Source organism: Nocardia sp. NPDC050799 (assembly GCF_040654015.1).
Classification (GTDB): Bacteria; Actinomycetota; Actinomycetes; order Mycobacteriales; family Mycobacteriaceae; genus Nocardia.
In genome coordinates this window covers 1-48,155 of the sequence record NZ_JBFAHF010000045.1, presented here as the reverse complement: position 1 = coordinate 48,155, position 48,155 = coordinate 1, and the positions used below count along the sequence as shown (strand labels likewise).

The following is a 48,155-nucleotide window of genomic DNA, read 5'->3' as shown; positions in this document are numbered from 1 at the left end:
GCGCCGGTTCGCGCCGGTATTGATCCTGATATCACCGGCCGGGACGTAGTCGTACCAGATCGGGACCGAGGCAGGCGGCCGTCCATCGGTCGCCGCGACCGACAGCACCGCAATGTGCTTGCCCGCGAAGAATTCATGGCGTTCGGCTTCGGTAAAGGGTTTCGGCATACAGCATGTAACCGGCCGGTCGGTGGCTCTCTTCCCCCGGCGGCGTATGGGGCTGCGAACGAGGCGCCTATCGCCGTCGTGTAGGCGAAGAGGACGCTGCGCGTTCGCGCTTGACAGGAAATAGTTCTCGAGCTCGCGCTATCAGCGGCTTTCAGATGCCCCCCGGTGATGTCGGGTGCCACCGGGGTGCATGACCGAGAAGATGCTGCGGCGCGCCGCTGTCGAGTCGGCGACCCTCACTCGACCACCAGCCGGTCGGCGAGGTCGGCCGGGGTGTCCGGGGGCACCGGGACGCTTTCGAGCAGCCACCGCAGCGTGGGCATGTCCCGCGGGTCGACGGGCACTGCATGGTCGACCAGCGCGCTGACGAGATCGACGGAGGCGAGCGAGAGCTCACCTACGATCACCGTCGTGCGCAGCGAATCCGTCTTCCCCGGAGGGAGTGCGGGCGTGTACTTCCGCATCTGCTCCAGCAGCGTGGAGCGATAATCGTGCTGCACTCTGTCCCTCGTTCTCTCCGGGCGGGACTGCCCCCACCCGGCGATGTCGAAATTCGCGAACACACGCATCGTCCCTGAACAGGCGGTTCGGTTTCGGCGGCGCTCATGTTCCCCCGGGCGCGGTCAAGCTTCGGGGGTCGATCGGCAGGTTGAGAGGGAAGTCGTGCTCATGGACAGCGCGGGCCGGGTTCTGGGGAACGACTCCGATCCAGTCGCGCTGTGATCAGAGGGTAGGTCGAAGTAGTGAGGCCCGAGGTTGACCGATCGTCGGCCCGGCTGCGGACTCAGTTGCCGACGACGGCCCCGAGCCACTCCACGATGGGCCGTAGGTTCTCCCACGACGTGCGGACCTCCGTGGCGGCGCGCGGTGTTTTCAGCCAGCCCGGAGTGCCGAACTCCCGGCTGACCACGAGCGATTTGTGCCGCAGCAGGTCGATGCGCGGGTGGTCGAGCGGATAGCCCTTGGGGCGGGTCTTCAGTTTGTCGCCGCCGAGGGCGTAGCCCGCCTGGACGAGCGTGTCCAAGATCTTCTCGAACTCGGCGCCGCGCACGTCGTCGTCCAGGGTGGCGCGCAGGCGGGACAGCTGTTCCGGCGAGGCCGCGTAGAGGCCGCCGGCGACGAACAGCCCGGGTGCGCCGATCTGGACGTACCAGCCGACTCCCGGCGCGGTGTGCGCGACGGCGCCCTGATGGGTCTTGTACGGTGATTTGTCGTTGGAGAACCGTACGTCGCGGTAGGGACGGAAGATCTTGACCGGGCCGAAATCCGGCTCCAGCTCGGAGCTCAGCGCGGTCATCGGCCGTTTCACGGCGTCCTCGTATATGTGCTTGTTGGCGGTCCAGAACATCTTCGAGTTATCGGCCTCGAGATCCTCGTAGAAGTCCGGCCCCGCGATCGGGAATCCCGCGAACTCGCTCATACCGTCGAATCTATCGCCCGCCGTACGAGCGGGACGACGGGGAGTCGACCGGTCAATTCCCGGGTGCGTGTGAATCTTCATGCCCGCCGCGTCCGCGGGACGCATGTCCTCGGCGCGGGTCTCGGGTGAGTCGTGCTCCGGCTTCTCGGCGACTGTTACCCCACCGCGCGGCCGATGAGTTTGTGGCTTCCGGCCGGTCGAAGCTCGTGACACCGTAGGAAAGGACATCGCCATGTCGGAGCTTCTCGTCGACTTCATCACCTCTCCCGACGGCTACGCGTCGGGAGTGGGATGGCCCGGGTTCTAGGGCCTCGAGGGCCCGGAGTACCTCGCGTGGCTCGGCGAGCAGCCCGAGGCCTCAGGTGGGATGGTTCATCGCGGTGAAAGGGCGCCAGGCAAGGGTGACCTGTCAGCGCCGGGCGACGAGCTTCGCGCCGTGGAGGAGCCACACCACCGGGACCAGGCAGCACAGCAGCGCGAAGAGGCCCGCTTCCGGACCGAACGTCCCACCGGTAAGTACCTCCGGTCCGGAAAGGACGGTGCGCAGCAGGCCGGGTTCGCCGTCGGCGCCGGATACCGAAGTGCCGAACACGCCGGACTCGGTGAAGTTCCAGGCGAAATGCAGGCTGATCGGCAGCCACAGCGACCGCGTGGCGGTGTAGGCAATGGTCAGCAGCGCACCGCCTTCGACCGCGATGGCCAGGGCGCCCCATAGCGTGGCGTTGCTGTTGACCGAGTGTGTCAGACCGAAGATCAGTGATGAGACCGCGATCGCGACGATACTGCCGGTCCGCTCCTCCAGGATGCGGTGCACCACGCCACGGAACAGCAGTTCCTCGGTGACCGCCACCGAGGCCATCGCGCCGGCCACGCCCAGGCAGGCCCCGAACGACCCACCGGTGACGTCGGCGTCGGTGAACAGGACCGTGAGCAGCATCGTCGCGAGGAAAGCCCCGGCGCCGACGAGTGCGCCGTGCCCGAGCCCGCGCCACCGCCCCGCGGCGGCCAGTTCGGTGACCTCCAGCCGGTTCTCGACACGGCGGGAAAGCCACGTGTAGGCGACGATCGCCCCGGCGGCCGCGCCGATCCCGAGGAAGAAACGCAGCACAGGCACACCTGAAACGAGCGCGTCCAGCCCCCGGGCGGCGATCAGCAACACGACCGTTCCGACGAGCAGAACCGGCACCCGGAACCGCTGTATCGGCGGTTTCCGCTCGGTGGGGATAGCCATTGAAAGTCCTCTCGCCGTTGTGCAGTACGGCGAGACTACGAACGAGCAGGACCATGCCACATCACCCTGCGGGCGACAGTCTCAGTAGTACGCGAGAGTGACAAACTACTGTCCGCGCGTGCTGCCAGTTACCCGTAGACAAGGTCGTCGCTATCGTGAACGACAAGGTCACCATTCAGCCACTTGGGATAGTGGACTCGCGCATCGGAAAGACGGCATCGGATCATGGCAGAAGACCTGACCGTGACTCGGACGCTGGTGATACCCGCCTCCGAGCTACGCGAGCGGTTCTCACGCTCGTCCGGCCCGGGCGGGCAGCACGTCAACACCACCGACAGCCGGGTCGAGCTGTCGTTCGACCTCGCCAACTCGCCCTCCGTACCGGCGTGGCTGCGCACCCGGATGCTCGACCGCCTGGCGACCCGCCTGGTCGACGGGGTGCTCACGATCGCCGCTTCGGAGCACCGCGCACAGCTGCAGAACCGCGCGGCCGCCCGCGAACGCCTGGCCTCGTTACTGCGCGACGCCGCTGCCCCTCCGCCGCCCGTTCGCCGCGCCACCAAGCCCTCGCGCGGCGCGAAGGAACGTCGCATCGCCGCGAAGAAGCGGCGCGGCGTCACCAAGCGAAACCGCCGCGCCTTTCCCGACGACTAGCGTGCTCGGCGGCGAGTGTCTTGCCGCACCATCGGTGTCCGGAAGACCAATACCTTTGCAGCTGTCATTGGTGCTCTGGGTTTTCGCAGGTCTTCGGAACTGCCGGCGGCTCGTCGACGGGTCCGACCGGGCCCCGGTCAGCAGCCATCGCAGGTCGGCGGGGATCAGGATGCGGTCGATATCCCAGATGACGAGTCCCGGGCGCACCGCAGTCATGAGGGCATTCGGACAGACTCGACCCGACCCTGCGAGGTGCCGGCGGCCGATTCGAGAATCGGACGGCAACTCCTTCGAGCCGACGACATGGGGGAGGACGGAAATCGGGGTCTACCTGCGCAGGAGGGGCAGGCGGGGTAGGCCGGATCATCGGCGAGCACGGTTTCTGGCTCGCTCCGACCGAGATACCGAAAGCGCGCATTACACCGACCGATACGACATTATGGTCGCAGATCTGACTACTCAGGTCGCACACTGCGTTTTCGACTGATCAGGGATCTGCGTGCATACGTTGAAGATATTGACCCGTACCGTGCTCGGCAGCGTCATTGCCGTGCTGCTCATTGTCGGATCAGGGGGCGTCGCGGTGGCCGCGCCCGCCCCGGCGCCCGTGCCGGTCGCGCCGGTGCAAGCACCCGATGTTCCGGGGTCCGGGGCGGTGGCGCCCATCGCGGCGTGCATGGCGCCCGGCGACTCCATCGAACTCCGGGCCGGCCTGGGCGCCGCGCTCGGAACCGCGATCGGCGCGATCACGGGTCTGCCCCTCTTCTTTATCGGGGCCATCCCGTTCGGGATCATCGGCGGCGTGATCGGCGCCATGGTCGGCTCGACCACCTACGCGCAGGACGCCTGGCGGGCTCCGAAGGGCTGCTGATCGGACGGGGCCGCGGGGTCAGCCCTTGACGGGGTAGGTGGCGTCGAGCCGTTCGGTGAACGAAGGTCCGCCGATTCGGGCGTGCGGCCGGCCACCAACCCGCGGTCCTCCAGCAGCGCCCGATACACACCGACCACGGTCGCGGCGCCGACGATCTCGCCGCGGTCGATCATCCGCACCGCTTCGTCGAGCGGAACCCACCGGATCATTTCGGCTTCGTTGATATCCGGCCGGGTGTCGGTGAGGTCGGCGCCGGTTGCGCTGAACCGCTCCGTTCTCGTGTATACGAGGTATCCTCGACTCGAGGTTCAGAGGGGGGACTCGAAGTATTTGTACAGCACCTGGTCCCGCATGTCATATGACTGTTCCGGTCAGAAGCGATGGGTGCGCATGAGGTCGTGTGCAAGTGCAGGGGAGACGTTGTGACTGATGTGAAGGTCGATCTGGCAGGCCTCGCCGGGTTCGGATTGGATCTCACCGATATGGGAGCGAACTTCATCTCGAACGCTTCCCGATTTCTACCCGGGACGGCCCTTCCGGCCGATACGACGGGACTGATGGCTACGCTGACGCCGTCATTCGAGAAGTTTCAGACAACGATCTCTACCGCCCAGCGAACAGATCTGACAACCGTCGAGACATTCCGAACGAACCTTTCTTCGACAGCGGCCACCTATCAGACGACAGATGGTGCCACGGCGAACGCAGTTTCCACAGCGTCGAATGGTCTGCCCGCCGGTTCGGGCGCCGCCGACTCGGCCGGACCGGAACAGGGCGTCTACAGATTCAATGGCCTGCAGCTGCCCAGCTTTCCGGACGTTCCGGAGATCAAGTACGCCGTCCGCCAGGTGGTAACCGCGGCGATCGACCAGATACAGGTCTACGACGACGGCTTCGCCGCGGCGATCGGTCTGAAACCCGTCGCGGACTACCTTGCACCGCTGGTTGCGGACTGGGAGGCGTTGCAGGCGATCGGCCAGCGGATCGGCTGGCTCGGCATCAACGACTATGTCGCCTCGGAGAACCTTGTCAACGGCACGAGATGGCTGCAGACCAGTTGGACCGGTGACGCCGCGCAGGCGTTCGGGACCGGCACCGGCACCGCGGCGCGGACAATGGCCGACAGAAGTATCGATCTCGATGCTGTCGCGAAGATCGTCGAGAACGGCGCGCTCGTACTGGACCGGCTGGTCTTCAACCAGGCTGTCGGCCTGAGTGATCTGGTGCTGAAGTCGATCAGCCACCAGGAGGCGTCGTTTCCGCTCGGTGTTTGGGCGTCGCTGGTCGACAACCCGATGCCGGAATCGTTGAGGACCGAGATCCGGTCGGCGCTCGATGAATTGAGAAACGCCGCCGAATCGCGGCATACGACCATCACAACGATCCTGGAGAGGATCTCCGGCGCTGTGGACTACGCCCCTGGGCGGAAGGCTCCGGTGTACAACTCGGTCGATTTCGAGGTGCCGGAGAAAGTCGTGGTCGACCCGGGCGTCGCGAAGTATGGGTTCGGTGACAACGTGTGGTGGGAGGAAAGTAATGCATCCGCAGGTTGAGCACATGGTGACAAACGTCGGGACGGTGTTCTGATGGCACCGGAGATCCCGGGAATGGCGATGCCGTTGCCGCCGACAGATCCCGGGCAGGGGGCACACGGTTCGCAGCCCTGGTACAGCCGAGCGGACGACGCCGCATTCGCGAAGCTCGCCCTCGGAGGAGCGGTCGCGGCGGATGCCGCGGGATGGACGAACGCGGCTCGGAACCTCCGCCACTATCTCGGCAACAGCGGTAAGGATCTGACCATCAGCCCGGACGAGATGATGACCGACGATCCGATCATGAAGCGGCGCGTCGACAGTTTCGTCACCCTCGCTGTGCAACAAGTCGCTTCTGATCCGGCGAACCGCGGGAGAACCGTCACATTCCAGCAGCCGTGGACCGAGGACCATACCTTCGATCAGGAAACACAGGGGGACTGGTACTTCGCGGTGAACGCAGTGCACTTCACCGCGAGTGGCGTGGTCACGGTCCGGGCTCCGGAAACCGACGGGGGTCAGCCGTCCGTCGTGGTCGATTACAAGTGCTACGTCTTCGACCGCTACAACTGGGACAGTTCCGGGCCCAGCCCGAAAGGCGTCGAACTGCTCGGCTTCGACATCAGTGACAAGCGGATGGGCGGCCTGCACACCGCGGGGTATGCCCAGGAGTTCAATATGTTCGGGACATCGTCGGTCCAACACTACGAGGGGGTTGTACCTACCAATGGCGCTATCGATTTTCCGGACCCCCCGGACAGCCGGAAGGGCGACCGCACCGACCCCACCCGATGAGAGTCGGTCGCCGCGGGTTCTCCGGGCGTCGCTGCGTGTCCTGTTCGTCGGTCTGCTGATGCTCGTTTCGCTGGCGGGCGTGGGATGCGCCGAGCCAGTCGATCGTGAGGCGGACGCAGATACCGAAACCGGTACCGGCCCGGAGCTCATCCGTGAGGCGACCGAATACGGTGGGTGGACTCTTCCGGTGAACGGGAAGGTTTTGCTGGTGAAGAAGGAGGAGGCCGGCCGCGAGCCGCGGTTCCGGCTGGCCGTCGAATTGACGCCGCCGGATCTGGTATGGATGCTGGAGAACTCCGGGTATTCCACCCCGCTCGGGCCCGGGCACGCGTTGTCCATTTCGACGATTGCCGGTCCTGATCCGAACTCTTCGCCGAAGCTTCTCTACGCCCGCGATCACATCACTTCTCCGTCGGGAAATCTTGTTTTCCGTAAGGTTCTGGTCGACGAGCGTGACGCGCAAACTCGTATCGTCCATCTCGAGTTCCTGAACATCTGAACAATCAGACCCGCCCCGGGGGCTGAGGTGGCCGATGTCGTCCGCTGCGAACATCAGGGCCACCAAATTGCCGCCGCGATCACCAGTAGCGGTAGTCCGATCGCGATGGCGTAACCGGCCACTACCAAGGCGCTCATGGTGTGGCCTGTGTGGAGGTCCAGCGTGGGAAGCTGAGGCGCGGTATCACGGTTTCCACATCGCAGACATCCAGTACGGCGTCGAGTTCGTGCGGGCCGAGGTGGTCGGGCGTCGGCAGGATCACCAGGTCGGCGCCGGTGTTGCGTACCTGGTCGGCCACTCGGAGCACCGAGTGTTCGCCGGGCCATACGAGGCGGTAGCCGAGTCGGTCGGCGAGGCGGTGTACGCGGTCGCGGTCGGTCGCGGGTGCTCGGCTGATGTCGTGGTTGATCCAGCCGAACACGATCGAGTGGCTCATGACGCAGAGTCGTCGAGTATGGATCGTCCGCCGAGCGCCGCTGACCAGCGATGGGCGAACGTGGTCGTCTGCCATGCCGAACGACGCAAGCCGCTGCCATCGACCAGCAGTCCGGCGCTATCCAGCGCGCGGCCGACTCCCCGGACAGTGTGCTCACATACGCGGGTTCCACGGGCGAGCCGCCCGACGGTCAACTGTGAGCCAGGAAGCAGGGCGCCGCAATATATGCGCCTCACGGGTGTTCAGAGGCTGAGCAGCCTCGGATCTGGTCATGTGGGTCCCCTGGTGTTCGAGATCGGTAGTCGCTCCAGCTCATCGCGCATCGCCTCGGCAAATAAGGCGTGCGCGCCGGCCCGGTGTGTGCACAGGGGTGTGCAGAAGAAGCCAACCGTCGTCATCGGTGCGATACCCGTGACACACTCCGGTGATGGGACGTCACCCCAAACAGCCGAAACATCAGTTGGCGGAGTTGCTCGACGAGATCCGTGGCAGCCGAGAGGGTTTGGCGCGCCGGGTCGTTGAGCGTGGCCGCGCTGTTGGTGTCGAACTTCGCTACGACCACACATCGGTAGGCCGATGGCTGGCCGGCGAGCCGACGCCACCCGGACCGAACCTGATCGCGGAGGTTCTCACCGAGCTATGTGGTCGCCGCATCCCGCCGAACACATGCCTACCTGCGAGACGTGCGCACGACTCGCGCCCTACCGCGACATTCCGGCGGTAGGGGAGTTTCGTGAGCGGGTAGCGATCACTCGGGCAGTGTGAGCGCCCGGTACACACCCACCACGGTTGCCGCGCCGACGATCTCGCCGCGGTCGATCATCTGTACCGCCTCATCGAGGGGTATCCAGCGGATAGTCTCGGCTTCGTTGATGTCCGGGCGGGTATCTGTGAGCTCGGCACCGCGGGCCAGGTAGATCTCCTGAGGGTGATCCAACGTTCCGATCGCAGGCTGGTAGGTCACGAGATGCCGCATCGTGCGCGGACGCCAGCCGGTCTCCTCTTCGACCTCACGGGCCGCCGCGGCGGCGACATCTTCGGCGTGGTCGACGTACCCTCCGGGTAGCTCCCACACCCACTGGTCGATGATCCACCGGTGCCGGTACATCAGCAGTACCTCGCGGTTGTCGTTGATTACCAGCGTCATCGCACACCGCGGTATCCGGGCGACGTACTGGGTGAACTCCACCCCATCCGGGAGACGAATGTCTGCTGTCGACAGCCGGATATGCCTGTTCTCGTCGACCAGCTGCTCACCGAGGATCGTCCACTGGGTATCGCTCACCTATCCGACGGTAGCGGAACCGTCCTGGAGGCGGATGCGTGCGGAACCCGCCACAATATGTGCAGGTCGAGGGGGCAAGCTCTACGACCAGCGGAGCGGGTGAAGACCATCATCGCGGTCGCCGAGTTGCGTGACCGGATCCGCCCGCTGCTCAACGAACAGGAGTTGACTATGCGGGTCGCTGTGACCGGGCACATGAACATCACCGAGGAAACCGCGGTGCTGGTGCGTGAAGAGATCACTCGACACCTTGCCGAGGTTCCCGATTTGGTGGGGGTGAGCTGTATCGCCCGGGGAGCCGACTCGGTGTTCGCGCAAGCGGTGCTCGAGGCCGGCGGCCGGTTGGAAGTTGTGTTGCCCTCCCGGAATTACCGCGAGGCCAAGGTGAAGCCCGATCACGCTCCGGTGTTCGATGAGCTGCTGGCCCGCGCGGCCGAGGTTCGGGTGATGGGTTTCGAGGACGCCGGCCGGGAGGCGTACGAGGCGGCGAACGAGGCTCTGCTCGGGTCGGTTGACCGGCTGGTCGCGGTGTGGGACGGGGAAGGTGGCGAGGCCGGCGGCACCGGCAGCGTGGTGAAGCTGGCGCGGGAGCGCGGGGTGGCCGTGGATGTGGTCTGGCCTGCAGGTGCCGCACGCGCCTGATCGGCAGGCTGTTCGTCCCTCATACAACATACTGGCTCGCTATGAGCAGGTCGTGGCTACATCCTGATCGGAGCAATTCATGGACGTGATACCCAAATGGAAGCAGCTGCACTTCAGGACGAAAGGGGAAGCTGGAGGGCGGCTCTCGGACGTCCTCCGAGAAATCGCGAACGCCATGGATGCTCTGGGCGAGATCACCGTCCTGGACATGACGTTTCATCCTGTGCTTACTGAGGACGGCGAGTTCAAGCCGATAGTCGATGTGTACTACGCCTTGGACAACGATGTCGAGGTCTCCGGCGCGATTCCAGCCGGTTCGAACGTCGTCTACCACAGTTCGCAAGCTTCTCCCACGGGTACGGGCAGTGAGGGGGCCGCTCATCTTCTGAAGAAATTCGCCGATGAGACCCTCGGCCGCCTGGGCGATGTGTCGGTCGAAACCGTGGTGTTCAAACCGCTGGTTGGGGATGGTGACGGCGAGGGGGGTCGGTCGATAACGGTCTACTACACCGACAAGTAGAGGCGCGTGCGCTACCGACCTGGCCAAAGACCCGGGAGATTGGAGACCGGGGCCAGGGTCGGCCCGCAGCCGATCGTCAGGGCCACCAGATCGTCGCCGCGATCACCAGCAGTGGTAGTCCGATCGCGATTACAAATCCCGTTACCACCAGGGCGCTCATGGTGTCACCTGCCCCGATGTCCAGCGGGCGAAGCTGAGGCGTGGTAGCACGGTCTCGACGTCGGCGATGTCCATTACCGCGTTGAGTTCGAGCGGGCCGAGGTGGTCGGGTGCGGGCAGGATCACCAGGTCGGCCCCGGCATTGCGTACCTGGTCGATCACTCGGAGCACCGACCGTTCGCAGGGCCACACGAGCCGGTAGCCGAGTTGATCGGCGAGACGGCGTATCCGTTCGCGATCGGATTCGGGTGCACGGCTGATGTCGTAGTCGATCCAGCCGAACGCGATCGAGTGGCTCATGACGCGACGTCGGCGTCGGTAGCCGGTTCCGGGGCATCGGAAGTGGCGCGGAGGCCGGCCACCACCCGTTCCAGCGTCGCTGTATCGAGGCAGTATTGGTCGTGCCACAGTCGGATGGTCGCTTCGATTGCCCGGTTTCGCGCGGGTCGCTTGGGCAAAGGTGGTCGTTCGCGCACAGTGCCTCCTAATCGGGTGTCATGGCAGGCACCCGGCGCCGAGGAATTCCACGGTCGGCGGACTCGTAATGTGCTGTCCAACCGCATAGTTCGGCCCGGCGCCGAGGCCGGATCAAGCGTCATCCACCGGGGTTCGCCGTCCCAGGCACAGCATTGATAGGGAAGCGCTACCCTTCCGCTAGGTATGCAGGGACAGGGGGCACCGCATGATCGTGGAGACTTGGACAAGGGTCGAGGTACGGGCGCTGCGTGACGCCGCGCTCCGGATGACACAGGAGCAGTTCGCAGAAGAAATCGGTTGGTCCGTCGCGACGGTGCGAAAATGGGAGCGCACAACCGAATCACGGCCGGTGCGTGCGCAGCGGGCCGCGGACTTGGACAGCTGGCTCGCCGAGCTCAGCCATGAGCAGATGCGCCGATTCGCGCTCGCGGTATCCGCCGGGCGGGCCGTAGCACTGCGACACCCGCCGCCTGGAGGTGGTGACGATGAGGCAGACGTGAACCGCCGCGAATTCAATAAAGCCGCAGTGCTCGCGGTGGCGGTTGCACCGACATGGAATCCATCCCGGATCGGCATGGCGGATGTGGACCGGCTCAACGCATTCACGACCGAACTGGAAGCCGCCGACCAGACCGTTGGCGGAGCGGGCCATCTGCCCGCCGCTATTGATGCGATGGAGCGTGCCCAAAGTCTGCTTCACAGTTGTGTGTTCGACGAAGCGACGGGCCGAGCGTGGATGTCCGCGGTGGGGGCACTGGCCGTGGAAACCGGTTGGCTCGCATACGACGCGAACCGTATGCAACTGGCGCGGCGCTGCTACTCCGATGCGCTGTCGCTGGCGTCCATGGCCGATGACGACGCCCTGGCCGTCCATGCCTGTATGAACGCGTCTCTGCAGACCATCGCGCTCGCGCGTACCGGCCACGCCTCCCCGTCATACGCGCTCGCCCTGACTCGTCGCGCTGGGGCCCTGGCGCGTCGACAGCCAACCGGGCGGATACACGCACTGATAGCCGCGCGCGAGGCTGCGGGTTACGGGGTAGCCGGTGACCGGAGTGGTGTCGAGCGGGCTATGTCGGCGGCGTGGCGCGAGATGGACAACGCGGCCGACCACGAGTCGTTGGACGAATGCGTGTCGTGGTTGCGATTCGTCAACCATTCCGAAATCCGGGGGCATGAGGCGCGGGCCTCCACCGACTTCGGCCACCACACCCGCGCGGTCGCATTGTATGAGGTCGCCGCGAGTGAGCCGGCGAGCGCCGGAAGTACTGCGCACAGGGCGGCGTGGTGGTCGGCGGCGCTCGCCCGTACCGGTGATACGCGGGCAGCGATCGAAGCGGGCATGCCGGTGCTCGGGGCGCTGGAGGAGTGGCTGGCGTCGCCCCGCGCATTCAAGGTGCTGCAACCGGTACGGCTCGCGGCCGACACGGTTGCCGAGGGCGAGGAGTTCCGGGTGCGGTACGACGCGCTCAAAGCCACGAAAGGTTATTCAGTTGATTGAGTTCCGACGCTTCGACCACATAGGCGCCCGAGAAATCCGCGACACGGTCCAGGATGTCTACGCACGCGCCTATGCGGAGGCTATCGCCTCCGGTGACCCCTTCGAGTCGTTGGAGGCGTCGATGAACCGATTCGACGCATACCTGCGTGCGCCGGGCTTCGATCTGGTGGTGCTGTACGTGGATGGGAAGCCGATCGGTCAGGCGTGGGGGTGGCCACTCGGCGCGAAAACCGCTAAGTGGGACAGTTTGCGGCTCGATGAAGACGATCCGCAGTTCACCCGTGAGGACGGGACCCGGACGTTCGGGCTCTCGGAGATCATGGTGGTTCCTGAGCACACCGGCCGAGGCTATGCGCGGGCACTGCACGACGAGCTGCTCGGCGCCCGACGGGAGCAGCGGGCGACGCTGCTGGTGGATCCGCGTAACGAGCGCGCTTATGTGCGGTATAGGCGTTGGGGCTGGTACCGGGTCGGCGTTCAGCGTCCTGATTGGGAGGGGGCGCCCACATTCGACGTGCTGATTCGGGCTCTGCCGCTGTGATCGGACGCGCCTGTTTATCGAGGCAAAGCTGGAGACCACCACGCCGCCTGCAAGGCGATCGAACCGATCGCACCTGCGCTGTGGAACGGGGGATGATGCCGGGCGGGATTGCAGATCCGCACTGGCGCAGTTGGTACCGCGTGCGGGCAGGAAACGTCGCGGCCTTCCTCCAGTCGGTCGCCACCTGCGCTGCAACGTGGGATGCTCTTACTGGCCGAGTAGGGGAGATATAACGGTGGTGACCGAGGCGTGCCAGGACGAAGAACCGGAGAACAACGGGGGCTCCGCCGATGCCGGCACCGACTCGAAGAAGTCATCGAACACGATGGCATTGTTCGACAAGGCACTGGTCGCCGCCGGAAAACTGGTCGATTCACGGGTCGAGCGATTGCGTCGACGCCATCCAGAAGACACGAACGAACAGCTGCTGAAAAGGCTCGAGACCACATTCATGTCGTCGGTAACCGCGACTGGCGCGGCTATGGGCGGTGCGGCCGCGGTACCAGGGGCCGGAACCGCTGCAGCGCTAGCGATGACAGGCGGGGACTTCTCCTGGTTCATGACTGCTGCAGCAGCCCATGTGCTGTCTGCTGTGCGGGTGTACGGCTTCGATATTGCAGACCTCGAGCACCAGAAGGCAGTCGTATTGACAGTGCTCGCCGGGGGCAGTGGCTCGACGATTTTCGGTAAGGCGGCCGGCCGGACGGGGGCTCACCTGGGTAAGCTCCTGGCGAACTCGGTCCCTACGAGCACAATCCGGGCGGTGAACCGGGTGCTCGGCCCCAATTTCGTCACCCGGTACGGCACGCGTCAAGGAGTGCTCGTGCTCGGTCGGGCCGCCCCCTTCGGTATCGGGGTGGTAATCGGCGCGGGTGGCAACCTGCTCATGGCGCAAAGCGTGATCAAGGCGACCCGCCTTGCGGTGCGCCCTGTTGACTGACCACCTGCGGAAATCAGCTCTCGCCGAGAAGATCCCCTATGAGCCCCGACTCGGCCATCGCGGGTGCGCCAACTCGTTCCAGGGACAGATACCGGCGTCCGGCTGGATGCGATAGCCGAGCTGGGTGAATACCCACATCTCCCTGAAGTGAGGTCCTGCCTCATCGAGCTACTCGACGACGAGATCATCAATGTGGAGGTCGACGCGGCAGAAGTGCTGGTGCGACACGGCGGGACCGAAGGTCTTCCCGGCGTCCTGGAAAACCTGGGCCGGCGAGGAGACGATGGCGGCAACTCCGATTACATCGCCGACAGGCTCAACGCACTTGATGCCAGCGCCGTTCCCACCATCGAAATCGTCTACGGGGGTCGAATGCCCTAATCTGACATCTGGAGCAGCGCAGGGTATCCATCGGCCGTGATTCGAACACTGCTGGAGTATTCACCAGGCTGAAGGAGATCAGGAATGATGTAGGTTGCCCGTGCAACCTCGCCGTTCTTGAGAAAGACGAGGATATTGCCTTGTTGCATGAACGTCTCGTCCATGTCGATTTTCCCCCCGACCTCGCGCTCGATGTAGTCGCGGGAGACCGGCTGGTGCGAGACATAAACAGAGTCCCAGTCACCGCCGGTCAGCTCGTACAGGCTGACCGATCCACCGTTCTGGCGCAGTTCGGCCAGTTCGGCCGAAAGGGCTTGATCCTTTTCCAAAGTAACGCCTCCATGGTCAGAACACGCGGTCAGCGACATCGCAGCGCACACCAGCAACGCGAGCAGGACCTTCTTAGCTGTCATAGGTGCCGTAACTTTCGCCGTCGCTTCCCGGGTTGTATCCGCCCGAAGTGAACTCGGTATCGGTCGGTGGAGGTTTGGTGCCGCCCGTTGCCGGTGGCCCGTCAGCGCGTCCGGTCTCACCGATGGCGACCTGGTCGCTGGGTGTGAGCATGCCGTCCGGCCCGACGACGACCATATCGCCTCGGAGCACCGCTTCCTTGACATAGGTCGCCAGTTCCTCCGGGCTCGCATCGGGGTGCTCCCCGGCAATTCTTCGTCCGACCGCGTTATTGTGCAGGTCCATTGCTTCGGCGGCAGCAGAGTTCTTGGACGTCCCTTCGTGGGCGTTCGTGTACTCCTCTGTGAACTCCGGCCCGAATCGGTTCGCCAGCATCGCGTTCCAGTAGGCGTGCCGGAACGCGTCCGAATGGCCGTCGGTGATCCCGGCGCTGTCGAATACATTCTCGGCTTCGTGGATCGCCGTCTTGTAGATGCCGTAGGCGTCGCGGGCTCCGAGGAGTCCCAGATCGTCGAGGAGTCTGGCCTCTTCAGCTGTCATCTCCTGGCTGCCGAAACCCCAACTGAGCGGCGGCTTGGGCCAGGTGGTCATGCCATCGGGGTCCACTGGGACGTTGAACCGGGCGAGCAGGTCGTCGTGGAAGAGCTTCGCGAGTGCTTGTCGTCGATTGTTGGTCGACTGCTCGTCGATGAAGTTTCCTGATCCGAGCAGGTCACCTGCCGCGCGTATCAGACCCGCCTGGTTCAGGAGGTCGATCTGAAGCCGGGAGACCTCCTGGGCCAGCGCATCGTATGCGATCTGAATCGCATCTTGATGGGTCTTGACCTGTGCCTCGTCGGTTCCGTGCACGGTCCAGTCGTCGTCGACGCGGAGACCCGCTTCTACTGCGTCGTCGGCCTTGCCGCGGAGTACGCCGCGAAGTGAAGTCAGGTCGGTTGCCGCGTTCTTGATGATCCCGGGCACGTCGGAGATTTCGTAGTAGACGCGACGGGATTGATCGTGGTCTTCGGAGACGCGCTCGTACGCAGCGTTGAAGGCGGCTCCCTGCCAGTGGGTTCCGGCGTCGGTGAAGTAGTTCCGGGTGCTGTCGATGGCCTGCATCGCCTGCTCGTTGATGTTGTTCAGAGCGTCGGCCCAGTCGTTCATGGCTGTGAGGTCCCAGCGCTCCAGCTGGGATTTCGAAATCTTCATCAGCTCTGCGCGGGTTTGAAGTCGAGTTCGTTCATTCTGGCCGCGAACCCTTCATCGGTCATGCTCAGGTCGTTCGCGCACGCTCTCGTCGCTCCGGCGACAGCCCGCATCCGGTCGGCGATTCGTAGGTAGGCGCCTTCGGTCTTCTCGGCCAGTTCGGCGAACGACTGACCTATCTCGACCCCGGGCAGTGATGGGCTCGGCCTGGTACGGATGTCCAGATCGTCGACAGCTTTACCGTTCTGTTCGAGCTTCTGCGCGAGCTCGTTCAGCTTGTCTATGTCTGCCTGTAACAAGGTGCCCTCCCATGCCTTGCGGCAGTGCCGACCCGGAAACTGCGGCCTCGAGCGCACCGCCTTCGAGCCGGAATAAGCCTACCAAGGCTGCCCTGACCGAACGGCCGGCTGAACCAGGTCCCCGCGCCTTCCCGCAGCCGTCGGCTTCGTAATGTGCTGGCCAGAACAGCGATTCGAGCGGCAATCTGTGCGACGAGGATCATCGGCCGGGACCCCATCTCGAGGACAGCCGTACGGGGAGCCGATACGCTTCCGGCAGGAATGCATGGACAGGGGGCGTCGCATGATCGTGGAGGTTTGGACAAGGGTCGAGGTGCGGGCGCTGCGTGACGCCGCGCTGCGGATGACCCAAGAGCAGTTCGCCGAACAGATCGGGTGGTCTGTTGCGACCGTGCGAAAATGGGAACGTGCCACCGAATCGCGGCCGGTGCGCGGGCAACGTGCCGCCGACCTCGATAGTTGGCTCGCCAAGCTGAGTCCGGAGCAGATGCGTCGATTCGCTCTCGCCGTATCCGCCCCGCGGGCCGCAGCACAGCGACACTCGCCGTCTGGAGGCGTAGAGGATGAGGCAGACGTGAACCGCCGCGAATTCAGCAAGGCCGCCGCGCTTACCGTCGCGACGTTGCCGCAGTGGAATCCGTCCCGCATCGGTATGGCGGATGTGGACCGTCTCAACGCATTCACTGCCGAGCTGGAGGCCGCCCAGCAGAGAGTCGGAGGTGCAGGGCTCCTGCCCACTGCTGTCGATGCATTGGAGCGTAGTCAGGCGCTGGTGCACAACTGTGTCTTCGACGATGCGACTGGCCGAGCGTGGATGTCCGCAGTAGGCGAGCTCGCTGTTCAAACCGGCTGGCTCGCTTACGATGCGGAGCGCACCGGACTGGCCTGGCGCTGCTATTCCGATGCGCTGTCATTGGCCTTCACGGCGGACGACGACGATCTAACCGTCCATGCGTGCCTGAACGCTGCCCTGCAGACCACAACCCTGGCGCGTGTCGGCCGAGCGTCCCCGTCGTATGCACTCGCACTCACTCGCCGCGCCGGAAGTCTGGTGCGGCGGCGGCCGGCGGGACGGATACACGCACTGATCGCCGCACGTGAGGCCGCCGCACACGGAACGGCTGGTGACTGGATCGGTGTCCAGCGTTCAATGTCGGGGGCCTGGCGTGAAATAGACAATGCGATCGGTGATGAGCCGGTGGGCGAGTGTACTCCATGGCTGCGGTTCGTAAGCCATTCCGAGATCCGGTTCCATGAGGCGCGGGCCTGCACCGATAGCGGCCGTCACGAGCGGGCGCTCGGCTTGTTCGAGGTCGTCGCGGGTGAACCGGCGAGTGCGGGCAACGCTGTGCACAGGGCAGCCTGGAAATCAGCGGCGCTCGCCCGCACCGGTGACACGCGGTCAGCGATCGATGCGGCAGCACCGGTGCTCGATGCGCTGGAGGGCTGGCTGTCGTCTCCGCGCGCACTCAAAGCGCTGGCACCGGTGCGGCACTCGGCCGAGACCCTTTCCGATGGTGACGAGTTCCGGAATCGGTTCGACGCGCTCATCACGGCGAAAGGCGCAGTAGTCGACTGAAATCTGTCGATTCGACCAGCTGGACGCCCGCGAGATTCGCGACACCGTGCAGGATGTGTACGCGCGCTTATGTGAAAGCTATCGCGAGCGGCGACCCGTTCGAGTCCCTGGAGGCGGCGCTGCGCCGAGTCGACGCCTACCTGTATTCAGATGGTGAGGCGATCGGGCAGGCGTGGGGGTGGTCGCTCAATGAGAATGCGCAGCCATTACGACAACGTGACCGAATGGATGCCGAGCTCGACCGCGGTCTGCTTGGCGGGTTTTGCTGCCCCGACCAGAGCGATCGTTCGGGTCCAAGATAGGCGCGCGGCACATAGGTCAGCCCTTTTGGGACTGTCGGTTAGCAACCGGAGTTGACCTGCCCCACCAAATGGGTTCCAGTGGCCGTGGCTAACTGGCAGCGGTGATGGGTGTCTTCTCGGAGAGTAGCTCGAACTCGATCGGGGTGCGGTAGCCCGGTGACGAGTGGCGGCGTTGACGGTTGTAGAAGATCTCGATGTAGTCGAAGATCGCGTTCGCGAGTTCGACGCGGGTTTTCCATTTCTTGCGGTCGAGTAGCTCGATCTGCATCGAGGACCAGAACGATTCGATCATGGCGTTGTCCAGTCCGTCACCGACGGTCCCGAACGATGGCAGCAGTCCGGCCGAGCGGATCTTCTCACCGAAAACCCATGAGGTGAACTGACTGTATCCTCGGCTCTTGGTGGTTATGCTTGCGCCGCGTAATGTCGATGACTGGGTCCATTCCACTCACCACGAGCTGACGGTTAGGAACTCCATGTTCTGGGTCAACTTAAAGGGTGTTAAGGCTTCTGGTGCCGAGAAGACGACGGTTAGACTTCCCTATGAGCAGCGTTTCGACGCGCCGGAGTTGTGCCGGATATTGCGCGTGCTGGGCGGCGGTGGGTTTCTATGACAAAATATGTTCCCGCTCCGGATGAATTGGAAAAGATTGAACCGGCGGACTTTGAGACAGTCTTGCGCACCCTCGGTTGGTCACAGAGTGGCGGAATTCCTGGCCTGGCCCGGCAGTGGGTTAAGTTAGATGATGAATCTGAGCCGTCGGTTGTTATTCCGGTTAGGAAGGACATCCGTGACTACCGGCGGAGAATAAGTGAGGCAATTTCCGTCATATACTCGGCGCAGGGTAAAAGCGCTGAAGATATCGTCATTCAATTCCTTCTTCCGGGGAGCGATGAAATTACCAACTCCAAGGATGAGGAGACCATCGCGGGATCTATCTTATGGGAGTCGGGAGAAAAGCAGATGTTAGGCCTTAAGGAAATGCTTGTAGCGGCTGCGAAGAGTACCGAAAGTCGCGAGTCGCATTTCCGAAATCGGCGCTGGAAGGCTGCGAGCCGATATATGTCTCAGGTAAGAATGGGGCAGACGCGCGTTGGAAGCTACGTCGTCACTGCGCTATCGCCCGTAGGAGCTTTACCAATCGATGGTCGGTCGGGTGTGTACGAATCGAACTTTGGTCCTACCGGACGGGACGTAGTTAATACGCTCTTTTCGGCTCTGTCTGCTGTGCCTGAGTCTTCCGATCAATTTATTCGGCACAGCAACGCTGGTGTATTCCTGGAGGCGGTGCAGGATGGAGTATCGCTGGAGTTGGTCCGTGGAATAAAGGATAATCTCGGTTCTTCCGCTAGCGTCGAGACTAGCGTTTCATGGAGTCCAAAATCTGATGACCGGTTCGCGCTGGATCGAGTTGATTTCGAGCCTAAGCATGTCATGCCACTTGAGGTTGCGTCGGTCTACCTGAGTCGTCAGGAGAAGTCGTCGACGGTTACTGTCGTTGGTAGAGTTGTAAAGCTGGAGAGCGCGGATCCGGAGGAGGAAGGTATCGTCACGCTTCAAATCCTGGAGGGTAGTGAAGCGCCTCATATTCGAGTGCATCTTGGTGCGGAATATAGGAAAGCGGTCGAGATTCACGGTCGCAGTTTATTGATGGTCGCGCGAGGTAAGCAGGAACGGCCGGGGCGCGATTACACTCTGACGGAGGTGACCGAGGTGCGTTTCTTTGATTCGCGCGGTAATTCTGAAAGTCTGACCGATTCTCTGATTGAAGAGGGTTACGAAGATGCTTCGGATCCTCGCGGCGATTGAGCAGCTGACAATCAATGCGAGTGGAGTTGTTATTCAGCCACTCCGTCTTCAAGGTATTGGTTGCGTAACGCTCGTCGGCGAATCTTGCCTGTCTGTGTTTTCGGCAGCTCAGTGATGATCTCCACAGTTCTGGGCCGCTTGTAGGGCGCAAGACGATCTCGGGTGAAAGAGATCAGCTCGTCGGACTGGGTGGTGTATCCGTCCTTCAACGAGACATAGGCAGTCACCGATTCACCGCGGTATTCGTCGGGAACGCCCACAACTGCTGCCTCAAGCACTGCTGGATGTTCATAGAGGATGTCTTCTACCTCACGGGGCCATACCTTGTACCCGGAGACATTGATCTGGTCTTTGATCCGGTCGACCAGGTAAACCCACCCCTGCTTGTCCACGATCGCGCTGTCGCCGGTTCGGAGGCGGCCTTCGGGCAGGGCGGCCTCTGATTCTTCTGGCTTGCGCCAGTATCCACGGATGACCTGTGGGCCGGTGACGACGAGTTCACCTTGGCTTCCGGGTGGAAGAGGACATCCTTCGGGGTCGACGACCTCGACGCTCACTCCTGGCAGCGGCAGTCCGATGGACAGCGTACCGCTGTCCGGGTCGACCGGTGCGCTCGTTCCGGGCGGCACCGCTGTGACCGCCGACGAGGTTTCGGTCATGCCGTAGGCATTGTGGATGTAGTGCCCGAACCGCTCCCGGAATCGGGCGACCGTACTCGGCGGAACCGGTGCACCCCCGCTGAACAGTGTCTTGATGCTCGAGAAGTGTTCGGCGGAGGCGTATTCGGAGTTCATCATCGCGTTGAAGGCGGTGATGGAACCGATCGTGTAGGTGACTCCGTGCTCGCGAAGTGCGTCGAGCGCGACATCGGTGTTGAAGCGCCCGGTGAAAACCAGCGACGTCCGTTCGGTCAGCGCGAGCGCGCCGATGACGACCGCCCCGGTGATATGGAACAGCGGGGCGAGCGCGTAAACGACGTCGCCGGAAGTGATCCCGGCCATCCGGGCGAAACTGGTGGTCACCGCGAGCACGTTGGCGTGCGAGTTCATCGCACCCTTCGGCGGGCCGGTCGTGCCGGATGTGTAGGCGAGGAACGCCAGGTCCTCGCCGCGCACCTGAACCTGCGGTGGTTGCTTGCCGACGTACCTGTGCGTCAAACCGAGCAGGTCGGGGTCGCTGGGGACCAATGGTGCCGACTCGGTGCCGATGACCCGGCGGTCGTGGCGGCACTGCAGTTCCGCCTCCGCGGTACCGAGCACCCAACGGACCGTGCTGTCGGCGACATCCTCCCGGACCTGCCGCACATCGCGGTCGGTGGTGATGATCCCGACCGGCTCGGCATCGCCGACCAGTTCGCGGAGTTCCCGCCCGCGATACATGGGGTTGAGCAATAGTGCGGTGGCGCCGAGTTTCCACAGCGCGAGCAGGACCAGCGCGTATTGCGGAATGTTCTGTAGGTGGATGCCCACCCGCTCCCCGTGCCCCACGCCACGATCGGCCAGCGCGGCAGCGAGTGCGTTGGCGAGGTCGTCGGTCTGGCGCACGGAGAGTGTGGTGTCGAAGTACACGAGGGCGGGGGCGTCGGGGTCGTGGTGGACCCGGTCGTTCCATGCCTCTACGAGTGTGTCGAAGTGTGGGTGGAGTCCGGGCACCTCCCGTTGGGCGGACGCCCCGTCCGCCGCACCCTCATCAAATGCGGCGGACGGGGCTTTCCCGGTGTTTCCGGTGCTCATGCTGGGAGTTCCTTGCGGCTGGTTTCCCGGATGGTCGCGACGGTGAGTAGTCCGATGGCGCAAACACCCATCACCCAGTAGGCGGGCGACATCGCGTTGCCGGTCGATTCGACGAGCTGGGCGGCGACATAGGGGGCGGTGCCGCCGGCGGCGATGGTGCCGATATTGAAGCCCAGCGAGACGCCGGTGTAGCGGACCGTGCGGGGGAAGAGTTCGGTGAACAGCGGGAACGCCGGGACCTGGACTACGCCGTTCAGCACCATGTAGAGGAAGTAGACGATGCCGATGACGAGGATGCTCTCGGTCGCGCCCATGATCATGAATGCCGGGAGGGCGATGATGACGTAGCCGAGGTAGCCGCCGATGAGTACCGGTTTGCGTCCGAACCTGTCGGTGAGCATGCCGCTGAGTGGGAAGGTGGCGCAGGCCAGGGCGATGGCGATGGCCGAGGTCCAGTAGACGGCGTCCTTGGAGAAGCCGAGGTCTTTGATCAGGTAGACGCTGAAGTAGGTCAGGCCGATGTAGCCGGAGCCGTTCATGGCGATGGCGACACCGACGACGCGGAGTACGGACCACGGATTCTTGGTGACGGTGTCGAGCAGCGGGCTCTTGGTGACCTGCTGCTTTTCGGCCATCTCCTCGAATTCGGGGGTGTCCTCGAGCTTCATCCGGACGCGGAGGCAGACGTAGGCGAGGGGGAGGGCGAGCAGGAACGGGATACGCCAGCCCCACGACTCCATCTGTTCGTCGGTGGTGACGAGGGCGACCAGGCCCACGACGGCGGCGGCGACGGCGAAGCCGAGGGTGGAGCCGACCGGGGTGAAGGAGCCGAAGAAACCGCGGCGCTTGGGTGGGGCCGATTCGGCGATATAGGTGGCCGCGCCGCCGACTTCGCCGCCGGCCGAGAAGCCTTGGGCGAGGCGGACGAGCACCAGCAGGACGGGGGCGAGGACGCCGACGGACGAATGCGTCGGGAGCAGGCCGAGGATGCCGCAGGCCACGCCCATGGCGACCACGGTGATGACGAGGGCGTGGCGGCGGCCGCGGCGGTCGCCGAGGCGGCCGAAGAAGATGCCGCCGAGGGGGCGGGCGACGTAGGCGACACCGAAAACGGCGAGGGTCGACAGGATCGACACGCCGGAATTGTCGGAGGGGAAGAACAGGGGGGCGATGGTGACGGCGAGGAAGCCGTAGACCGCGAAGTCGTAGTACTCGATGAGGGTGCCGACGCCGCCGGCGATGGCGGCGCGGCGGGCCACGGAGTTCGACTTCTTCGGCGCTGCTACCGGCGACGTGCCGGAGGGCGGCGTGGGTTCGACGCGATGATCGACATTGGTCATTGCGGGGTTCCTTGGCGTGCGTGTTCGGCGAGGAGGAGTTCGTACGAACCACCGGCTTCGATGACCTGAACGGTCCGCGGATTCGGTGGGGTTCCGACCAGGTCGGTGCCATCGGGCAGGCGCAGTGCTGCGGCGCGCCAGTCGAGGGCCACGGCATCGTCGACCCGGACTGCGGTCGAGATACCGGGGATCGTGATCAACGGCATGCCGTTGAAGGTCTCGCCGCGCCAGAAGCCGGGCGAGAAGGATTCCGCGACGATGGCCGCGATCCCCGCGTTGCGGAGGGCGACCATGGGTGGATAGTGCGGATGGCCATAGCCGAAGTTACGGCCGCCGACGATGATATCGCCGGGGCGAACACGGTCGGTGAAGGTGGGGTCGTAGGCCTGCATACACACCGAGCGCAGGTGGTCGGGGTCGTAGGACTTGATATTGGCGACGCCGACGACGAGATCGATATCGAAATCGTCGCCGAAGATCCAGGCGACCTTGCCTTCGATGAGGTCCGGCGGTGGGGGATAGGCGCTCACTGGACCGACTCCTGGATCGTGCCGGCCAAGGCGCTGGCGGCGACGGTGTAGGGGGAGCCCATGTAGATATTGGCGTCGGAGCTGCCCATGCGGCCGGAGATGTTCAGGACGCCGGTGGAAATGCAGTTCTCCCCGGCTTGCAGGGGTTTCTGGTAGCCGAAGCAGAAATCGCAGCTCGATATATTGATATGCGCACCTGCGGCGCGGAGCACGTCGAGGAGGCCTTCCTGCTCGGCCTGCTCGTACACCTTCTGTGAGGTGGGGACGACATTGAGTTCGACGCCGGGGGCGACCTGGCGACCGTCCAGGACCAGGGCGGCGGCGCGCAGGTCCTCGATGCGGCCGCTGGCGCAGGAACCGATGAAGGCTTTCGTGATGGGGGTGCCGGCGAGTTCCTGGGCGGTTTTGGTATTGACGGCCCGGGCCGAGCCGGGGAGTACCACCCGGGGAGTCAGGGTGGAGAGGTCGATGGTGTGGCGGGCCGCGTAGGTGGCGTCTGGGTCGGGATAGACGGGGTCGAAGCTGCGGCGGGCGACCTCGTTCGCGTAGGCCAGTGACGTCTCGTCGGGTTCGAAAACGGCGGAGACGGCACCGGTGAACATGGCCATTCCGCACAGGCCCTGGCGGTGGTCGATGGTCATGGCGCGGGCGCCGGGGCCGCCGAATTCCATCACCTGATGGGCGCAGCCGTCGGCGCCGACCATATCGATGATGGTGTGCACGAGGTCGCGGCTGTCGACGCCGGGCGGGAATTCGCCGACGAGGTCGAAGCGGGTGGTGGCGGGGATATCGACGAAGACCCGGCCGGTGACCCAGGCTTCGATGAGGTCGCGCCGGATACCCCAGCCGAGGGCGCCGAAGGCGCCGATACCGCTGATGTGGCCGTCGAAATGGACGAGGAATTCGCCGGGGATGGCGAGGCCCAGCTCGGCGGTGAGCTGGTGGCCGATACCGCGGCCCTCGTGCAACTCGATGCCGTAGAACTCGCACCAGTCGCGGGTGACCTGGTGGACTTCGGTTTCCTTCTCGTTGCGCTTGGTGAGCATGTGGTCGATGAAGACGATGTAGCGGCTCGGGTCCTGGAGTTCGGTGATTCCGAAGTCCTCGCGCATCTGCCGGAACATCACATCGGTGTAGCCGGGGAAGTCGTAGGCGATCATGCGCGCCGGCTGCACCGCGTGGTTCTCGCGGGCGCGGACCGTGTCCTGATCCGAGGCGCGGCCCAGGATCTTCTCCGTCATCGTGTAACCCACGGCGGTCACTGCTCCTTCGCGGGTAGGTACTTGTTCTGCATGGCCTCGACCTCGGGGAAGCCGATCAGTTCGACGAACTCGTGGTGCTGGAGGGCGTCGGCGCTGACCTGGGCGGGGGCCTCGCCCGCGGCCAGCCGCTTCAGTGTCTCGCGGGCCGCTCCGGCCACCGCCATCAGCACCTGGGTGGGCAGCAGGGCGAGCCGGACGCCGATCTGGTCGAGGATCTCGGGGGTGAAATCGCGTTCGGTCCAGGTCGAGGCGGTGAGGGTGGCCATGAGCGGGACGCCGACCTCCTCGTGGCAGCGCTGCCACTGTTCGACGGTTTCGAAGGTCTTGGTGACCGGCATGATCATGTCGGCGCCGGCCTCGACGTAGGCCCGGGCGCGGCGGATGGCGTCGTCGCCGCGGGCGTCGGTGCGGGCGATCAGCAGGACGTCGTCGGGGATGGAGTCGCGGACGGCGCGGATTTTGCCGGTGGCCTCGTCGACGGTGATCAGGTCGACGGGGTCGCCGACGCAGATGGGGCAGGACTTGGGGGAGACCTGGTCCTCCATGAACATGCCGCCGACGCCGGCGTCCGCGAATTTGGCGGCGGTGCGTGCGGCGTTGACGGCATTGCCGTAGCCGGTGTCTATATCGGCCACCAGGGGCAGCTTGGAGGACTCCCGGATCGTGCGGACTGCCTGGAGGTTCTCGGTCTGGGTGTAGAGCTCGGCGTCGGGGAGGCCGAGGGCGGCCGAGACGGCGAAGCCCGAGGCGCACAGGGCGCTGAAACCGGCCTGCTCGGCGAGGCGGGCGGTCAGACCGTCCCATACGCCGGGGGCGTAGACGAGTCCGTTCGACGTGAGGTCTTTCAAGGTCGGGCTGCGCACCAGTCCACTCTCCGTTTCGCAATGCGGAATGCGTTTCGTATCTCGATATGAGACGGTAAGGTGGCTCAGGTCACAAGTCAACCCCGAGCGAGAGAAGTGTTCGTATGGTGGCGAGATCGATCGCACGACCCATGGAAGCGAGTGAGTATCAGTGGCTGTGCCCGTAGAGTCCGAGGCGCCGGGGGGTCGCGATGTCGTGGGCGCCGTCCTCAAGGCGTGCACGCTGCTCGGTCACTTCAGCGCGGACCGGCCCGCCTGGACGCTGAACGACCTCACCGTGGCGAGCGGGATGAACAAGACGACGGTGTTCCGCCTGATGGCCACACTGATCCAGGCGGGGTGGGTGGATCGCACGGAAGAAGGCGCCTACCGCATTGCGATGCCGGTATTCGAAATCGGGGCCGCGGCACTGTCGAAACTCGATATCCGTGCCGCGGCAAAACCTTCCATGTCCGAGCTGGCGACCACCTTTGGTAACACGGCCTATCTGATGGTTCCCGCCGAACAGGGCGCGGTGTGTATCGACCTGCTCGAGGGCCGCAACTCGCTCGTCGTCGCCGGCATCAATATCGGATCCGTCATGCCCTATCACGCCGCGGCGGGGCCGACCGTCATGCTCGCGCACTCGGAGGCACTGCGGGACAGGTGGATCAGTAAAGGCCTGCCGGCGATCACCGAGCGGACCATCACCGAGGCGGACCGGCTCGTCGAACACCTGGACGGGATCAAGAAAGCCGGTTACTCGGTGAGCAACTCGGACTATCTGCCCGGGGTCGCCGCCGTGGCGGCACCGATCCTGGGGCGGGACGGATCGGTGGTCGCGTCCATCAGCGTGGGTGGCCGGGCCGAGGAGTTCGACGGCGACGCGCTGGCCGCGAAGATCGAGAAGGTGTGCGACGCCGGAGCTCGGATCACCAGGATCGTGCAAGCGCTACCGCGAGCCTGACGGCTACCCGGCTCCCCGGCAATGGTTTCACGTCGAGACTCCCTGATCGACGGTCTCACTGCCACGGGGTCGGAATCGGCTCGTCGTGGGATTTCGGCCGGCTCTCTCGTCCGTCGTGCGGTGTCAGTGCTTGGTCCGGGACGCCGCGGCCGGCGTGCGGAGCCCATGGCGGGGGGTTGCGGTGGCGGTGCGGAAGGTCGAGGGCATCTTCGATATCGGTGGGCGGGGGTGTTCGGTAGCGGGCTTGCTTCGGTGCTGTTCCGGTGTTCGCGGTGTCCACCGGACGCACGCCGGTGTTGGTCGGCGGTGTGGCTTGGGTGGGTTCGGACCCGAGGTGCTCGTCGGGTTCGGGAGAGATTCCTACTTTCGCCGGTCCGGTATTCGTGAGGTGGGTTTCCGGGCGGTTTTTCCAGGGTTGCGGTCGATGAGTGGTTGGTCCGCTCTCGCCTGGGTGTCGTGTTTCGATGACCGACAGGAAGTCCTCGGGCCGGTTCGGTGCCGAGGCTTCCGGAGTGGAGCGCGGAACGGGGCTCGGATCCGGGGGAACGGGAGCTTCTCGGCCGGCCGGCTCGGGGTGGTCCGGTGACGGGACGGTCCCGGATGGCGAGCCTTCGAGCTCCACCTCCGGGTTCAGTGTGTGTACGCGGGCGTGCTGTTGTCCATCGTGTCCATCGACTCGACTCGTGGGCAGCCACTGGAAGAGCTTGCCTTTGTTGTTATCGGTGAAGTAGGCGACGAAAACTTCGTCGGAGTCGTCGAGGAGGCCCCCGAGGCGGAGGGGGACGCCTTCGACGTCGGTGAGGATCGCGCCGTCCACGCTGGTGCCCTTCCGGGTCACCACGACGGCGAGGGCGATGCCGTTTCGTCCGGTGCGGACGGTTTCGGTGATTTCGGAGACGGCGGCGTCGCCTTTGGCCGGATGCGGTCGCAGTGGAGCCCCGATGGCGACTTCGAGGGGTTTCCAGCGGTTCTTCGTGTCCAATTGCGCATTGTTGTAGTCGGGCTCGGGTGAGTTGTCGTCGCTGAGTGCCCGGAATGCGCGGGCGAGTCGGATCGCGATACTACTGACCGCGGCAGGGTCGGGGGCGACGGATCCCGGCTGCTCGGTCGAACCTTCCTCGGTCTGCTCGGTCGAACCCTGTTCTGTCGGTGGTGGCGTATTCCTCCGGTTCCGGGTGGCATAACCGAGTGTCGCCGCCCCGACCGCTGTCGCGCCCAATATTCCGGTGTTCAGCCAACCTGTGAAATCGCCACCGTGGGACAAGATCGCGCCGGCGGACACGCCACCTGCTATTCCGGCCAGTGCGCTGACGATATCAATTGTCGACCACGCGCTACCACCGGATGATTCGGGAACGACCCGGTCGACTTCGCTGTTGAATTTCTTGTTCTGAACCATATTGATCATCCCGCTGAAGGCCGAAACACCCCACAGGACATAGGGGTTGGTTGTGGTGGCGAATGCTGCCATGATGCCCGCCAGCGAAACAAGGGATGCGGGATAGGTCCAGTTGACGTGGGCGCGCTCGATCCATGACTTCGGTATCTTCGATGCCGCCACGATTCCGGTGCTCACCGCTCCCATGAGTGCGGCTTTGGTCCAGGACGAAAAATCGTTGCTGGTCACGATATTCACGAGATGTACCCCGCCCACCGTGTTCGCGAAGACCGCCGGGAGGCTCAGTCCGAGGAAGCCGCGCAGGTAGGTGTCCTTCCACAGCAGCTTGGTGCCGTCGAAGAATCCCGGCTTCTTTCCGGTGTCTTCGGTGTCTTCGGTGACTTTCCGCGCAGGATCTTCGGTGGCATCCAGCGAAGGGGAGGGAAGTATGCGCAGTATGGCCAGGTGCACCAGATGGGCCAACGCGAGGGTCGCGAACAGGAGCGCGGAGGCGATCGGTTGGAGTATCGGGCCGAGAGCTTTGCCGAGTGCGCTGGCCAGTGCGCGTTCCATCAGAATGTAGGAGGTAGCGAGGTCTTTCTCCGCCAGTGTTCTGGCCAAACTTTTGCCATAGCCTCTGCTGACTATGCCGGCGATCGCATCGATAACCGAGATGAGGCCGGCCGCAGCCAGGAGCGCCGTCGCCGCGCCTGCCAGACCGGCCGCGATCCAGCCGCCGCCGGCGAGCATGGTCACGAGCCCGGCCGTGGACAGCAGTATCAGCGTTTTACGGTTATCGAGTCTGTCCGCGATCGGCCCCGCTACCAATTTCCCGGTCAGCGTGCCCGCCTGGGCCAGGGCTGCCATCATGCCGACCATCCCGATCGAAGCACCCAGGTCGACCATCGTCAGCTGGGCACCGCTCACCCAGGCGCCGCCCAGCACGCCGGTCCCGGTACCGCCGAGGAACCGCAGGAACATGTTCCTGTTCTGGGGCCGGACCTTGCTGCGAATCCACTGCAGGAACGATTTCGAGGGTTCGGGTAGCCCCGGCCCGTCGGGCGCTGCGGCGGGTGGGCCATGAATCTTGCGCTGTCGCTCCGTCGCATTCGGGCCGTCGACCTGATCCGGGCGTAGTGGTTGGAGCCGGCCCGCGGAGTCCTGGGTGAACTCGAGGACGAAAGCGGACCTGATCCGTGCGGAGTCGGACGGCTTCCACTCCTCGCGGGTCCGGACACGGGCTATGCGCCGGTCCGTCCGCGGGCCGGTCTCGGTGGCCGGTTGCGCGATGTTGGTGTCGAAGACGACAGTCCGGTCACCGATGGTGGTGACGGTGTAGCTGTGGGCGTTGGTGCCGTAGTCGACGACGATGACAGCGGTGTCGATGTTGTTGGCGGGGTCCGCGACCTTGTCGAGGATATGGGCGACCGGGTCGGTGGTGACCGATCCGGGAATTCTGGTGAAGGCGCTGTCGAGGCTTTCCTCCAGGTCCCGCCAAGTGTCGGCGCCCTTGGCCGGGACGGTCGCGCCGTCGTAGCCGAGCGCGTGGGTGGCGCGCACAGATTGGACGAGGCAGTCGCGAACGTATGCGGGGGTCTCGGTGACGGTGCTGCGTGTCTTCCGGGCCATCGCCGACGATTCGTCGTGGACCGGTCTCGCCAACAGCTCGGCGAGACGGAGAAACGCCGCATATTGCGTTGTCCTGATCGCGTCGGTGGACCGGCCCAGGGCCGCCGCCGTGGCGGCGGGCGACAGTTCGAGCAGGAAGCGATGATGCAGCACCTGCCGCTGTCGCGGTGCGAGTTGTTCGATCCCGTCCTGCAGCGCCCGCGGGTCCTTCTCCAGCGCATCCCGGACCGTCTGGGGTAGCTGCCCGGAGATTGTGCCCCGGGCCAGCGCCAGCACCAATCCGGAGGCGGTCGAGGCGGCCGCACGCTGGGAGCCCGGGGCCGCCGCGGGCGAGGTACGCGGCACCGGTGGCGGAGATTCCGTGATGTGAGGCGCGCTGACACTCCGGCCGGGGTCGCCGATCCGGCCGGCGGGTGCGGCTGCCGGATGGGCCGCACCGATGAGCGTTCGGTGCCTGTTCCACGGTGTGTGCGCGGCGGCTTCGGCCCCATCTGTCCGGTCGGCTCCGGCCGTCGGCATTCGGCCCGGCTGCTGGTTTCGGCCGGCGCGGGGGGTCGTGTCCGGGATCAGCAGTCCGGCGCCCGGATCAGCCGTGAAGGTGAGGCCGAACCATGGTGTGGGTGCGCTGTCTTCGGCCGGAATCCCGTTCGACGGCGATGTTTCGAGCAGGCCGCCCGGAAACGGGTCCGTCCGGGCCGCGGTTCGAACAGCGTGGTCGGCGTGCTGGATGGGTGCCGCGTCCAGATCGACGGGTGAATTGTGGAATGCGGCCGATGCGGTGCTCGCGACATCCTCGGAGCCGACGCGCGATATGGGCGCTCCGGCCGGGGCACGGGCCTGGACCGCGTGAGTCAACTCGCCGACGGCGGCGAGTTGTCCGGCGGTGAGTTCGTGGCCTCGTCGCAGCGCATCCTGCGCGGCGGCGAAGTGCTCGGCCTGGGTGTGCGCCAGATGCCCGAGAGCGTCGCCCATGACGTTCTGCAACTTCTCGCCCAGCCAGCCGCCGAGGTCGTGGCTGCCCGGAACCTGCCATCCGTCGAGCTGTGCGGCACGGAAACCGGCCGAGTTGATCGCCTGCGCCAGGTGCTGCACGGGCGCTGCCGGTGGGCCGTGCGCCGGATCCCAGCCCAGAGTGGTGAGGACGTGCTGGAGTGTGGTGGGACCGATTCGGCGCTGCAATGCCTGCGCCGCAGCCGGATGGCCGTCCTGCGCCTGTCGCAGCAGCGTATCGGCGTCGGCCGCCGACCACTTGCCCATTGTGCCGGTAAGGGGTTCACGCTGTCCGGCGGTGGCGGCGCTGGGAACGCCGCCGGACAATTCCTCCGGGAGTTGGTTGGTCGCCCGCGAATGCTGTGTTCTCTCGTCGTCGTCGGACCGGTCGGCGGGAGGCGCGCGGGTGGCCGGACCCGAGGTGTGGTCGACCGGGGACGTCGCCTGCCGGCGCTGCGCGGCCGCCTCCTCCTGTAGTGGATGCACCAGTCCACGAAGGTCGTTCTCGGCTCGGGTCAGTCGAGCCCGGGTCTCGACGGTCGGCGCCGCCCGATGCTCGCCGGCAGCTTGGGTGTACTCGCCGGCATATTTGACGACGACCTGCCGCACCATCGGGTTCTCGGTAAGGGCGTACAGGTTGTCGCCGGGGGAAATGTAGTACCGGACGCTACCGGGATCGCCGTTACGGGCGGCGCGGTTCTGGGCCTGGATATCGATATCGTGGGAAAGCGCCGAGCGTCCGGTGACAGCAACATGCAGGCCGCCCAGTTCCCTGGTCACCGCGTTGATCGGGATATCGACCCCGCGGGCGCCCTGCATATTGATGACCAGGACTTTCCCCTCTTGACCCGCGGCGTCGAAGATACGTTGCAGTTCTGCCTCGGCGCGGGTGCCGTGCTCGAGGAACCATTTCGCGTCCACCGCGATATGTTCGACCCGGCCGGGATGGCCCGGATCGTCCGGATGCAACAGCTTCGACAATTGGGCGACGATATCGTTACGGTCGGCCAGGATCAGCTGCGGTCGGCCGGTCTCCTGCATCTGCTTGATATCGGCCGCGAGAGTCCGCAATTTCATGGCTTCGTCGGGTGAGATCGTATCCGCCATGACCTCGAGCTTCGAATCGTGGAAACGGTCGACGGTGATGACATCGGTCCCGAGGAGGTCCGCGAGCTGCGTCGCCGAACCACGTGCGGTGCCCGAGGCGCCGGTGACCTTGTCATAGTTCTGCGCGCCGAACAGTTCGCGCGCGGTGATGGTTTTCGAACTGTTCGGGTCGGCTTGGACGACCAGGCCGTGCTTGGCTTCGATCGCCTGGGCCAGGCCGCCGTGCCAGCGGCTCTCGGTGGCGGTTTCGGGATCGTACAACACCTTGTGGGTGGTCTGGTCGATAATGAATACCCGCTCCCGGCCGGCGATTTCGTGCCGGATGTAGTGCACATTCTCGATGTACTCCCACTTGGCGGCGGCCGCCATGTTCAGCCGGTTCAACTCCCCGGCGCCCAGCGCGCGGCCCAGCCGGTGCTCCAGCATCTGACGGCCGCTTTCCGTCAGATTCGCGGGGCCGCTGCGCTGCTCCCGCGCGAGTCCGAAATCGGAGGCTGTCAGAATGCCTTTCTGCAGAATGTCGTGTGCGACGACAACCTGCGTGGTGACCACGGTATCGGCCGGTCGGCCCGCCCCATCGGACAGAAAGTACTGGGTTTCGGCGTGGACGAGTGCCTCGTCGATCTCGTCGATCGTGGCGTGGCGGCCCGGCACCCAGTTCTCCCGCAACGCGGCGAAACCCACGTCCTGCTGGGTGCCGATATAGATGGTGGGTCTGCCCGGTGTGGGTGGTGGCAGTGCGGTATCCGGGTTCATGCGCACGATATCGAACCCCAGCGGGCCCCACACCTCGGTGAATCTGATGAATTCACGGCCGGCCAGGGTGTCGCGGGTGGTGATCACCTGCGCCGACCCGTGTGCCAGGGCCTCGCGCGCCCCATGGGCGAGAAAGACCAGTGATTTGCCCTCGCCGGCATCCATGTTGACCACGCCGTCGTGCATGGCCTTCATCGCCACTACCTGTGTCCAGCGCAGCACCTTGCCCTCGCCACGCCGGATCACCTCGATCAATGCCGCGTCCGCGTCGGCCGGGCTGCCGCGCAACATCTCGACCAGGGTCTCACCGGAGGCGTTCACCAAGCGCTGTGCCTCCGGGATATCCGGACCGGAGCGAGCCGCGTAATCCCGCAGTGTCTCCTCGGCGTCCTGTCGTATCCTGTCTCCTTCCGGGGCTGTCGCGCCGGCCTCGTCCGGGTGCTTTCCGGACCCGTCGACGGGTCCGGCCCGCTCGGTCTCGGGTTCGCCGGACCGATCCGCGGTCGGCGCCGGTTCGGGTTCGTCGGCTCGCGGTTGCGGTGCGCTCCCGGTTTCGTCGGCCGATACCGGCCGATCAGGTCGCGCCTCCGGAGTTACCGGGTGCTCCGCGGTTCCGCTCGTATCGCGGTTCGTGCCGGGACGTCCCCCTTCTGAGGGGTCCACGCCCCCTTCCTGGTGGTGTTGCCGCGGATCAACTGTGCCGCTGACCGCATGGTTTCGCGTGCCCTCACCGACCGTGGTGGAATCGGCGGGATGTACCGCGCCGAGGGTGTTGACATCTGTGTGCGGGGAGCGGCCACCGTCCGGCGGGTGCGACGACTGGATCCGGGGCGCCTCGTTCGTGGGCAGCTGTTCACCTGTGGGGTGCGCGATGTGGTCGGCCCGGTTCTGATCGACGCCGCCGGGGAACGCAGTGTCCGAACCCTGGGGCCGCTGGATACCCGCGTGGTAGTCCTCGTGGATGAACGGCGCCGGTCGCGAGATCAGATCGGCCGTGGCTCGGGGGCCCGGGGCCCGATTGTTCGGGTTGTGGCCGAGGGGACCGTGCTCGCCGACCGCGGGGGTGAATACCTCACCGGCAGCCCGGGCGTTGCGAACCGCACCCCCGGGCGCGTCGACCGGGGGAGGGGCGTCGGAGTGCAGGGTCCCGGTGAGAGCGCTGACGGCGAGGGCACCGGCCGCGAGAGCTCTGGCTGTGCGAGCGCCCCCGGGGGCGGCGGGAGCCGTTGCGCGGGTGGCGCTACGGATATCGGCGGCACCCTGTGCGGCGGCGCCGAGGAAACCACCGACCATGGCCGGAATCAGCGTTTCGCCGATGCTTTCGAGGGTGAACTCCTGGCCCACAAGCCCGACCGAGGTACCGACGATACCGCCCGCGAGTCCGGCACCGGTACCGACGAGCGCCGTGCCACCGACTTGGTAGAGCATCCGGCCGAGGCCGCTGTGCGCGCCCTCGGCCAGCGCTACCGTCTTCGGAATGACCCACCGCTCGCCGATCTTCTTGCCCGCGAGTGCGCCCGCGGCGCCGCCGGCCCAGCCGGAGATCGCCATCATCTGGGCACTCGACCAGTCCATCGACTCGCGGGTGCCGTTGCTCATCTGACCGGCTTGCATGAGGACGTTCATGCCGCCGACCTGCAAACCACCCCAGAATCCCGCGTTGCCGGCCAGTCTGAGCGTGCTGCGTTCGGCGGCGAACTTTGCGGATTGGCCAGCGATGAAGATTACGGTTTTCTGGCTGACGACCTGCAGCGCCGTCTTTGTCGCCATGCGGTGGATGAGCATCTCGATCGTGGCGCCGGCCGGGGAGAACATGATCGCGGAGCGGAGCAGTTGCCAGGCCAGGAGCCCTGCGAACCCGTAGACCGTCCACTTCTGTAGTTCGGTGTTGTTCGCGTTCTCGTACAGCTGTTCGGCCAGCGAGTCGTTGCATTCGGCTTGAGCCCGAAACTTCGCCGCCAGGCTTCTGTGGCTCTGTGCCGCTCCGTCCCCACCTGCACTCCGGGTGGCGGCCGCGCTCTTCACTGCCCGGTCGTCGTGGTAGTCGGCGGCTGCGCGACATTCTTCGGCCTTATCCGACCAGTATTCGGCCATTTCGCGCATCGCGGTCTCGTCGCCGTGTGGGAAATGACCGGCCGTGCATTCGACTACCATCGGAGGCAGCCACGATGGTAACTGCAGGCCCATCTACGGCCTCGGCCCCGCTACGCCGGGTCCGGTCCGGAGTGCTGATATCACGCCCCGCGCCCGATCACCGCGCCCGGTAATCGTCATCGCGGAAGAACGCCCGGACCTCATGGAAGCTGGGCGCTTCGGGCAGGATATCGGGGAGATCGGGCACGGTGTCGTCGGCAGCGGGAGCGGTCAGGTTTTCGTGCTGTTCACGGGCGGATCGCGCCGCCTCCTGGACCGCTTCGACGATGGTGGCGGCGAGTTGGTCGGGAGTTCGGCGCAGCGCGGTCGCCGTGAGCGTCAGGTCGGTGAGTACACCGCCGCCGTCGACCACGACCTCGACCGATCGATCCGGCGAGTTCACCTGCACGCGAGCGGACTCCAGTTGCCGCAGCATTTCGGCCAGCCTCGGTCTCTGTTCTTCGTAGGTGTCGAGAATTCTCTCGATCTGGTTGCGCAATCCGTTGTTGGCCGACCGCAAGGCCTCTTGTCTCCACCGGTCCATACTGATCTCTCTCTTTCCTGGGCGCCGCTGCTCCGCACGCAGATCCGATTGCCATGCACCGCTCACCTGCTCGTGCCGGATGTCCTTGCCAGCGTTATCAGCAGCCGGTGCAGAACTTTCTGGGGCGGGCGGGCGGCTTCGGCGTCCGACTCGACGGCGGCGAAAGCGTCGGCGAGTGCCTGCTCAGGTGCGAAAACGCCGTGCTCGAAGGAATTTCCGCTCAGTCCCGCGCGCCATTTCCTGTAGCCGCCCACCACCCGCGCGAGTGTGTCACCCTTACTGCCGTTCACCCGGAGATACTCGGTGATCAGCGCACGTTGGGCCTCGGCGCGGGCCCGGCACCCGCCGGAGATGTCGAGCGCACTGCCGAGCGCGCGCAAGACCGTCGCGTAGAGCGGACTCTCCTGGCGGCCGGCCTCTGTCGACTGTGGTGACGCGGCGTCCGGACCGGGCGGCGGTGCGGGGTTCGCGGCGGCTTCCGTATCCAGCACTACCCAGAGCGCGGGAGCGCTGGAGTCCGTTGCCGTACTGCGGTCTTCCGTACGCGACGGCACACCGGCGAGGCGAGTGATCTCTATTCCGCACAGTGGCAGCGTGAACCGACCGAGTACCTGGTCGAGGGCCGCCTCGATCTGCCGCACGGTGTGCTGGTGAAGTTCCGTAGCCTCGAATCCGCGGAGCTCGAGATTGTGCCGGGCTGCCATCTCGCGCGCGATCCGCATCACTTCGACATCGCTCGTCTGTGGTCGTCGCACGAGCGGCACATCGCGCGCGGGTTTTCCGGCTACCTGTTTGTCGTCCTTTGTCCGCGGCGCAGAGGGACGGGGCGGGTATGTCCTCGGTGGAGTGCCGCCCTGTGGCGCTGTGGCCGAGGACGGGGCGGGTGGGGATTTCGACCAGGGACTGTTCCCGGAATTTCCCGGCGCGGACACGCCGGCCGCGCGTCCGGCTGGACCAAGCTGTCCGGCGGGCAGCTGCTTTGCGCGTGGCCCGTCAGCGGGTTTCGCGGTAGTGGTGTTCGATGCCGGGGCGATGACCGCTGGGGTGCCGCGGGGCGGCGGCGCGATTGTCGTCGCCGCGTCGACTCGATCGGTGGGTGTACCCAGAGCGTCGGGCTCTCCGTTGCTGCCGCGGTATCGGCCGCGCCCGGCGGGACCGGCCGGTTCGCTCGACTCCGGGGATGCCGTCTCGGGCCGGGAGCGCTGTGCAGGCAGCGCGGGCGAGTACGGCGCCCCGGGGGTTCGGGTCTGCCCGTCGGAGATCGGTCCGGCGTCGTTCCGCAATGCCGCTTCGTCGGTGTGCGGGCGGTACCCGGCTGCGGGCAGGTTGTATTCGGGTGCCGCCCGGAATCCCGGACTCCGGTAGGCCGCCGGATCGGATACGCCGAAATCTCCGGTCGCTGCGGGCGAGCTCGTGGTGGCGATGCGATTCGCACCGGCGATGTCGCTTTCGCCGTAGGCGTCCGCAGCATCAGCGAAACCGATCTCGGCCGAGCGTAATTCGGCAACCAGGCCCGCCATGCCCGCCATCGCCTGTTCGACTCCGGGGACATACGATTCTGCGAACAGTTTCCCTGGCTCATCGTCTCCCCAGAACTCACCTCTGACCGTGAGTTCGGCTTCGAGTTCGGCCGCCATCCGAGCAGTCCGAGCGACAACCCGGTTCAGCTCCGCCGATGAGGCTCGCAGCTCGTCGATATCGACCCACAGCGACTCGCTCATACCGTTCTCCTCAGGGTCTTGCCGCCGCGGGCGTGCCCCACACCTGCCGATGTGGACGGCGTTGTAGGCCGGCCACTCCTGGCGCCGCTGCGCGGCAGTCAGTATTTGACATAGGTGTGAATTTATCGCTCGACGGCGTCGGTCGGAAGGGGGACAACTTCCCATGGTTGGGCATTTGGCGGGTCCGCCCTCGGCGCCCGCTGGACCTGTGAGCAGCCACTCCGTGGCTCCGCCCGGCCGAACCCGTCCGGTCCGGGCTACCCGCCGACCGGAATCGCCAGGAGGGTCGATCGTGTCCGATTCGCGCGGTCGCTGTCGAAACTCGAGCCGGCGAGGCGCGATTCCTGGCGCCACCGCGCCGATACGGAACCGACGGGCAGCGGAACGAACGCGACGAAACCCCCTCCACAGGGCATGCCGCTCGGTGCGGTTCGCGGAGGTCCGTCGGTGGTGGACGATTCGTCACGGGACGGTCGCGGCCCCACTGCCGCTTCCGATTCTTGGGAAGCCTCATGCAGGCGTAGTGCGATTCTCCTCGGTAGCGTTGCTCGACGGCACGATTCGAGACCGACGACAAGGTACGGGGTGGTAGTGGAGAAGCGGCGGGCTACACGGAGGTGGCGGAAACTCGGCGTGTTCATCGCGGCGCTGGTGCTGGCCGCTGCCGGCGGGGCGGTGGCGGATGCGACGCCGATCGGTGCGCCGGCGCTACGGGCCCCGGCCGGTGGGTACCAGGAGCTCGTGGTGCCGTCCGATATGGGCCCGATCAAGGTTCAGGTGCAGTGGGCGGCGCGCGGTGGACGAGCGGCGCTCTATGTGCTCGACGGACTGCGGGCACCGCACGACCACAATCAGTGGACCAGCGATACCGACGTCCTGCGGCGATTCGCCGGAGACGATGTGACGTTGGTCTTCCCGGTCGGCGGGCATTCCAGTTTCTATGCCGACTGGTACCGGCCGAGTAGCACGAACGGCCAGGCCACCACGTACAAATGGGAAACCTTCCTCACCGAGGAACTACCGGCCTTCCTCGCGAGATACGGGGTTTCGCGCAGCAATAACGCCATCGTGGGTGCCTCCATGGGCGGCGGGGCGGCGCTGGCCCTCGCCGCACATCACCGCGACCAGTTCAAGTTCGCCGGATCGTTCTCCGGATTCCTCAATCCGACTTATCCGATGTGGAACGAAGCGGTCCGTGCCGCGCTGTGGGACGAGGGCCGGTTCAATGTGGACGATATGTGGGGCCCGGCCGGTGACCCGGCGTGGCACCGCAACGACCCGACCATGCAGGCCGAACTGCTGCGCGGCCTGCCGATGTACATCTGGGCCGGGAACGGCGTGCCCGGGGCTCCCGACCTGCCCCGCGGGGTGGGTAACACCGTGAACGCGATGGGTTTGGAGGCCTTGGCGACGGTGGCCGCGCAGATCTTCCGCGACCGGGTCGCGGCGCTGGGAATCCCGGCCCGCGTCGACCTCGTGGACGGCACCCACACCTGGCCCTACTGGGAGCGCGCGATCGCCACCGCGCGCCCGATGATTCTCGACGCCCTCGGCGCGGGCTGACAACGGTCCGCGAATCGTAGTTCTCGGGCGCAGTGTGAGCCACGCCGGCACCGGTCGAGCGGGAAGTGCCGCGACCACCGAGGGAACGGGTTCGTCGTCAGCACTACCGCGGGGCCGGTGATCGGCGCCGCCGTCTCGCCGTCCGGTCGTCGCAGTGACCGATCAGTGCACCGCGCCCACCCGGAACCACGGTCGCAGCAGGTTCTCCTCGGTGGAGGGACCCATCTGCCACTCGGCGATCCACGGACCGGTGCCCTCGCTCGGGTCGAGCGCACCCTCCTCCAGCCACCGGTAGCGGCCGTCGAACAGGTTGCGGGCCAAGCGCACGTCCGCGTCGTCGGTGTTCTCCCACAACGAGTCGAACAGTTGCCGCACCCGGATCCGGGCCTGCCGGCAGAATACGTCGGCCAGTTCCGCGGCGGCTTCCCCTTCCGCGGTGCCGTCGGCGCGCTCGGCCTGTGCGCGCACACAGGCCGCCGACATCGCGAACAATTCCGCGCCGATATCGACGAGGCGACCAAGGAACATCTGCCGGTACTCGAGCTTCGCCTGCCAGCGCGCCATGCCGTAGGTCAGCGCGCGGGCCTGTTTACGGGCCATCCGCTCGACGAATCGCATATGCCGCGCCAGCGGACCGAAATCGGCGAACGCGGCCGGTGCCGTGCCGGGGCCGACGGCCAACTGCGGGAACCATTTGGCGTAGAAGCCGCCGGCGCCCGCCGCCGCCTTGGCCTTCTCCTTGAACTCCGCGTGCTTGTCGACGAGTGCTCCGGCGGCGGTCATATGCGCGTCGGCCATTTCGCGGGCGACGAGCAGGCGCATGATCTCACTGGAGCCTTCGAAGATGCGGTTGATCCGCAGATCGCGGACCAGCTGTTCGGCGCCGACCGCCCGTTCCCCGCGCGCTCGCAACGACGCCGCCGTCTCGTAACCGCGGCCGCCCCGGATCTGCACGAGTTCGTCGGCGATCCGGCAGCTCATCTCCGAGACCCACAACTTGGCGAGCGCCGCTTCGATACGGATGTCGTTGCGGCTCTCGTCGGCCATGGTCGCCGAGAGGTCGAGTACCGCCTCCACGGCGTAGGTCGTCGCGGCGATGAAGGACACTTTGGTGCCCACCGCGGCATGCTCGCCGACCGGCCGTCCCCACTGGACCCGGGCGGTGCTCCATTCGCGGGCGATCTTCACCGACCACTTGGCCGCCGCGGTGCACAGCGCCGGAATCGCGAGCCGGCCCGCATTGAGCGTGGTGAGGGCGATCTTCAACCCTTCGCCTTCGCGGCCGATCAGGTTCTCCCTGGGCACCCGGACGTTGTACATGCGGGTGACGCCGTTCTCGAGACCACGCAGACCCATGAACGAGTTGCGCCGCTCCACGGTGATGCCCTCGCTGTCGGCTTCCACGACGAAGGCGGAGATACCGCCGCGGTGCCCGTCGCTCTTCGGCACCCGCGCCATCACCACCAGCAGTTCCGCGACCACGCCGTTGGTGGTCCACAGTTTGACGCCGTTGAGCTCGTAGGCTTCGCCGTCGGCCGTGGGGGTCGCGGTGCTGGCGATACGGGCCGGATCGGACCCGACATCGGGTTCGGTGAGCAGGAAGGCGCTGATCGCACCCCGCGCGCACCGCGGCAGGAACCGCTGCTTCTGCTCCGGGGTCCCCGCCAGCTTCAGGGGTTCGGGGACGCCGATCGACTGATGCGCCGACAGCAGCGCGCCCAAACTGGCGTGTACCGAGCCCACCAGCATCAACGCCTTGTTGTAGCCGACCTGGGACAGACCCTGCCCGCCGTACTCCTCGGGAATCTTCAAGCCGAAACAGCCGAGCTCGGCGAGGCCGTGCACATACTGCTCCGGGATACGGCCCTGTTCCTCGACCACGCTGCCGTCGAGGGTTTCGCAGTAGGCCCGGAGCCGCGCCAGGTAGGCGTCGGTGCGGGCGGTGTCGTCCGCGCTGGGCTTCGGGAAGGGATGGATGAGGTCTACCCGGTAGCGGCCGAGGAACATCTCCTTGGCGAAGGACGGTTTGGTCCACGCGACCTCACGGGATTCCTCGACCAGGCTGCGGGCCTGCTCCTCGGTGGCGTCGACTTTCGCGGCAGTGGACATAGCATGCCCTCCTCGGAAGTGATGACAGTCACAGACGAGTGTAGGAGTCTTTGTTACCCGCTGGTAGCCCCGAATGGTAAAGAGTCCGCACACGGTCGCTCGGGCGTGCACCATGGGCGTCGCTCGTAGGCCCCGAAGCCGCCACGGGTTCGGCACCCAGGCATTCCGGTGCTCCGCGACGGCTGGAGGGAAGTATCGAGCTCGCCGCGGCCGAGGCGCCGAGCCTCAGCGCACTCGTGCCGCTGCCCGAGACCTGGAGCCGCTACATCGTGTCGGGGGCGGCGATACCGAGCAGGCCCAGCCCGGTGGCGAGGGTCCGGGCGGTGAGGTCGCACAGGGCCAGGCGACTGCCGCGGCTCGGTTCCTCGGCTTTCAGGACCGGGCAGCGCTCGTAGAACGCCGTGAACGCCGTCGCCAGCCCGTAGAGATAATTCGCGAGCCGATGGAATTCCATGCTCTCCGATACCGCGGCGACGATATCGGGGAAGGCGAGGAGTTCGAGCGCCAGCGCGCGTTCCGCCGGCTCCGCGATCCGCACGGGGGTGCCGTCGCGGCCGGGGGTCACGCCGCCGCGCCGGAAGATCGACCGGATACGAGCGTGCGCGTATTGGAGGTAGGGGGCGGTGTTGCCCTCGAAGGAGAGCATGCGGTCGAAGTCGAAGGTGTAGTCGCGGAGCCGGTCGGTGGACAGATCCGCGTATTTGATCGCCCCGATACCCACCGCGCGGGCGACCTCGGCGCGGGACCCGGCGTCGAGCCCGGGGTTCTTCTCCTCGATCGCCCGAGTCGCCCGGTCGACCGCCTCGTCGAGCAGATCGACGAGTTTGATCGTGCCCCCGGCCCGGCTGCGCAGTACCTTGCCGTCGGCGCCGAGCACGGAACCGAATCCGATATGCGTGGCGCGCGCCGGTGGGGCGAGCCAGCCGGCCTCCTGGGCGGTCGTGAACACCATCGCGAAATGCTGCTGCTGCGGCATCCCCACCACATAGAGCAGCCGGGTAGCGCCCAGTGTGGTGAGCCGGTCGCGGATCGCGGCGAGATCTGTGGTGGCGTAACCGTATCCGCCGTCGCTTTTGCGGACGATCAGCGGCAGCGGTTCGCCGTCGCGACCGGTGAACCCCGCGGGGAACACGCAGTCGGCGCCTTCGCTGCTGCGCAACAGCCCGAGCCGGTCCAATTCCGCGATCACCGAGGCGAGTTCGTCGTTGTAGGCGCTCTCGCCGACGAAATCGGCTTCGACCAGCCGGACATCGAGGCTGTCGTACACCTTCATGAAGTACTGCTTCGATTCGGCGACCAGCAGCCGCCACAGCCGCAGGGTGGCCTCGTCGCCACCCTGGAGCAGGACCACCCGCCGCCGCGACCGTTCCTTGAACTCGTCGGAGCCGTCGAATTTGCGCCGCGCCGCGGTGTAGAAGCCGTTCAGGTCGCCGACGGAGAGCTCGGCGGCGGCCTCCGCCTCGCCGATATCGAGCAGATGCTCGATGAGCATGCCGAACGGAGTTCCCCAATCGCCCAGATGATTCCGTTTGATCACCCGATGTCCCAGCCACTCGGTGATCCGTACCGCGGCGTCACCGATGATCGTGCTGCGGAGGTGCCCGACGTGCATCTCCTTGGCGGTGTTGGGCGCCGAATAGTCGACCACCACGGTTTCCGGGTCCACGGGCGGGACACCCAGGCGGTCGTCGGCGCCGACCGCGCCGGCCATCCGGCCGAGAACCTGCGCTCGCAGTGTCATATTGATGAACCCCGGCCCCGAGATCTCGGTGTGCTCCACCAGATCGCCGAGGTCGGCGGCCGCCAGCACCGCGGCCGCGATATCGCGGGGTTTGCGGCCGAGACGCTTGGCCGATCCCAGGGCGGCGTTCGACTGGTAGTCGGCGAATTGTGACCGCTGGACCAGCGGGTCGACGGGTTCACCGACCACGGCCTCGAACGCGTGCGCGAGGCGATCGGACAATATCTGCTCGGGGGTGCCCACGGAGTGAAACCCTAGCGAACCCTGAGCTGCGCCGATCGAGCGGAACGATCCCGCGATTTCGCCTGCTGCGCGTAATCGGTTGTGCAAGAGCTGTTCGCCGCTGCTTCGGGCATCAACTCCGCACCCTACTCGACGACCACGTCGGCCGAACTGCAGCGAGCTGCTCGCGGGCGAGCCGGAATCACTGCCGCGTTCTGGTCCGGCGCGCAACCCGGCTCGCCGACCACGGCCGCGAGCCGGGGAAACCGGAGGCGATGCTCTCGCCGCGACGATCGGGAAAGTGCGCGATGCCCCGGAGGCCGGCCGTGCCACCGATGATTACGAAACGATGGGCTGCGCGCTGACGCTCCGGCTGTCGCGAAGCCCCGCCATGGGGTCGATCCGCCGCAAAACTCCGGTCTGCAACAGTTTTTCACGGGTCGCGGCATCGAGACTCCACGTGGCGAAGTAATCGCGTGCCTCGTCCCAGTTGCCGGTCTCCTTGGCCGCGCGCAGCAGGTCCCTGGATCGCAGCATGAACTGTATGACGATGGGACAATCCGGGTTGTCCCACCAGAAATCCGAAAAATTTTCGAACGCTCCGAATTTGGCCACCCAGCTGTCGAACGATGGGTTCGGATAGTGCAAGATCACCGGGTGCTCGACGGTGCGGTGTTCGCCCTCGTAGCCGCTGAACTGATGCACTCCCGCTGTCACGTCGCGGGTCACGCGCACGGCGCTCTTGCCGTTTCCGTACGCCATGAAATCGCCGCGGCCGTTGACCCGGAAAAGCGTGCACTCGGTGAAGCAGTTGGTGATCTCGTGGTTCGCGGGAACTGCCTCATGATTCATGAAGGTTACGTGTCCCACGTCGTCCATCGTCTTCCAGCTGTGATCGCCTTCGTCGTACAGGATCTCGTCGCTGTCGAGGGGGACGAGCCAGGGTATCCCCTTGTCGAAAGCGTAGGAGACAGCCTCCTGATAGTTGGCGACCTCCCGGTTGAACAGTCCGGACGGCGTCAGATCCGTGCGGGCCGTGACACCCGGCATCAGCAGAACCCGATCGCTTTCTGCGAACGGCTCGAACAGCGATCGCTGGCCGGGATCATCCATGAAGATCATGATGATATCCGCACGACGCAGGTGGTACTCGATCCAGTAGTGAAGGCTGGGGCCCGGGTTTATGATCGTCGAGCAGATCAGCAGGTCGTGCCGAACCTGAGGTGACCATTTCGCATTCACGGCTGGAGCCTAGCATCCTGAAGATCATCGGAAATTACTGAGTTTCGGCGAATCTGCCCGGCCGGTCGAGTTTTACCGGGCCGCTACTGAATGCTATCGACTACGGTCGGTCATCACTGTTTGCAGGCGGGGTGCCTTCGCTCGACCAAGCGCTGGATCCGTATCGGCGCATCCATTTGTTTATAATCCATTTTTCGCCGGAGAGGACCGGCTGTCCGGCGTGCTCTGTCGCCGGATCGAGCTGACCTCTCTTGTTTAAGTACCGGAAATATAATGCCTGTCCCTTGCGCGGGGAAAATGATATTCCGGCTCTGGAGAAGAAAGTGCTGCCGCCGGCCTCGACGTCGTTGAGATATACGATGAGAGTCGCGGTTCGCTGGCCGCCGCTGATCAGGTGGGGAATGCAGCCGGGGTCGGCCGGCGGAAAGTAATCGAAATGAGGCATGTACTGACCCCCGGTCTTGTAGTGCACAACCTGTAAACCCTCACCTCTTTCCAGCGGCCAGTTCATCAGGGCGGAGATCCGCCGGTCGAGTCTGTCGACGAACGGGTTCTCGGACACTCCGAACGTGCAGCTCTTGCTCGTTCGGGTATCCGCTTGCTCGAACTGCCCGGTGGCGGGGTCGATGGTCGCAGAAGGCTGCAATCTGTCCTGGGCCATCTCGATTACCCGATCGCATTCGTCGGCGGAGAAGACATCGTCGAACAGAATCAGTTGCGGCTTTTCTATTCTTAAAAGAACGGGGACCTCGCGATCGTGGGCACGAACTACTCGCTCCGGTGAGACGGGGCTCGGATCGTATTCGTAGGGGGAAGCGCCCGGAATCTTCCCTCTCAACAACCCGTATACCGCTGTCGTGGCCGCTTCTTTGTCGAGACCTTCGTTGGCCATGGCTTCAACGATCGAGTCGACGGAATGGCCCTGTTCGAGGTTTACTTCTATCCATGATTTGATGCGGCCACGCCACGAAAAATCCAGTGCCACCGTCATGCTCGCAGAATAGCATCGAGTTCCGCACGTCCCACCGGTGGTGAACACGGGACCGTTACCGTCGAGGCATTCCGTCGTCGTCGTGTCGAAATCCCGGCGCCGCGGTGGCGGTCCGATGTGAAATCTCGATATCTTCCGCGTCGACGGAGTGCTCCCGGATCCGTCACGGGTCCCGGATCCGGGCGGGTGATGCGCCCTGAGATGGCAGGCCCGGGTGTTCGGTGGGACCCTCCCGGAGGTGTTCTGTAGGGTCTCCGGCTTCTCCTGCCCATCGCGCGCGTCCGGATGGCATCCGAAGCGGGACCCCGTTGATATTCCCGGTGTTGGTGATAGTGGACTCTCTCTTGGGCCGGACCTCCCCCTGCGCCGGCAACTGTGGCCCACCACTCTCGTCCGTTCGGCCGAAGAGGTGGTGATCATCGTGCAGCACCATGGCGGTGCGTCGGTGCGCATCGGACGTCTCGTTGCTGGATTGTGGCGAACCCGGCCGACCTGGGAAAAAGTACGGGTCGCGCCTCGTCCGGCCCGGCCCGGCCGGGGTGAGGTGGGTCGGGCGGGTCCGGCGGCGAATGGGACCGAGCGTGCCTCGACCGGCCTTTCGACGGTCACCCTCTACTCCGTCGCGGTGCCGGAAAAGCCGGATTTCGGACCGGTGCGATCTGTGGTCGGAGGCCGATGAACACCTGGGCGGGCATCCGGCGTTGGGTACTCTGTCCGAACGCCGAATCGGTAAGGCGAGGTGGTGCGCCGTCTGAACGAACGTGTACGAATCGAGGTGCGTGAGGTCGAATGTCACTGCAGCCTTGGCCGCACACGGCGCCGGTGCTCTACGCAGCCGCAGGGAGGATGGGCCTGATGTCGGTGGCGAGTACGGCCTGCTGTGCCCACCGGTACCCTGCCGGGCCTTCGTCCCGACGTAGGTCGCGGTCCGGCCGACGGGATCACGCTGCTGTGAGAAGGTTCGAGAATTGAGCATCCACCTACCGACCGAGGTTGTGTTCTTTCTCAATGCCCTGGGCATCCCCTATCCGGACGTCGACGTGGACCAAATGCGCGAGATGGCGCACGCCGTAGACGAATTCGCCAAGGACGTTCGTAAAACCTTCGATGAGTCGACCAGCACTATCGAAGGAATGGAATCCGTCCTTTCCGGGGAGACGTACCAGTCGATTCTCGTGCTGTGGTCCCACAACAGCGGAAAAATGGCGGAGCTGGAGACCGCGTTCGACGTGACCTCGACCGCGCTGGATATCGCGGCGGATGTCATCGAGGCGGTACAGATCGCCGTACTGATAGAACTGGCGGCGCTCGCAGCGAGCTTTATCGCGAGTATGTTCACACCGGCCGCTCCGGTCACCGGTCCGGTGCTCGCCGCTGCTGCACGCCAGATCGCCAAAGCCTTGGCGGAATTCATCATCGGGTATATCGCGGGTGAGTTGTTGGGCAAGGCGCTCGAGCCGATGCTGGAGAAATTCAACGAGTACATTCTCGATTCTCTGAAGCCGCCCGACAGTGCCGTGCCGACATCCGGCGGCGGTGGCAAGGTGTACATGGATCCTGATGGAGTGGACAACATCGTCACGACATTGGAGAATCAGGCACGCGAGATGCAGGACCACGGCGACAAGCTCGGAAACCGGCTCTCCGAACTGGACTTCAGCACTCCGGGACTCGACGTGCCGACCGAAGAATTCCCGGGCCAGAACAATATGTTCCCGACAGTGGATGGGATACCGCCCTCGCTGTTGCCGTCGATCTTTCCCGATCTCGTGCCGGGTGCCCAGCAGCCGAGCAATGTGCATCAGCCGGTCGCCGAAGAGTCTTCCAAAGAGGCCTCGGCCCCCGAGTCGGGTTCCTCGGTGCCCGGAGATCCACGGACGGATGCCGGCACGGCCCCGCCGGTCGATGCCTCGTCCGATCCTGGCACGGGGCAGCCGGCGCCCGGGGCGCCGGAGACGGTTCCGTCGAGCGCGCCCGGAAGCGCTTTGTCGCCGACGGGTATCTCGTCGGGCGGAATCGAGCCTTCCGGGCAAACCGGGCACGCGGCGGAGACCAGATCGGTTGCGCCGGAGAGCGCAGGTACCGGCTCGGATGCTGCCGGCTCGGCTGCTGCGCAGCAGCATTTCGGTGTAAGCCCTGGGATGGTGCCACAGGCCGCAACTACACAGTCCACCCAGGCGGCGGCCGGCGCCCAGGCGGGAGCCGGGTCATCGCAGCCAGGAGCTGCTTCGAACGGGCAGCGCCCCGCTGACGCTGCGGCAGGGAAGTCCCAGAGTGCTGCTACCCGCGGTGCGGGTGGCAGCGGCGGATCCGGGGGGTCGGATGCGCGGCAGCAACCGTCGGATAGGAAGGTCTCGAAGACGCCGTGGTCGCGTGCGGGCGGAAAAGCGGGACGTGTCGCACCCACGACGAAGCGCTCTGACGAGAAAGTACCTGCGGTCTCGGCGGCGGAATCCGGTACGAGCCGCGAGGAAGCCCCGACGACGCAGACGGTAGCCGGTGGCGTGCCGCAGGTGTTCGCGCCTACCACTGCCGCGCCCCCTCCCGCCCCAGCAGCGCAGCCTTCCGAACCGTCGGACAAAAAATCGACCGGAGACGACCGAGACCAAGACGTTCCGGTCGCAGCTCCAGCGAAGGATGCCGAGCACTCCGGCGCGGGTGCCCGGCCACCGGCCGGATAGCGTGAGCGGATCGGCGGGGTCCACGCACGGGGTCGGCGGAAACGGTATGCGAGTCCGATATGCCGACGTCAACCCTGCCGGTAGCCGCTCCCCGAGGTTGGGGATAGGCCAGAATTGGGGCGGCCTGGCGATCGTCTCGACAGGGATCGTACGGAGGTTTGGGACTTGCGGTTCCACCCGGCCGGTCGGGGCGTTTTCCCGTTGCGCCTTTCGGAATGCCGAACTGCCCGGAGCCGAGATGCAGCAGCGGCCCGTGGTCTGCATCGATCCGGGTGGGTGTGACTTCGGGTGTGGTGAAACGAGCGGTGACGAGGAAAAGCCTCACTGAGGCTGGAGGATGAAGTGGCGATTTGGAGCGCGCTCAGACCGCTTTTGCGCACCGTTGGGGAGTTCATAGAAAAGGCTCCAGAACTGGGAAAGGCCTACCTGAGAGGGATCCCGGAGAGGCTGCGGGACGCCCAGCAGCGGTTCCGGAGTGCGGATCAGCAGCCCTTGCATGCTCGAATACGCGAATTCGTCTCGAACCGAAGTTCGGAGGGGGGGACTTCGAGCCGTGGCACTTCCGGGCCTGCGGGATCTGGGCCCAGTCCTCTGGGGTCGACTCGTCAGCCGGGGGAGGCTCCGCCGATGTCCAGGTCCGGGCCGGACCGTGCTTCGTTGGGATCGAACCGTCAGGCGGGGGAGGCTCCGCCGTTGCCTCGCACGTCGGATCCGACGAATAGCAGGGAGGGTTCGGGTTCCGGGGCGGGCACTGGCTCAGGACATGGTGCGGGTGCCGGTTCGGGTGCGGGTGCCGGTCGTGGGTCGGGCGCGGGTTCAGGTGCCGGGGCGGGCGCCGGTTCGGGTGCCGGGTCGGGTGCCGGTTCGGGTGCCGGGTCGGGTGCCGGGTCGGGTGCCGGGGCGGGCGCCGGTTCGGGTGCCGGGTCGGGTGCCGGTCGTGGTTCGGGTGCTGGTTCGGGTGCTGGTTCGGGTGCTGGTTCGGGTGCTGGTTCGGGTGCTGGTTCGGGTGCTGGTTCGGGTGCTGGTTCGGGTG

Annotated in this window: 38 protein-coding genes and 4 pseudogenes; 19 read left to right on the top strand and 23 right to left on the bottom strand. The window is 65.5% G+C overall.

Annotated features, from left to right (window positions below; genetic code table 11):
- From AB0H42_RS31595 to AB0H42_RS31585, 3 genes and pseudogenes are all read right to left on the bottom strand, one after another.
- Positions 1-168, bottom strand: a pseudogene (locus AB0H42_RS31595) (pyridoxamine 5-phosphate oxidase); the annotation flags it as partial.
- A gap of 236 nt (positions 169-404) precedes the next feature.
- The gene (locus tag AB0H42_RS31590) at positions 405-668 is read right to left on the bottom strand and encodes a hypothetical protein (protein WP_357062701.1); all 264 of its coding nucleotides are present in this window, start codon (positions 666-668) and stop codon (positions 405-407) included.
- 284 nt (positions 669-952) lie between these two features.
- Positions 953-1,588, bottom strand: coding sequence for a DUF2461 domain-containing protein (locus tag AB0H42_RS31585; RefSeq protein WP_357062699.1), 636 nt, complete (start codon positions 1,586-1,588; stop codon positions 953-955).
- Between the two features lie 232 nt (positions 1,589-1,820).
- Here AB0H42_RS31585 and AB0H42_RS31580 point away from each other — a divergent pair.
- A pseudogene (locus tag AB0H42_RS31580) lies at positions 1,821-1,892 on the top strand (deaminase); the annotation flags it as partial.
- Between the two features lie 105 nt (positions 1,893-1,997).
- Here the strand turns inward: AB0H42_RS31580 and AB0H42_RS31575 are convergent.
- On the bottom strand, positions 1,998-2,819 hold the full coding sequence (locus AB0H42_RS31575) for a CPBP family intramembrane glutamic endopeptidase (RefSeq protein WP_357062698.1): 822 nt from the start codon (positions 2,817-2,819) through the stop codon (positions 1,998-2,000).
- Positions 2,820-3,044: 225 nt separating this feature from the next.
- On the opposite strand from AB0H42_RS31575, the gene arfB reads away from it, so the two are divergent.
- The 5 genes from arfB to AB0H42_RS31550 all read left to right on the top strand — a co-directional run bounded on the left by arfB (position 3,045) and on the right by AB0H42_RS31550 (position 7,170).
- On the top strand, positions 3,045-3,473 hold the full coding sequence (gene arfB, locus AB0H42_RS31570) for an alternative ribosome rescue aminoacyl-tRNA hydrolase ArfB (protein WP_357062696.1): 429 nt from the start codon (positions 3,045-3,047) through the stop codon (positions 3,471-3,473).
- A 517-nt stretch (positions 3,474-3,990) separates the two neighbouring features.
- On the top strand, positions 3,991-4,344 hold the full coding sequence (locus AB0H42_RS31565; protein WP_357062694.1) for a hypothetical protein: 354 nt from the start codon (positions 3,991-3,993) through the stop codon (positions 4,342-4,344).
- Between the two features lie 422 nt (positions 4,345-4,766).
- A complete protein-coding gene (locus tag AB0H42_RS31560) occupies positions 4,767-5,897 on the top strand; it encodes a hypothetical protein (RefSeq protein WP_357062693.1) in 1,131 nt (376 codons plus the stop codon).
- 33 nt (positions 5,898-5,930) lie between these two features.
- Positions 5,931-6,671, top strand: a complete 741-nt coding sequence (locus tag AB0H42_RS31555) for a hypothetical protein (RefSeq protein WP_357062691.1) — start codon at positions 5,931-5,933, stop codon at positions 6,669-6,671.
- A gap of 187 nt (positions 6,672-6,858) precedes the next feature.
- Positions 6,859-7,170, top strand: a complete 312-nt coding sequence (locus AB0H42_RS31550) for a hypothetical protein (RefSeq protein ID WP_357062689.1) — start codon at positions 6,859-6,861, stop codon at positions 7,168-7,170.
- Positions 7,171-7,303: 133 nt separating this feature from the next.
- Here the strand turns inward: AB0H42_RS31550 and AB0H42_RS31545 are convergent, their stop codons facing one another.
- The gene (locus AB0H42_RS31545) at positions 7,304-7,606 is read right to left on the bottom strand and encodes a hypothetical protein (protein ID WP_357062687.1); all 303 of its coding nucleotides are present in this window, start codon (positions 7,604-7,606) and stop codon (positions 7,304-7,306) included.
- A gap of 748 nt (positions 7,607-8,354) precedes the next feature.
- Positions 8,355-8,891, bottom strand: coding sequence for an NUDIX domain-containing protein (locus AB0H42_RS31540; protein WP_357062685.1), 537 nt, complete (start codon positions 8,889-8,891; stop codon positions 8,355-8,357).
- A gap of 99 nt (positions 8,892-8,990) precedes the next feature.
- Between AB0H42_RS31540 and AB0H42_RS31535 the strand changes: the two genes are divergently transcribed.
- A complete protein-coding gene (locus tag AB0H42_RS31535; RefSeq protein WP_357062683.1) occupies positions 8,991-9,533 on the top strand; it encodes a hypothetical protein in 543 nt (180 codons plus the stop codon).
- Positions 9,534-9,612: 79 nt separating this feature from the next.
- On the top strand, positions 9,613-10,053 hold the full coding sequence (locus AB0H42_RS31530; RefSeq protein ID WP_357062682.1) for a hypothetical protein: 441 nt from the start codon (positions 9,613-9,615) through the stop codon (positions 10,051-10,053).
- A 156-nt stretch (positions 10,054-10,209) separates the two neighbouring features.
- Here AB0H42_RS31530 and AB0H42_RS31525 read toward each other — a convergent pair whose 3' ends face one another.
- On the bottom strand, positions 10,210-10,512 hold the full coding sequence (locus AB0H42_RS31525; RefSeq protein WP_357062680.1) for a hypothetical protein: 303 nt from the start codon (positions 10,510-10,512) through the stop codon (positions 10,210-10,212).
- A gap of 382 nt (positions 10,513-10,894) precedes the next feature.
- Between AB0H42_RS31525 and AB0H42_RS31520 the strand changes: the two genes are divergently transcribed.
- The 4 genes from AB0H42_RS31520 to AB0H42_RS31505 all read left to right on the top strand — a co-directional run bounded on the left by AB0H42_RS31520 (position 10,895) and on the right by AB0H42_RS31505 (position 14,052).
- Positions 10,895-12,190: a helix-turn-helix domain-containing protein gene (locus AB0H42_RS31520; protein WP_357062678.1), complete on the top strand. Its 1,296-nt coding sequence runs from the start codon at positions 10,895-10,897 to the stop codon at positions 12,188-12,190.
- Positions 12,183-12,731, top strand: coding sequence for a GNAT family N-acetyltransferase (locus AB0H42_RS31515; RefSeq protein ID WP_357062677.1), 549 nt, complete (start codon positions 12,183-12,185; stop codon positions 12,729-12,731). Before AB0H42_RS31520 ends, AB0H42_RS31515 begins: the two co-directional genes overlap by 8 nt.
- Before the next feature lie 235 nt (positions 12,732-12,966).
- Positions 12,967-13,671 carry a hypothetical protein gene (locus AB0H42_RS31510; RefSeq protein ID WP_357062675.1) on the top strand — a complete coding sequence of 235 codons (705 nt, stop codon included), beginning with the start codon at positions 12,967-12,969 and terminating at the stop codon, positions 13,669-13,671.
- A 147-nt stretch (positions 13,672-13,818) separates the two neighbouring features.
- Positions 13,819-14,052, top strand: a complete 234-nt coding sequence (locus AB0H42_RS31505; protein ID WP_357062673.1) for a hypothetical protein — start codon at positions 13,819-13,821, stop codon at positions 14,050-14,052.
- Here AB0H42_RS31505 and AB0H42_RS31500 read toward each other — a convergent pair.
- The 3 genes from AB0H42_RS31500 to AB0H42_RS31490 are packed head-to-tail and all read right to left on the bottom strand — an operon-like array spanning position 14,049 to position 15,950.
- Positions 14,049-14,465, bottom strand: a complete 417-nt coding sequence (locus AB0H42_RS31500) for a hypothetical protein (RefSeq protein WP_357062672.1) — start codon at positions 14,463-14,465, stop codon at positions 14,049-14,051. The two genes, AB0H42_RS31505 and AB0H42_RS31500, sit on opposite strands and share 4 nt — an antisense overlap.
- The gene (locus AB0H42_RS31495) at positions 14,455-15,654 is read right to left on the bottom strand and encodes a hypothetical protein (RefSeq protein ID WP_357062670.1); all 1,200 of its coding nucleotides are present in this window, start codon (positions 15,652-15,654) and stop codon (positions 14,455-14,457) included. Before AB0H42_RS31495 ends, AB0H42_RS31500 begins: the two co-directional genes overlap by 11 nt.
- Positions 15,654-15,950 (bottom strand): hypothetical protein, encoded by a 297-nt coding sequence (locus AB0H42_RS31490; RefSeq protein WP_357062668.1) that lies wholly within the window; start codon positions 15,948-15,950, stop codon positions 15,654-15,656. Before AB0H42_RS31490 ends, AB0H42_RS31495 begins: the two co-directional genes overlap by 1 nt.
- Before the next feature lie 151 nt (positions 15,951-16,101).
- On the opposite strand from AB0H42_RS31490, the pseudogene AB0H42_RS31485 reads away from it, so the two are divergent.
- Together AB0H42_RS31485 and AB0H42_RS31480 are read left to right on the top strand one after the other, a co-directional pair.
- Positions 16,102-16,362, top strand: a pseudogene (locus AB0H42_RS31485) (helix-turn-helix domain-containing protein); the annotation flags it as partial.
- A gap of 162 nt (positions 16,363-16,524) precedes the next feature.
- A complete protein-coding gene (locus AB0H42_RS31480; protein WP_357062704.1) occupies positions 16,525-17,529 on the top strand; it encodes a hypothetical protein in 1,005 nt (334 codons plus the stop codon).
- A gap of 390 nt (positions 17,530-17,919) precedes the next feature.
- On the opposite strand, the pseudogene AB0H42_RS31475 reads toward AB0H42_RS31480, so the two are convergent.
- Positions 17,920-18,213, bottom strand: a pseudogene (locus AB0H42_RS31475) (integrase core domain-containing protein); the annotation flags it as partial.
- Positions 18,214-18,238: 25 nt separating this feature from the next.
- Between AB0H42_RS31475 and AB0H42_RS31470 the strand changes: the two are divergent.
- Together AB0H42_RS31470 and AB0H42_RS31465 are read left to right on the top strand one after the other, a co-directional pair.
- Positions 18,239-18,445 (top strand): hypothetical protein, encoded by a 207-nt coding sequence (locus AB0H42_RS31470; protein ID WP_357062667.1) that lies wholly within the window; start codon positions 18,239-18,241, stop codon positions 18,443-18,445.
- Complete coding sequence (locus tag AB0H42_RS31465; protein ID WP_357062665.1) at positions 18,442-19,641, top strand: hypothetical protein; 1,200 nt, start codon at positions 18,442-18,444, stop codon at positions 19,639-19,641. Before AB0H42_RS31470 ends, AB0H42_RS31465 begins: the two co-directional genes overlap by 4 nt.
- Positions 19,642-19,670: 29 nt before the next feature.
- Here the strand turns inward: AB0H42_RS31465 and AB0H42_RS31460 are convergent, their stop codons facing one another.
- Genes AB0H42_RS31460 through AB0H42_RS31440 form a run of 5 tightly spaced genes read right to left on the bottom strand, consistent with a single transcriptional unit; the run spans position 19,671 to position 25,369 of the window.
- Entirely contained in the window at positions 19,671-21,374 is a 1,704-nt protein-coding gene (locus AB0H42_RS31460) for an AMP-binding protein (protein ID WP_357062664.1), read from the bottom strand.
- On the bottom strand, positions 21,371-22,714 hold the full coding sequence (locus AB0H42_RS31455) for an MFS transporter (RefSeq protein ID WP_357062662.1): 1,344 nt from the start codon (positions 22,712-22,714) through the stop codon (positions 21,371-21,373). The genes AB0H42_RS31460 and AB0H42_RS31455 overlap by 4 nt, the downstream gene beginning before the upstream one ends.
- Positions 22,711-23,244 (bottom strand): 3-isopropylmalate dehydratase, encoded by a 534-nt coding sequence (locus tag AB0H42_RS31450; protein WP_357062661.1) that lies wholly within the window; start codon positions 23,242-23,244, stop codon positions 22,711-22,713. The genes AB0H42_RS31455 and AB0H42_RS31450 overlap by 4 nt, the downstream gene beginning before the upstream one ends.
- Positions 23,241-24,485: an aconitase family protein gene (locus AB0H42_RS31445; RefSeq protein WP_357062702.1), complete on the bottom strand. Its 1,245-nt coding sequence runs from the start codon at positions 24,483-24,485 to the stop codon at positions 23,241-23,243. The genes AB0H42_RS31450 and AB0H42_RS31445 overlap by 4 nt, the downstream gene beginning before the upstream one ends.
- A 17-nt stretch (positions 24,486-24,502) precedes the next feature.
- Entirely contained in the window at positions 24,503-25,369 is an 867-nt protein-coding gene (locus AB0H42_RS31440; protein WP_357062659.1) for an isocitrate lyase/PEP mutase family protein, read from the bottom strand.
- A 157-nt stretch (positions 25,370-25,526) separates the two neighbouring features.
- Here AB0H42_RS31440 and AB0H42_RS31435 point away from each other — a divergent pair, with 157 nt between their 5' ends.
- On the top strand, positions 25,527-26,315 hold the full coding sequence (locus AB0H42_RS31435; RefSeq protein ID WP_357062658.1) for an IclR family transcriptional regulator: 789 nt from the start codon (positions 25,527-25,529) through the stop codon (positions 26,313-26,315).
- 55 nt (positions 26,316-26,370) lie between these two features.
- Here the strand turns inward: AB0H42_RS31435 and AB0H42_RS31430 are convergent, their stop codons facing one another.
- The 3 genes from AB0H42_RS31430 to AB0H42_RS31420 all read right to left on the bottom strand — a co-directional run bounded on the left by AB0H42_RS31430 (position 26,371) and on the right by AB0H42_RS31420 (position 36,573).
- Positions 26,371-34,329 (bottom strand): MFS transporter, encoded by a 7,959-nt coding sequence (locus AB0H42_RS31430; protein WP_357062656.1) that lies wholly within the window; start codon positions 34,327-34,329, stop codon positions 26,371-26,373.
- A gap of 97 nt (positions 34,330-34,426) precedes the next feature.
- The gene (locus AB0H42_RS31425; RefSeq protein ID WP_357062654.1) at positions 34,427-34,852 is read right to left on the bottom strand and encodes a YbaB/EbfC family nucleoid-associated protein; all 426 of its coding nucleotides are present in this window, start codon (positions 34,850-34,852) and stop codon (positions 34,427-34,429) included.
- Between the two features lie 62 nt (positions 34,853-34,914).
- On the bottom strand, positions 34,915-36,573 hold the full coding sequence (locus AB0H42_RS31420; RefSeq protein ID WP_357062653.1) for a hypothetical protein: 1,659 nt from the start codon (positions 36,571-36,573) through the stop codon (positions 34,915-34,917).
- 633 nt (positions 36,574-37,206) lie between these two features.
- Between AB0H42_RS31420 and AB0H42_RS31415 the strand changes: the two genes are divergently transcribed.
- The gene (locus AB0H42_RS31415; protein ID WP_357062651.1) at positions 37,207-38,136 is read left to right on the top strand and encodes an alpha/beta hydrolase family protein; all 930 of its coding nucleotides are present in this window, start codon (positions 37,207-37,209) and stop codon (positions 38,134-38,136) included.
- 162 nt (positions 38,137-38,298) lie between these two features.
- Here the strand turns inward: AB0H42_RS31415 and AB0H42_RS31410 are convergent, their stop codons facing one another.
- From AB0H42_RS31410 to AB0H42_RS31395, 4 genes are all read right to left on the bottom strand, one after another.
- Positions 38,299-40,245, bottom strand: coding sequence for an acyl-CoA dehydrogenase family protein (locus AB0H42_RS31410; protein ID WP_357062650.1), 1,947 nt, complete (start codon positions 40,243-40,245; stop codon positions 38,299-38,301).
- A 262-nt stretch (positions 40,246-40,507) separates the two neighbouring features.
- A complete protein-coding gene (argS, locus tag AB0H42_RS31405) occupies positions 40,508-42,229 on the bottom strand; it encodes an arginine--tRNA ligase (RefSeq protein ID WP_357062648.1) in 1,722 nt (573 codons plus the stop codon).
- A gap of 318 nt (positions 42,230-42,547) precedes the next feature.
- Positions 42,548-43,450 (bottom strand): hypothetical protein, encoded by a 903-nt coding sequence (locus tag AB0H42_RS31400; protein ID WP_357062647.1) that lies wholly within the window; start codon positions 43,448-43,450, stop codon positions 42,548-42,550.
- A gap of 100 nt (positions 43,451-43,550) precedes the next feature.
- Positions 43,551-44,441 (bottom strand): 2OG-Fe(II) oxygenase, encoded by an 891-nt coding sequence (locus AB0H42_RS31395; protein ID WP_357062646.1) that lies wholly within the window; start codon positions 44,439-44,441, stop codon positions 43,551-43,553.
- Positions 44,442-45,409: 968 nt separating this feature from the next.
- Here AB0H42_RS31395 and AB0H42_RS31390 point away from each other — a divergent pair.
- Positions 45,410-47,122: a hypothetical protein gene (locus tag AB0H42_RS31390; RefSeq protein WP_357062644.1), complete on the top strand. Its 1,713-nt coding sequence runs from the start codon at positions 45,410-45,412 to the stop codon at positions 47,120-47,122.
- Positions 47,123-48,155 lie beyond the last annotated feature (1,033 nt).

Excerpts from the sequence above, each read along its gene's own strand:
- AB0H42_RS31585 (WP_357062699.1), bottom strand. The coding sequence starts at position 1,588 with ATGAGCGAGTTCGCGGGATTCCCGATCGCGGGGCCGGACTTCTACGAG.
- AB0H42_RS31575 (WP_357062698.1), bottom strand. The coding sequence starts at position 2,819 with ATGGCTATCCCCACCGAGCGGAAACCGCCGATACAGCGGTTCCGGGTG.
- arfB (WP_357062696.1), top strand. The coding sequence starts at position 3,045 with ATGGCAGAAGACCTGACCGTGACTCGGACGCTGGTGATACCCGCCTCC.
- AB0H42_RS31555 (WP_357062691.1), top strand. The coding sequence starts at position 5,931 with ATGGCACCGGAGATCCCGGGAATGGCGATGCCGTTGCCGCCGACAGAT.
- AB0H42_RS31545 (WP_357062687.1), bottom strand. The coding sequence starts at position 7,606 with ATGAGCCACTCGATCGTGTTCGGCTGGATCAACCACGACATCAGCCGA.
- AB0H42_RS31530 (WP_357062682.1), top strand. The coding sequence starts at position 9,613 with ATGGACGTGATACCCAAATGGAAGCAGCTGCACTTCAGGACGAAAGGG.
- AB0H42_RS31525 (WP_357062680.1), bottom strand. The coding sequence starts at position 10,512 with ATGAGCCACTCGATCGCGTTCGGCTGGATCGACTACGACATCAGCCGT.
- AB0H42_RS31520 (WP_357062678.1), top strand. The coding sequence starts at position 10,895 with ATGATCGTGGAGACTTGGACAAGGGTCGAGGTACGGGCGCTGCGTGAC.
- AB0H42_RS31500 (WP_357062672.1), bottom strand. The coding sequence starts at position 14,465 with ATGACAGCTAAGAAGGTCCTGCTCGCGTTGCTGGTGTGCGCTGCGATG.
- AB0H42_RS31495 (WP_357062670.1), bottom strand. The coding sequence starts at position 15,654 with ATGAAGATTTCGAAATCCCAGCTGGAGCGCTGGGACCTCACAGCCATG.
- AB0H42_RS31470 (WP_357062667.1), top strand. The coding sequence starts at position 18,239 with ATGCTTGCGCCGCGTAATGTCGATGACTGGGTCCATTCCACTCACCAC.
- AB0H42_RS31465 (WP_357062665.1), top strand. The coding sequence starts at position 18,442 with ATGACAAAATATGTTCCCGCTCCGGATGAATTGGAAAAGATTGAACCG.
- AB0H42_RS31460 (WP_357062664.1), bottom strand. The coding sequence starts at position 21,374 with ATGAGCACCGGAAACACCGGGAAAGCCCCGTCCGCCGCATTTGATGAG.
- AB0H42_RS31455 (WP_357062662.1), bottom strand. The coding sequence starts at position 22,714 with ATGACCAATGTCGATCATCGCGTCGAACCCACGCCGCCCTCCGGCACG.
- AB0H42_RS31445 (WP_357062702.1), bottom strand. The coding sequence starts at position 24,485 with ATGACGGAGAAGATCCTGGGCCGCGCCTCGGATCAGGACACGGTCCGC.
- AB0H42_RS31430 (WP_357062656.1), bottom strand. The coding sequence starts at position 34,329 with ATGGTAGTCGAATGCACGGCCGGTCATTTCCCACACGGCGACGAGACC.
- AB0H42_RS31425 (WP_357062654.1), bottom strand. The coding sequence starts at position 34,852 with ATGGACCGGTGGAGACAAGAGGCCTTGCGGTCGGCCAACAACGGATTG.
- AB0H42_RS31420 (WP_357062653.1), bottom strand. The coding sequence starts at position 36,573 with ATGAGCGAGTCGCTGTGGGTCGATATCGACGAGCTGCGAGCCTCATCG.
- AB0H42_RS31410 (WP_357062650.1), bottom strand. The coding sequence starts at position 40,245 with ATGTCCACTGCCGCGAAAGTCGACGCCACCGAGGAGCAGGCCCGCAGC.
- AB0H42_RS31395 (WP_357062646.1), bottom strand. The coding sequence starts at position 44,441 with ATGACGGTGGCACTGGATTTTTCGTGGCGTGGCCGCATCAAATCATGG.